This window comes from Mesorhizobium sp. AA23 (genome assembly GCF_001672435.1).
GTDB lineage: Bacteria > Pseudomonadota > Alphaproteobacteria > Rhizobiales > Rhizobiaceae > Mesorhizobium.
In genome coordinates this window covers 115,343-172,826 of sequence record NZ_LYTP01000001.1, presented here as the reverse complement: position 1 = coordinate 172,826, position 57,484 = coordinate 115,343, and the positions used below count along the sequence as shown (strand labels likewise).

Annotated in this window: 53 protein-coding genes and 1 pseudogene (2 of these 54 cut by a window edge); 13 read left to right on the top strand and 41 right to left on the bottom strand. The window is 64.1% G+C overall.

Translation table 11 applies throughout. The features are described from left to right. The 6 genes and pseudogenes from A9K66_RS00785 to A9K66_RS00755 form a co-directional block, all read right to left on the bottom strand. Positions 1-104, bottom strand: partial view of a LysE family translocator gene (locus tag A9K66_RS00785; RefSeq protein WP_067318869.1) — the 5' portion only. Its footprint begins 511 nt before the window's first position; only the first 104 of its 615 coding nucleotides appear in the window; the start codon lies at positions 102-104; the stop codon falls past the left edge of the window. Between the two features lie 91 nt (positions 105-195). Beyond that, complete coding sequence (locus A9K66_RS00780; RefSeq protein WP_067318867.1) at positions 196-1,656, bottom strand: amidase; 1,461 nt, start codon at positions 1,654-1,656, stop codon at positions 196-198. Then, positions 1,653-2,555: a ribokinase gene (locus A9K66_RS00775; protein ID WP_067004028.1), complete on the bottom strand. Its 903-nt coding sequence runs from the start codon at positions 2,553-2,555 to the stop codon at positions 1,653-1,655. The genes A9K66_RS00780 and A9K66_RS00775 overlap by 4 nt, the downstream gene beginning before the upstream one ends. Before the next feature lie 149 nt (positions 2,556-2,704). After that, positions 2,705-3,355 carry a hypothetical protein gene (locus A9K66_RS30005; RefSeq protein ID WP_156750991.1) on the bottom strand — a complete coding sequence of 217 codons (651 nt, stop codon included), beginning with the start codon at positions 3,353-3,355 and terminating at the stop codon, positions 2,705-2,707. A gap of 264 nt (positions 3,356-3,619) precedes the next feature. Further along, on the bottom strand, positions 3,620-4,525 hold the full coding sequence (locus A9K66_RS00760) for a methylated-DNA--[protein]-cysteine S-methyltransferase (protein ID WP_067318865.1): 906 nt from the start codon (positions 4,523-4,525) through the stop codon (positions 3,620-3,622). Between the two features lie 213 nt (positions 4,526-4,738). After that, positions 4,739-5,232: pseudogene (locus A9K66_RS00755) on the bottom strand (DUF2244 domain-containing protein). A 22-nt stretch (positions 5,233-5,254) separates the two neighbouring features. Here A9K66_RS00755 and nth point away from each other — a divergent pair. Continuing rightward, positions 5,255-6,070 (top strand): endonuclease III, encoded by an 816-nt coding sequence (gene nth / locus A9K66_RS00750; RefSeq protein ID WP_067318863.1) that lies wholly within the window; start codon positions 5,255-5,257, stop codon positions 6,068-6,070. 81 nt (positions 6,071-6,151) lie between these two features. On the opposite strand, the gene A9K66_RS00745 is transcribed toward nth, so the two are convergent. From A9K66_RS00745 to A9K66_RS00730, 4 genes are all read right to left on the bottom strand, one after another. Further along, complete coding sequence (locus A9K66_RS00745) at positions 6,152-7,660, bottom strand: tripartite tricarboxylate transporter permease (RefSeq protein ID WP_067318861.1); 1,509 nt, start codon at positions 7,658-7,660, stop codon at positions 6,152-6,154. Positions 7,661-7,670: 10 nt separating this feature from the next. Then, a complete protein-coding gene (locus tag A9K66_RS00740) occupies positions 7,671-8,132 on the bottom strand; it encodes a tripartite tricarboxylate transporter TctB family protein (protein ID WP_067318859.1) in 462 nt (153 codons plus the stop codon). Positions 8,133-8,227: 95 nt separating this feature from the next. Next, positions 8,228-9,205, bottom strand: coding sequence for a tripartite tricarboxylate transporter substrate-binding protein (locus A9K66_RS00735; protein WP_067318856.1), 978 nt, complete (start codon positions 9,203-9,205; stop codon positions 8,228-8,230). 260 nt (positions 9,206-9,465) lie between these two features. Continuing rightward, positions 9,466-9,921 carry a DUF2214 family protein gene (locus A9K66_RS00730; protein ID WP_067318854.1) on the bottom strand — a complete coding sequence of 152 codons (456 nt, stop codon included), beginning with the start codon at positions 9,919-9,921 and terminating at the stop codon, positions 9,466-9,468. A gap of 214 nt (positions 9,922-10,135) precedes the next feature. Between A9K66_RS00730 and A9K66_RS00725 the strand changes: the two genes are divergently transcribed. Continuing rightward, positions 10,136-10,690: a GNAT family N-acetyltransferase gene (locus A9K66_RS00725; protein ID WP_067318852.1), complete on the top strand. Its 555-nt coding sequence runs from the start codon at positions 10,136-10,138 to the stop codon at positions 10,688-10,690. 48 nt (positions 10,691-10,738) lie between these two features. Here the strand turns inward: A9K66_RS00725 and A9K66_RS00720 are convergent, their stop codons facing one another. The 7 genes from A9K66_RS00720 to A9K66_RS00690 form a co-directional block, all read right to left on the bottom strand. Continuing rightward, positions 10,739-11,137, bottom strand: a complete 399-nt coding sequence (locus tag A9K66_RS00720; RefSeq protein ID WP_067318850.1) for a DUF1801 domain-containing protein — start codon at positions 11,135-11,137, stop codon at positions 10,739-10,741. 78 nt (positions 11,138-11,215) lie between these two features. Beyond that, on the bottom strand, positions 11,216-11,665 hold the full coding sequence (locus tag A9K66_RS00715) for a DUF1801 domain-containing protein (RefSeq protein ID WP_067319615.1): 450 nt from the start codon (positions 11,663-11,665) through the stop codon (positions 11,216-11,218). After that, the gene (locus A9K66_RS00710; RefSeq protein WP_067318849.1) at positions 11,665-11,898 is read right to left on the bottom strand and encodes a hypothetical protein; all 234 of its coding nucleotides are present in this window, start codon (positions 11,896-11,898) and stop codon (positions 11,665-11,667) included. Before A9K66_RS00710 ends, A9K66_RS00715 begins: the two co-directional genes overlap by 1 nt. Before the next feature lie 80 nt (positions 11,899-11,978). Continuing rightward, positions 11,979-12,389, bottom strand: a complete 411-nt coding sequence (locus A9K66_RS00705) for an SRPBCC domain-containing protein (protein WP_067318848.1) — start codon at positions 12,387-12,389, stop codon at positions 11,979-11,981. Continuing rightward, positions 12,386-12,709 (bottom strand): metalloregulator ArsR/SmtB family transcription factor, encoded by a 324-nt coding sequence (locus tag A9K66_RS00700; protein WP_067318846.1) that lies wholly within the window; start codon positions 12,707-12,709, stop codon positions 12,386-12,388. Before A9K66_RS00700 ends, A9K66_RS00705 begins: the two co-directional genes overlap by 4 nt. Positions 12,710-12,850: 141 nt before the next feature. After that, positions 12,851-13,321, bottom strand: coding sequence for a nucleoside deaminase (locus A9K66_RS00695; protein WP_067318844.1), 471 nt, complete (start codon positions 13,319-13,321; stop codon positions 12,851-12,853). 82 nt (positions 13,322-13,403) lie between these two features. Next, positions 13,404-14,489, bottom strand: a complete 1,086-nt coding sequence (locus tag A9K66_RS00690; protein WP_245307345.1) for an IclR family transcriptional regulator — start codon at positions 14,487-14,489, stop codon at positions 13,404-13,406. Here A9K66_RS00690 and A9K66_RS00685 point away from each other — a divergent pair. The 5 genes from A9K66_RS00685 (at position 14,458) to A9K66_RS00665 (ending at position 19,645) form a co-directional block, all read left to right on the top strand. Next, entirely contained in the window at positions 14,458-15,423 is a 966-nt protein-coding gene (locus A9K66_RS00685) for a tripartite tricarboxylate transporter substrate-binding protein (protein WP_067318842.1), read from the top strand. The genes A9K66_RS00690 and A9K66_RS00685 overlap by 32 nt on opposite strands. A gap of 120 nt (positions 15,424-15,543) precedes the next feature. Then, entirely contained in the window at positions 15,544-16,080 is a 537-nt protein-coding gene (locus tag A9K66_RS00680; protein WP_067318841.1) for a tripartite tricarboxylate transporter TctB family protein, read from the top strand. 5 nt (positions 16,081-16,085) lie between these two features. Continuing rightward, the gene (locus tag A9K66_RS00675; protein WP_067318840.1) at positions 16,086-17,609 is read left to right on the top strand and encodes a tripartite tricarboxylate transporter permease; all 1,524 of its coding nucleotides are present in this window, start codon (positions 16,086-16,088) and stop codon (positions 17,607-17,609) included. 15 nt (positions 17,610-17,624) lie between these two features. Next, complete coding sequence (locus A9K66_RS00670; protein ID WP_067318839.1) at positions 17,625-18,809, top strand: CoA transferase; 1,185 nt, start codon at positions 17,625-17,627, stop codon at positions 18,807-18,809. Then, positions 18,806-19,645, top strand: coding sequence for a citryl-CoA lyase (locus tag A9K66_RS00665; protein ID WP_067318838.1), 840 nt, complete (start codon positions 18,806-18,808; stop codon positions 19,643-19,645). Before A9K66_RS00670 ends, A9K66_RS00665 begins: the two co-directional genes overlap by 4 nt. 112 nt (positions 19,646-19,757) lie before the next feature. Here the strand turns inward: A9K66_RS00665 and A9K66_RS00660 are convergent, their stop codons facing one another. The 13 genes from A9K66_RS00660 to A9K66_RS00600 form a co-directional block, all read right to left on the bottom strand. After that, entirely contained in the window at positions 19,758-20,225 is a 468-nt protein-coding gene (locus tag A9K66_RS00660; protein ID WP_067318836.1) for an NUDIX hydrolase, read from the bottom strand. 144 nt (positions 20,226-20,369) lie between these two features. Beyond that, entirely contained in the window at positions 20,370-20,741 is a 372-nt protein-coding gene (locus tag A9K66_RS00655; RefSeq protein ID WP_245307343.1) for a hypothetical protein, read from the bottom strand. 59 nt (positions 20,742-20,800) lie between these two features. After that, a complete protein-coding gene (locus A9K66_RS00650) occupies positions 20,801-21,493 on the bottom strand; it encodes a response regulator transcription factor (protein WP_067318833.1) in 693 nt (230 codons plus the stop codon). Further along, on the bottom strand, positions 21,490-24,213 hold the full coding sequence (locus A9K66_RS00645; protein WP_067318832.1) for a sensor histidine kinase KdpD: 2,724 nt from the start codon (positions 24,211-24,213) through the stop codon (positions 21,490-21,492). Before A9K66_RS00645 ends, A9K66_RS00650 begins: the two co-directional genes overlap by 4 nt. Positions 24,214-24,269: 56 nt before the next feature. Beyond that, entirely contained in the window at positions 24,270-24,833 is a 564-nt protein-coding gene (gene kdpC / locus A9K66_RS00640) for a potassium-transporting ATPase subunit KdpC (protein ID WP_067318830.1), read from the bottom strand. Positions 24,834-24,845: 12 nt separating this feature from the next. Next, positions 24,846-26,942, bottom strand: coding sequence for a potassium-transporting ATPase subunit KdpB (kdpB, locus tag A9K66_RS00635; RefSeq protein ID WP_067318828.1), 2,097 nt, complete (start codon positions 26,940-26,942; stop codon positions 24,846-24,848). After that, positions 26,939-27,175, bottom strand: coding sequence for a hypothetical protein (locus tag A9K66_RS00630; RefSeq protein WP_245307341.1), 237 nt, complete (start codon positions 27,173-27,175; stop codon positions 26,939-26,941). Before A9K66_RS00630 ends, kdpB begins: the two co-directional genes overlap by 4 nt. Before the next feature lies 1 nt (position 27,176). Beyond that, positions 27,177-28,880 (bottom strand): potassium-transporting ATPase subunit KdpA, encoded by a 1,704-nt coding sequence (kdpA, locus tag A9K66_RS00625; RefSeq protein WP_067318827.1) that lies wholly within the window; start codon positions 28,878-28,880, stop codon positions 27,177-27,179. Between the two features lie 22 nt (positions 28,881-28,902). Continuing rightward, complete coding sequence (gene kdpF / locus A9K66_RS00620; RefSeq protein WP_067318826.1) at positions 28,903-28,992, bottom strand: K(+)-transporting ATPase subunit F; 90 nt, start codon at positions 28,990-28,992, stop codon at positions 28,903-28,905. A gap of 498 nt (positions 28,993-29,490) precedes the next feature. Further along, on the bottom strand, positions 29,491-30,582 hold the full coding sequence (locus tag A9K66_RS00615; protein WP_067318824.1) for a Gfo/Idh/MocA family oxidoreductase: 1,092 nt from the start codon (positions 30,580-30,582) through the stop codon (positions 29,491-29,493). Positions 30,583-30,656: 74 nt separating this feature from the next. Beyond that, on the bottom strand, positions 30,657-31,829 hold the full coding sequence (locus tag A9K66_RS00610) for an ABC transporter substrate-binding protein (RefSeq protein ID WP_067318823.1): 1,173 nt from the start codon (positions 31,827-31,829) through the stop codon (positions 30,657-30,659). Positions 31,830-31,912: 83 nt separating this feature from the next. Continuing rightward, the gene (locus A9K66_RS00605) at positions 31,913-32,761 is read right to left on the bottom strand and encodes an ABC transporter permease (protein WP_067318822.1); all 849 of its coding nucleotides are present in this window, start codon (positions 32,759-32,761) and stop codon (positions 31,913-31,915) included. Next, positions 32,758-33,591 (bottom strand): ABC transporter ATP-binding protein, encoded by an 834-nt coding sequence (locus A9K66_RS00600; protein ID WP_067318820.1) that lies wholly within the window; start codon positions 33,589-33,591, stop codon positions 32,758-32,760. Before A9K66_RS00600 ends, A9K66_RS00605 begins: the two co-directional genes overlap by 4 nt. A 271-nt stretch (positions 33,592-33,862) precedes the next feature. On the opposite strand from A9K66_RS00600, the gene A9K66_RS00595 reads away from it, so the two are divergent. Continuing rightward, positions 33,863-34,810, top strand: a complete 948-nt coding sequence (locus A9K66_RS00595) for a MurR/RpiR family transcriptional regulator (protein ID WP_067318818.1) — start codon at positions 33,863-33,865, stop codon at positions 34,808-34,810. Between the two features lie 50 nt (positions 34,811-34,860). Beyond that, on the top strand, positions 34,861-36,651 hold the full coding sequence (locus tag A9K66_RS00590; RefSeq protein WP_067318816.1) for an NAD(P)/FAD-dependent oxidoreductase: 1,791 nt from the start codon (positions 34,861-34,863) through the stop codon (positions 36,649-36,651). Between the two features lie 5 nt (positions 36,652-36,656). Here A9K66_RS00590 and A9K66_RS00585 read toward each other — a convergent pair whose 3' ends face one another. Together A9K66_RS00585 and A9K66_RS00580 are read right to left on the bottom strand one after the other, a co-directional pair. Then, positions 36,657-37,880, bottom strand: a complete 1,224-nt coding sequence (locus A9K66_RS00585) for an amidohydrolase/deacetylase family metallohydrolase (protein WP_067318814.1) — start codon at positions 37,878-37,880, stop codon at positions 36,657-36,659. Positions 37,881-37,909: 29 nt separating this feature from the next. Continuing rightward, complete coding sequence (locus tag A9K66_RS00580; protein ID WP_067318812.1) at positions 37,910-38,275, bottom strand: RidA family protein; 366 nt, start codon at positions 38,273-38,275, stop codon at positions 37,910-37,912. A 198-nt stretch (positions 38,276-38,473) separates the two neighbouring features. Here A9K66_RS00580 and A9K66_RS00575 point away from each other — a divergent pair, with 198 nt between their 5' ends. Further along, positions 38,474-38,959, top strand: coding sequence for a hypothetical protein (locus tag A9K66_RS00575; protein ID WP_067318810.1), 486 nt, complete (start codon positions 38,474-38,476; stop codon positions 38,957-38,959). A 96-nt stretch (positions 38,960-39,055) separates the two neighbouring features. On the opposite strand, the gene A9K66_RS00570 is transcribed toward A9K66_RS00575, so the two are convergent. Further along, entirely contained in the window at positions 39,056-39,310 is a 255-nt protein-coding gene (locus A9K66_RS00570; protein WP_067318808.1) for a hypothetical protein, read from the bottom strand. Between the two features lie 207 nt (positions 39,311-39,517). Between A9K66_RS00570 and A9K66_RS00565 the strand changes: the two genes are divergently transcribed. From A9K66_RS00565 to A9K66_RS00555, 3 genes are all read left to right on the top strand, one after another. Beyond that, positions 39,518-41,017 (top strand): ATP-binding protein, encoded by a 1,500-nt coding sequence (locus tag A9K66_RS00565; RefSeq protein ID WP_067318806.1) that lies wholly within the window; start codon positions 39,518-39,520, stop codon positions 41,015-41,017. Between the two features lie 140 nt (positions 41,018-41,157). Beyond that, positions 41,158-46,881 (top strand): HAMP domain-containing protein, encoded by a 5,724-nt coding sequence (locus tag A9K66_RS00560; RefSeq protein WP_067318804.1) that lies wholly within the window; start codon positions 41,158-41,160, stop codon positions 46,879-46,881. Between the two features lie 23 nt (positions 46,882-46,904). Then, entirely contained in the window at positions 46,905-48,974 is a 2,070-nt protein-coding gene (locus A9K66_RS00555; protein WP_067318802.1) for a response regulator, read from the top strand. Positions 48,975-48,983: 9 nt separating this feature from the next. On the opposite strand, the gene A9K66_RS00550 is transcribed toward A9K66_RS00555, so the two are convergent. The 8 genes from A9K66_RS00550 to A9K66_RS00515 form a co-directional block, all read right to left on the bottom strand. Next, complete coding sequence (locus A9K66_RS00550) at positions 48,984-49,970, bottom strand: ABC transporter permease (protein ID WP_067003946.1); 987 nt, start codon at positions 49,968-49,970, stop codon at positions 48,984-48,986. Further along, positions 49,967-50,953 (bottom strand): ABC transporter permease, encoded by a 987-nt coding sequence (locus tag A9K66_RS00545; protein ID WP_067318800.1) that lies wholly within the window; start codon positions 50,951-50,953, stop codon positions 49,967-49,969. The genes A9K66_RS00550 and A9K66_RS00545 overlap by 4 nt, the downstream gene beginning before the upstream one ends. Beyond that, entirely contained in the window at positions 50,950-52,497 is a 1,548-nt protein-coding gene (locus tag A9K66_RS00540) for a sugar ABC transporter ATP-binding protein (protein ID WP_067319611.1), read from the bottom strand. The genes A9K66_RS00545 and A9K66_RS00540 overlap by 4 nt, the downstream gene beginning before the upstream one ends. A 154-nt stretch (positions 52,498-52,651) precedes the next feature. After that, positions 52,652-53,686, bottom strand: coding sequence for an ABC transporter substrate-binding protein (locus A9K66_RS00535; RefSeq protein ID WP_067003942.1), 1,035 nt, complete (start codon positions 53,684-53,686; stop codon positions 52,652-52,654). A gap of 69 nt (positions 53,687-53,755) precedes the next feature. After that, the gene (locus A9K66_RS00530; RefSeq protein ID WP_067318798.1) at positions 53,756-54,670 is read right to left on the bottom strand and encodes a sugar phosphate isomerase/epimerase; all 915 of its coding nucleotides are present in this window, start codon (positions 54,668-54,670) and stop codon (positions 53,756-53,758) included. 18 nt (positions 54,671-54,688) lie between these two features. Continuing rightward, positions 54,689-56,224: a mannitol dehydrogenase family protein gene (locus A9K66_RS00525; RefSeq protein WP_245307339.1), complete on the bottom strand. Its 1,536-nt coding sequence runs from the start codon at positions 56,222-56,224 to the stop codon at positions 54,689-54,691. Further along, positions 56,221-57,003: an SDR family oxidoreductase gene (locus tag A9K66_RS00520; RefSeq protein ID WP_067318794.1), complete on the bottom strand. Its 783-nt coding sequence runs from the start codon at positions 57,001-57,003 to the stop codon at positions 56,221-56,223. The genes A9K66_RS00525 and A9K66_RS00520 overlap by 4 nt, the downstream gene beginning before the upstream one ends. A 71-nt stretch (positions 57,004-57,074) precedes the next feature. After that, positions 57,075-57,484, bottom strand: partial view of a MurR/RpiR family transcriptional regulator gene (locus A9K66_RS00515; RefSeq protein WP_067318792.1) — the final stretch only. The gene runs 478 nt beyond the window's last position; 410 of the gene's 888 nt are visible here — the last part of the coding sequence; its start codon lies off the right edge, out of view; the stop codon is at positions 57,075-57,077.

Here is a 57,484-nt window from a genome sequence, read left to right as displayed (position 1 = left end):
CCATGGCGGATGCTGTTGGCGATGATCAGCGTGACCGTCGGCCCGGGTACCAGGACGATGACGATGCAGGCGACGACATAGGCGGCGTAGAGTTCCAGCGACATGTTTTCCCTCGAACAGGATCGCGCCGACAGGCGCGGAGCGCGATCAATGCACGGAGTTGACGCGGGCGCAAGCGCCAGCCGGTTGAGCCCGTCAGGCAGCCCCCGCCGGCCAGGGCAGCGTCGCCTCATAGGCGGCGCAGGCCTGGAGGACCGCCAGGTCGCCGCGCGGCTGGCCGATCAACTGCATTCCCATCGGCCGGCCCTTGCCGTCGAAGCCGACCGGCACGTTGAGCGCCGGACAACCGCCGAGCGTGGCAAAGGCGGAGACCTGCATCCAGCGGTGATAGCTGTCCATCGGCCGTCCGACGATCTCGCGCGGCCAATGCGTCGAGACCTCGAAGGGGAAGACCTGGGCGGTCGGTAGCACGATGAGGTCGAAGCGCTCGAACAGCGACAGCAGCGTGCGGTGCCATGAGGTGCGCCGGACCGAGGCGGCATGGACCTGGGGCGCGGTAAGGCGCATCGCCTGCTCAACTTCCCAAATGGCCTCCGGCTTCAGCAGCCTGCGCTTTTCCGGATCGTCATAATGCGCCTTCAGTCCGCAGCCGCTGCTCGCCTGGCGCAAGGTGACAAAAGCCTGCCAGAGCGCCTCGAAATCGACATCCGGCACCAGCGTTTCGCTGTGGAACGCGGCGTCCGCGAAGCGGGCAAGGGCGGCCTCGCACAGGTCGAGAATGCCTGGCTCCATCGGCAGATGGTCGCCGAAATCGCCGAGCCAGGCGATGCGGCCGCCGGTGGCTTTCTCCCGCAGGCCTTCGAGAAACGAGCCCTGCTTGTCATGCGACAATGGCGCCCGCGGATGATAGCCGGCCTGCTCATCGAGCAGCAGCGCGATGTCGCGCACATTCCGGCCCATCGGCCCTTCGACGCCCATCTGGGCGTGGAAGACATCGATGTCGGGGCCGGCCGGCACCAGCCCTTGCGAGGGGCGGAAGCCATAGACGTTGTTGTAGGCCGCCGGATTGCGCAGCGAGCCGCCGAAATCGCTGCCGTCGGCGACCGGCAACATGTCGAGCGCCAGCGCCACCGCAGCGCCGCCGCTCGAGCCGCCGGCGGTGAGCGTCGGATCGAAGGCATTGAGCGTCGGACCGAAGACCGGATTGTAGGTGTTGGAGCCCAGCCCGAATTCCGGAACATTGGTCTTGCCGATGATGATGGCGCCGGCCTTGCGCAGGCGCTCGACGAAGAAATCGTCCTCTTGCGGGACGAAATCGGCGAAGATCGGCGAGCCGAAGGTTGTTCTTAAGCCCTTGGTCAGGGCGAGGTCCTTGATGGCGATCGGCAGGCCGAACAGCGATCCGGCCGCGCCGCCCCGTGCCAAATGGGCGTCCGCCCTGTCGGCTTCCGCCAGGATATCGGCGCGCTCGCGCAGCGACACGATGGCGTTGACCAGCGGGTTCACAGCATCGATGCGGTCGAGAAAGGCGCTGACGACCTCGCGCGCCGACAGACGGCGCTGCCTGATCGTGTCGGTAAGTTCTACGGCGGACAAGCGACAGATGTCGCTTGCCGGCGGCACGGCGTGTTTCGTCGACGGGCGAATCGCCGTCACCGCGCGGCCAAGGCCGCGTCGACATCCTTCGGCAGCGGAATCGCCGGCTGCGCACCCGGCTTCAAGCAAGCGAGCGAGCCTGCCGCCGCGGCGCGCGTGAGCGCCTGTTCGAGCGAAAGGGCGGACGACAGGCCGGCGCCGAAATAGCCGCAAAAGGTGTCGCCGGCGCCGACCGTGTCGACCGGAGTTATCTTCAGTGCCGGGACGGTGAGGAAATGGTCGGGAGTGGCGGCCAGCACGCCGTCGCCGCCGAGTGTCACGACGATGGCGCGGCCTGTCTTTTGAGCATAGTCGCGCATCCGCGCCTCCCGGTCGTGGCCGGTGAGCGCCAGCGCCTCGCCATAGAGGTCGAACTCGGTCTCGTTGGCGACGGCGTAGTCGGCCTTGCCGAGAAAGCCCGCCGCCTCGGGGCGGAAAGGCGCGGTGTTGAGCACGCTGACGGCACCCGCCGCGCGGGTTGCATCGAGCGCCGCTTCGACCGTGGGCAGCGGGATCTCGTGCTGCAAAAGCACGACATCGCCCTTCTTCAGATACGCCTTCGCGATGTCGCCGGGCAGTACAGAATCGTTAGCGCCCGGCACGACGGCAATCACATTCTCGCCGTCGGCACCGACCAGGATGAGCGCTGTGCCGGTGGAGGCGAAGCTCTCGCCGACGCCGGAAAGATCGACACCGCCGGCCTTCAGCAGCGCCAGCGCTTCGGCGGCAAAGCTGTCCTTGCCGACGGCGCCGACCATGCGCACCTCAGCGCCCGCGCGGGCCGCGGCCAGCGCCTGGTTGGCGCCTTTGCCGCCGGGAGCGGTGGCAAAGCCGGAGCCGCGGACCGTCTCGCCGGGTTCAGGCAAACGGTCGACATTGGCGATCAGGTCGAGGTTGATCGAGCCGACGATGATGATCAAGAAAGGCCTCCTGCACGAGCGGGCGAGCCTTCGATCGAAGGCCGATGCCGCAAGTCCTTGCATTTACGCAGTTGCTTGCGCGGGAGGCTAGCCGCAAAGACCGTATATTGCCAGATCAAGCCGGTTGTGCGCCGCGCCGGCCCACAGCATCATTCGCAGCGCACCGTCACCGTGCCCTGGTAGTTGCCGGCCGGGAAGATGCCCGGCGATTTCGTGGCCGTGAGATCGACCTGGATGGTGTGAGTGCCGTTGGTCACCCGCTGCGGCGAACTGCCCGGGATGTCCGAGCCTGAGCCATCGAGGCGGAAGACGGTGGCGAAGGTGACGTCGGTGTCGCCGCCGCTCGGCGCGGACGTGAAGGCAATCGGCGCCGGTGCCGAGACGGAATAGCAGTCGAGCAGGTTGAGGATCGTGCTGATGCTCCAGCCTTCGTTAGCCCATCCAGTCGATGCGGCAGCGGAGGTGGTCGCGGGATTGGGAGCAGCCACGCTTCCCGTCTGGCCGTCGGCGCCGAGACCCATCTTGAGCAGCTTCAATTCAAGCTGCAGGCGCTCGACCTCGAGTTCGTAGAGGCGGCCGCAATCGACGCGCTTCGGCGTCCGCCCGATCGGGACCACCACGCGGCCGTAAGTGGCGAGGTCGCTGTTCGACTGGCTGTTGCTGTTGCCGCGGATGACGCCGACGTCCAGATAGGCGCCGCTACCGGAAACGGCCGAGCGGCAGGTCGTGCCGTCGGAAGCATGAACCTCGTCCTGGCCCTGGGGCAGGGTGACACCGGGCAAGGTGAAGCCCGTCTGCAAGCGTCAGAACCTGCGATGCCCGAAGAACTTTCCGCATATCTGTGCCCTTAGCAAATGCGGCTCAATACAGAGGTATCATCCGTTTATCGCGGTTAATTTAGCGTTAAACAAGATAACGACTGCAAACAATTCAAAAATACAACCGGCGAAACCTGAGGTTGCCTCGGTTGCATTTCCCGATATTTCGGATGTATTGTTTCGATTATACTTACCTATATTCAGATCCACGGTTTTTCGCAATGGCGCGCGGAAAAAAACGAGGTTTCAGGACGCCATTTGTCCCGACTCCCAGCCGAGGATGGCGCGCTTGCGCGTCAGTCCCCAGTGGTAGCCGGTGAGGGCGCCGGACTTGCCGAGCGCACGATGGCAAGGAACCACGAAGGACATCGGATTGGCGCCCACCGCCGCACCGACCGCCCGGCTGGCGCTCGGCGCGCCGATGCTTGCCGCGATCGAGGAATAGGTGCAGGCCCTGCCCATCGGAATGCGCAGCAGCGCCTCCCAGACGCGCAGCTGGAAATCGGTCCCGATCATCACCACACGCAGCGGCTGGTCGGCGCGCCATCTTGTCGGATCGAAGACGCGCGCGGCATAGGGCTGGGTGGCCGACATGTCCTCGACGTAAGCTGCGTTCGGCCAGCGGCCGGACATATCGGCGAAGGCAGCCCGCTCGCCGCCGGCGTCGCAGAAGGCCAGGCCGGCCAGCCCGCGATCGGTGACCATGATCAACGCAATGCCGAAGGGCGAGATATGATAGCCGTAGCGGATGGTCAGGCCGGCGCCACGGGTCTTGTAGTCGCCGGGTGACATCGCTTCGTGCGTGACGAAGAGGTCGTGCAGCCGGCCGGGGCCCGACATGCCGAGCTCGAACGAGGTTTCGAGCAGCGGCATGCCGGAATCAAGCAGCCTGCGCGCATGGTCGAGCGTCACCGCCTGCAGAAAGGCCTTAGGCGACAGGCCGGCCCAGCGCGTGAACAGTTTCTGCAGGCCCGTCGGCGTCTCGCCGACCGCCTCGGCCAGAACCTCCAGCGAGGGCTGGTCGCGATAGTCGAGGCTGATCTTCTCGATGGCGCGGCGCACGATTTCGTAGTCACTGCCCACGGGCGTGATGTCGTTCTGCAGGATCGCTGACGGTTCCATCCGGGTATTCATGGTCATCTGGGCGTTCATGGCAATATCTCCCATGGCTATCTGCTCGGCCGCGAATATCGGTCTTCCCGCGCAATGCCACCACCCGAAACTTGCCTTCCTCCGGCCCCTACCCAGATCGAGCAGGCTTCGAGCCGAAGGGCGATGACAGCCGGCGAAAAGATAGATTTGACCGGGGTAAGGCAGACCTTGCTGATGACGCTCTACGGCGAGGCGCCGGAGCGCCGTGCCAGTTCAACGCGCCCTGGCGGTCGCCAGTGCGCGCGAAAAGGCAGCAGCAAAGCTTTCGCGGGAACCGGGATCCAGGAAAGACCCGATCGAAACGCTTTCGCCTTGCGCCTCGACGGCCATGTTGGTGATGCCGATCTCGGCATGGCGGGCGATCGAAAAGCGGGCCCAGAACGGGTTGAAACGATGATCCTCGAAGCGGCCCGACGGCGCCGTTTTGCGGATGTCAAGCCTGGTGCGCGAGACCGATATTTCCTCACGGGCGCGGGCCGCCCGGTAATTGACGCGAAAGGCGATGTAGACGGCGACCACGTCCAGCCCCAAGAAGCCGAAGACCGGCCATGCGCCATGTGCCAGGAAGATCGCGCCGGTGATCGCCAGCCGAACATCAGCGCGCCCATCAATATCAGAAAGCCGGTCCGACCGAGGGAGCGATGCGGCGTCAGCAGGGCCTGGAAGAATGGCTTGTCGGCTTCGAACGAGGCGTTTGTGTCGCTCATAGGGAAATATTATAGGAAGGGAATGGCGCCGCCCAAGTCCAAAAACTCCTTCCTCGTCAAAAAGCCGTCAGCCTCCGCCTCAGGCGGCAGTGCGAAAGCAAAGACGCCGTCCCGGAAGGGCGGGCTGCGCTCGCTCTACACGCCCGCCGAGGTGCATGAGATCTTCCGGCGTTTTTCCGTGCAGCGGCCCGAGCCGAAGGGCGAGCTCGACTATGTCAATCCCTTCACGCTGCTGATCGCGGTGGTGCTGTCGGCGCAGGCGACCGATGCCGGCGTCAACAAGGCAACGAAGCCGCTGTTTTCGGTCGCCGATACACCGCAGAAGATGCTGGCGCTCGGTGAGGCCAAGGTCGGCGACTACATCCGCACCATAGGCCTGTGGCGCAACAAGGCCAAGAACGTGGTCGCGCTCTCGAAGGCACTGATCGACGACTATGCCAGCAACGTGCCCGAAGATCGGGACGAGCTGGTCAAGCTGCCGGGCGTGGGACGCAAGACCGCCAATGTCGTGCTCAACGTAGCCTTCGGCCAGCACACGATGGCGGTGGACACGCATATCTTTCGCATCGGCAATCGTATTGGATTGGCGCCCGGCAAAACGCCGGAACAGGTTGAGCAGGGGCTGATAAAAGTCATCCCCGCCGAATACATGCGGCACGCCCATCACTGGCTGATCCTGCATGGCCGCTATGTCTGCAAGGCGCGCAAGCCCGACTGCCCGGTCTGTGTCATCGCCGATATCTGCAAGTCCAAGGAAAAGACCACCGACCTGCCGGCGCCGCTGATCGAGCTCGCGCCGCTCGACGAAACTGAGGACCGAGCGATTGGTGTCAGCTAGGCAGAGTGTAGCGGATGATGCCAGCCGACGGCGCCTGCGGCCAAAACGCCGAATTCGAAAATCGCAACGAAATTCAATGACTTAATTTTCCTCCACAAACACCTCTTCACGCTTCTTCTTGACCGCGGGCAGGAAGACGATGACGAGCACGGCGAGCGCGATGAAGAGCAGGCTGGCGCTGATCGGTCTCGTCACGAAGGTGCTCGGGTCGCCGCGCGACAGAATCATGGCGCGACGCAAGTTTTCCTCAAGCAACGGGCCGAGCACGAAGCCGAGCAGCAGTGGCGCGGGTTCGCAGCGCAGCTTGGTCAGGAGGTAGCCGAGCAAGCCAAAGAAGGCGACGGCGTAGAGGTCGTAAACATTGGTGTTGACGCTGTAGACGCCGATCGAGCAGAACGCCATGATGATCGGAAACAGCACGTAATAGGGGATCGTAAGGAGCTTCACCCAAAGCCCTATCAGCGGCAGGTTGAGGATGATCAGCATCAGGTTGCCGATCCACATTGAGGCGATGATGCCCCAAAACAGCTCCGGCTGTTCGGTCGCGACATTGGGGCCGGGCACGATGCCCTGGATGATCATCGCGCCGATCATCAGCGCCATTACCGGATTGGCCGGAATGCCAAGCGTCAGCATGGGGATGAAGGAGGTCTGCGCGCCGGCATTGTTGGCCGATTCCGGCCCGGCGACGCCTTCGATGGCGCCCTTGCCGAATTCCCCCGGTTTTTTCGATACGCGCTTTTCGACCGTGTAGGAGGCAAAGGCTGCAAGGATCGCGCCGCCTCCCGGCAGGATGCCGAGCGCCGAACCAATGATCGTTCCGCGCATGATGGGCGCGGCCATGCGCCGAAAATCTTCGCCGGTGGGCATGAGGCCGGAGACTCTTCGGATCAGCACGGAGCGCTCATGCTCGTTCTCGAGGTTGCGCAGGATCTCGGCGACGCCGAAGACGCCGACCGCTACCGCGACGAAATTCAGCCCGTCGGCATATTGCGTGATGCCGAGCGTGAAGCGCGGCGTGCCGGTATAGATGTCGGTTCCGACGATGCCGAGCAGCAGGCCGAGCACAACCATGGCTAGCGCCTTGACTATCGAGCCGTGGGCGAGCGCGACGGACGAGACGAGGCCGACGACCATCAGCGAAAAGTACTCGGCCGCGCCGAATTCCAGCGCCATCGCCGTCAGCGGCGGAGCAAAGATGGCGACCAGGAAGGTCGACACCGTGCCGGCAAAGAACGAGCCTATCGCCGCGATCGCGAGTGCCGCCCCGGCGCGGCCGTTCTTTGCCATCTGGTAGCCGTCGATTGCGGTGACGGCTGACGAGGATTCGCCGGGCATATTGATGAGAATGGCGGTGGTGGAGCCGCCATATTGCGCGCCGTAATAGATGCCGGCGAGCATGATGAGAGAGGAAACCGGGTCGCCTATCTGGAACGTAATCGGCAAGAGCATGGCGATGGTTGCGGTGGCGCCGATGCCGGGCAGGACGCCGATCAGCGTGCCGAGAAGGACGCCGATCAGACAGAAACCGAGATTTGTCAGCGATGTCGCCGTCGAAAAGCCGAGCACCAAGTTGGCGAGGAGCTCCATGGTCGTCTCCTCACAATGGCAGCCACGGGCCAAAGCGTCGGAACGGCAGGCCGAGTGCGTAGCTGAAGACGAGCGACGCAAACAGCGTCAGGCCGGCCGATAACACGAGCGCGGTCAGCGGTTTCATGCGGGCGCTGGCAAAGGATGCGATCAGCGCCGTCAGGAAGATCGACGGGATGAAGCCGAGACCGCGCACCGTCAGGCCGAAGAAGATCGGAGCGGGGAGGATGAGCAGCATGCCGCGCCACGCAATGTGGCCGATCGCCTCGCTCTCGAAGCGCACAGCCTGGACGAGGATGATAACGCCGAGCAGAAGCAGCACTATCGCCAGGACCAGCGGGAAATAGCCCGGTCCCATGCGGAAGGCGCTGCCGATTTCGAGGCCGAGCGACTGCAGCGCGAAAAATGCGCCGAAGGCGATGAACAGCGCGGCGCATATGCCGTTGGTCGTGTCGATTGCGAAGGGCTTCATCACGTTCCTCTCAGGTGCGCACCCCGGGCGCGCCGTTGCAACGCAAAACGGGGCCGAAGCAAAAACGGGGCGCCGATCTTGCCCCGTCCAAAACCTCAGTCGGCGTACTGGCCGGCGGCTTCGATGATCGGCTTCCAGCGCCCGATCTCGCTTTCAAGCTTGGCCTTCAGCGCCGCCGGTGTCGCGTCGGCTTCGGGCGACGGCTTGGTGCCGAGTTCGGCGAAGCGGGCGGCGACGTTCTGATCCTTCAGCGCGACCTGCAGCGATTTCGACAGGCGTTCGGTGATCTCGGCCGGCGTACCCTTTGGTGCGTAGAGGCCGTGCCAGATGCTCACCTGCACCTCGGGAAGGCCGCCTTCCGTCGTCGTTGGGACGTCCGGCAGCACATCGAGGCGTTCCGGCGAGGTGACGGCATAGGCCTTGATCGTGCCGCCCTGGATCTGCTTGGTGGTGTTGGTCGTCTGGTCGCACATCATGTCGACCTGGCCGCCAAGAAGATCGGTCATGGCCGGGCCGGTGCCCTTGTAGGGCACGGTGACCAGCGGCGTACCGATAGCGCTCATGAACAGCATGCCGCACAAATGCGAGGCCGCACCGATCCCGGCATTGGCGACGGTGACAGTATCCTTGTTGGCCTTGGCGTACTCGACCAGTCCCTTCAGATCGGTCGGCTCAAGGTCCTTGCGGCCGACGACGGTCATTGGCACCTCGGTGACGAGGCCGACATATTCGAAGGCGTTGAGCGTGTCGTATGCGAGCTTTCTGTACAGCGTCGCGCTGGTCGCCATGCCGATGTGGTGGAGGAGCAGCGTATAACCGTCCGGGTCAGCCTTCGCGACGCGCCCCGCGCCCAGCGTGCCGCCGGCACCGCCGACATTTTCGACGATGACCTGCTGGCCGAGATCCTTCGACATGGCTTCGGCGATGAGGCGTGTGACCGTGTCGGTCGGGCCGCCGGCCGCAAACGGCACCACAACGGTGATGGTGCGTTCCGGATAGGTCTGCCCGCCCGCGGCGAACGGATAAAGCGTGACGGCCGCTGCGGCAGCCAGAGCGGCAACAAATTTTCTCATTGTGACTTCCTCCCAGAGTATGAACCTCCAGCCACCGCGCGAAATTCCTCTCGGCGACGGCTGTGGATGCAATAGCAACTAGTGCAGGCTAGCAGATTGCAATCGGACTCAAACGGCAAACCGCGATTATCTACAAATCACCCGCAAGATGGATGGAAAAGATCTGGGTCGGATGATGGATCGCGGGATGTCGACATCTGACGACGGTACGTTGGCGGATGCCGGTTGCTGCCCGATCCCTGCTCTTCCTCGGTTCTATTCTAATAACCGTAGCCGCGCGCCATCGCCGCCGCAAAGACCGGGATGAGCAGGAAGATGAAGCCCTCGGCGCGGACATAGTTCTTCACCGAGGCGAGCTCCGCCGCCGGAACCGAGAAGGATGGATTGCCGCTCGCCTGCCTGCTCCAGGAGATGAAGCGCACGGTCGGGATGATCGACAGCAGGCCGACGATGATGAAGGCCATCATCTTTGCCCAGAACACCCAGTTGAAGACGTAGAACTCCCAGCCTTTCAGGCCGAAGAACACCCGGCAGATGCCGATGATGACGATCAGCGCGGCGATGATGCCGTAGTGGCGGTCGATGCCGACAACGCGCTTGAGCGTCGTCGCCCCCAACTCGCCGCGCACCAGCACGAACTCGGCGCCAATGATGCCGGCCAGCGAGAACACCAGAAGATGATGGGCGATCGCCAGCAGAAGGTCGGTGGTGTCCATTATCTTTCCTCGTTTTCAGACGGCGCCGCGATATCGCTGAATCAGCTTCGTCCCAAGACTAGCATCGCCTGTCGAGAATCCCACACGCCGAAATGTCAGCCGGTCAATGACCGCGCTCATCTACTTGCGTCGCTGGAGGATGCCCCGGGCGATCCTGGCCCTTGTTCGAACGTGCAGGTTTGCTAAGCGCTGCCGCTCAAAGGAGAGGACTGCGATGAGCGTTGCAAGCGAAGCCGGGGTGCCGATCCTCGAGACGGCGCGGACCGTCCTGCGGCCGCACCGGCTCGACGATTTCGAGACCTATGTCGCGATGTGGGCGGACCCGGGGGTCACCCGCTTCATCGGCGGCAAGCCGCGCACCCGCGAGGAAAGCTGGATGCGTTTCCTGCGCCATGCCGGGCTGTGGTCGCTGCTTGGCTATGGGTTCTGGGCGATCGAGGACAAGGCGACTGGCCGCTTCCTCGGCGAGGCCGGCTTCCATGATCTGAAGCGCGAGATCGAGCCCTCGATCGAAGGCGTGCCGGAAGCCGGCTGGGCTTTAGCTTCGGGTGCGCATGGCCAGGGGCTTGCAAGCGAAGTCGTCGGGCGCATCGTCGCCTGGGGTGACGAGGCGTTCGGGCGAGCCAGAACCGTCTGCATCATCGATCCCGAAAATGGCGCCTCGCTCAAGGTCGCAGATAAGAACGGCTATCGCGAAATCCTGCGGACCACCTATCACGACAAGCCGACGATCCTGCTGGAGCGGTGGGCCGGAGAGGCAACAGCCTAGAGGGCAATGCCGGGTTCGTCCGCCTCCGGTGCTGACGCGCTTCTGGGATCAGCGTTTGGCCTTGGACCTGTTCAGGGCCACCGCTGCTCGCACGAGAGCCTTGAACGCTTCCTGGTCGATCTCCTCGCCTTCGCGAAAATCGATGGCGCGCCTTGTGTTGCCTTCGAGGCTGGAGTTGAAGAGACGTGAGGGATCCGGCAGCGCCGCGCCCTTGGCGAAGGTCAGCTTGACGACGGCCTTGTAGGTCTCGCCGGTGCAGATCATTCCGGCGTCCTCCCAGACCGGCACGCCGCGCCACTTCCATTCCTCGGTGACGTCCGGATCGGCATCCTTAATCAGGGCGCGCAGCCGGCCGAGCATCTCGCCCCGCCAATCGCCCAATTCCGCGATACGGCCATCGATCAGCTCGGAAGGAGACTTGCTTTCCTGCACGCCGATTTTCTCCATATGTGTCCTCCTTCAACACCCGCTAGACGGATCGCCATGATGCCTCGTCGGGCGGACCGTGAGTGACCGATAATGCGCTTACATTCGTTCGCCAGGCAATTGACTTGCCTGTTTCACCCAGGAGACGAATTGCGCTTCGTCGAGCTGGTCGTCCTCATGGATGTGAAAATAGCGCGTGTCCTTGCTCTTGGATTCGCCGGGCGGCACCGGCGTCAGCGACATGCCGCGAAAGAAGGCCACTTTGACGTATCTGGTGAAACAATGAATGCCGAGAAACCAGCCTTCGCCGTCCATGCCGTAAAACGGCGAGTTCCATTTGACGGCCTTCTGCGCGTCGGGGACGGCCTGCATGATGAGTTGGTCGAGCCGGCGGCCTAGCTCGCTCTTCCAACCCGGCATCGCCGCGATATAGGCCTGCACGGGAGCGTCACCATACCCCTTGGCGATCTGCGGGTTGCCGCCCGAAAGCAGGACGGGTTTTTCCCCCGACGGCCTGGCTGCAACCTTTGCCGATTTCGCTTTTGCCATCAGGCCGGTCCGGCGCGCTCGCGCGCCGGCCCACCGCGCCACCTTGCGGCATGGGGCAGCACGAACATGTAGAGGCCGCTGAACAACAGCAGGAAAAGCGGCAGGAACGGCGAATAGACCACCCAGGCGGGCGGCTCGCCCAAGGCCATGGCGACGAAGTTGGCGATGACGGTCACGGTAAAGATGATCGACAGCCAGCGATGCAACTGCCTGATCCACTTGCTCCAGTCCAATGCTTCCTCCTCTGAAAGATCCAATGAACGCTGGGCCTACCAGCGCGCCAGGCTGCGTCATCTGGATGAGATTGCCGCCCTCACTCGATCCGCGAAAGCACCTGCTCCAAGGCCGAAAAGAACCTCGGCCAGCCAACGGTGGCGCCCCGGAAATACGGCTCCTGGTCAGTCCGGAAGCCCGTCTGCTCCATGCGCAGGCGAGTGCCGGCGCCGGTCCGGGTGAGCGTCCATGTGACGACGCTCTCTAGATCCTTGGTGTCCCATGTGTAGGAAAGCGTTTTGTTTGGCTCGACTGTCTGGACCTGGCACTCGACACCGCCCCAGTCCGCGCTCAGTTCGAAACGGTGGTCTACGACCGGCTTGAAGTTGTTCTTCATCAGCCACTCCTCGATGAGATGCGGCTGGGTCAGTGCCCGCCAGATTTTTTCCGGCGGATAGGGAATCTCGCGCTCGACGACAACGGAGCGCGTTCCGGCCGGCATATCGTTCATTGATCCATCCTCTGCAGCAGATCCTCGAGATCGTCGAACCGGCTCTCCCAGAACCCGGCCATATCGCGAGTCCAATCCATTAGCGGCGCCAGCGCGCCAAGCTGTGGGCTGTAATGGGTCTGGCGACCCTCGCGGCGGTCGCGCACCAGTCCGGCTTGCTTGAGCAGGCCGAGATGTTTCGACACCGCCGGCTGCGAGACACCGGCCTCAGCCGTCAGCGCGCCGACCGTCTGCTCGCCTTGCCGGCACAGACGCTCGAAGATGGCGCGCCTTGTCGGATCGGCAAGCGTCCGGAACAGCATATCGTGTGCGTTCGTCATCTGGATCGATAACTCAATGGCTATTGATTGACGTATAACCAGTGAGATATGTGTGAGTCAAGCAGAGCCTAGAGGGCGGAAGCTTAGGGCGGACTGGGTCACCCTATCCTTGCGGACCCGTCCCCAACATCCGCTTCCGCGTCAGCGCTTCCAGAACTCGCGGTGTGGTGCGAGCAGCTCGTCCGCGACTTCGGGGAAGGGGCCAAACACCTCGATCTTTTTCTGCCCGGAGTCGAGCACGGCGCGCGAAGAAAGGCTCATCGTCGGATTCTCCGCGTGATCGCCGGTGAGCGCCAGAAGCTGGGTCTCCTCGAAGCCGTAAACCAGCCGGCCGATATTGGCCCAGTAGAGCGTTCCGGTGCACATCGCGCAGGGCTCGCCGGTTGAGACGAGCGTGCAGGTCCAGAGAAACTCCGGCGAATAGGCAGTCGCCGCGCGTCGCGCAAGTTCGGTTTCGGCGTGATGGACGGTGTCGATATTGCCTTGGCGCATGAGGATGGCGTCGTCGGGGCCGACCAGCACCGCACCGAATGGATGATGACCGTGCGCCGCCGCCTCGCGCGCCGCGGCGTCGGCGGATCGGAGATGGGCGAGCATCTGATCGCGGGTCATGGCAAAACCTATCGCGCCGCCATCCACCCGATGAGCGGCCCTTCGAGCCGAGATTGGTGCCAAGGGACGCGATTGGCAAGAGCTAACCGTCGCTTGAGCGTCCACCTGCCCGAAGCTCGGCGACATTGGCCTGCTGCGTGCCGGAAACTCGAATTTGATGCTCGCCAAAACCCGGATCCGTTGTGGACTCCGGCGGCGTGTCGGGGCTTGCCGCATCCAGCATGGATGCATCTTCGCCAAAAGCGCGGGTGGCGCGGGCGGCAGCTTCGAGCAGCGGCCGCTTCATGCGGGTGAGGAAGGCCGCGTCGACCCGCGTGTTCGGACCGGCGAGCGTGAGCACGCCGAGCAGTGTCCGTCCCGGCCCGAAGACAGGGGCGGAGATGCCGGCAGTCTGCGGATCGCGGTCACCGATTGAAATGTAACTATAGGTTTTCCGGATCGTCTCGTAAGGCTCGCCCTGTTCTCCCGAGAAAGCGGCCAGCACCCGGCCGCCGGAACCAACCAGCAAGGGCAGCACGTCACCTTCCCGTATCGTGTAACGGATCGGGTGCTTGGACTCGACTCGGTAGAGACAGGTGCGCACGTCGCCCGAGCGGACATAGAAGGCGACGCTTTCCCAGCTCCGCTCGGAGAGATCGCGCATGATCGGCAACAGGATATCCATCGCCACGAGCGAGCGCTGGTAAAGCGCGCCAAGCCTGAAGGTCGCCGGTCCGATGCGATAGCGTCCGTCCTCCAGGCGCTCCAGCAATTGCCCGCGCATCAGCGAGTTGGCCAATCTGAGGATCGTGCTCTTGTAGAGACCGGTGCGGGCCGCGATTTCGGCGAGGCCGAGCGACCGGTCGGCAATGGTGAACGCGTCGAGGATGGCGATTGCCCGGTCGAGCGCGGCAACGCCGTCGGCCGGAGCCTGGCTTGGAGGGAGGTCTGTCATTGCGGTGACGATTTCATCGTGGTCGCCCATCCGGGAATGACCCTGGACATGCGGATTTAGTCCGATCCTATGCGTTCTGTCCAGCAGAATGGCATTCCCGTTGACAGAACGCGGTAACAAATGCTTGAACTCGAATGCGGGTCTTAATTCAGGCCACGTCTTGGCAGGCACCGGAGGAGGTGTCGTGATTTGGAGGAATCCCATGCTGAACAGACGCAGATTCTTGTCGACCACCGCCGCCGGCTTCGCGGCTTTGCATTTCGGACCCGCCTTTGCGCAGGACGCCCCGCAAATCCAAATTTTCGTGCCGGCGGCCCCCGGCGGCGGCTGGGACCAGACCGCGCGCACGATCGATCAGGTGCTGCGCTCCGAAAAGCTGATCTCCGGCTCGCAGATCACCAATGTCGGCGGCGCCGGCGGCACGGTCGGCCTGCCGCAATTCGTCAACCAGTGGAAGGGCAAGGGCAACGCGCTGATGGTTGCCGGCATGGTCATGGTTGGCGCCATCATCGCCAACAAGGCCGCCAACAATCTCACCGAAGTGACGCCGATCGCGCGCCTCACCGGCGAGTTCGAGGCGCTGGTGGTGCCGGCAGCCTCGCCGTTCAAGACGGCCAATGATTTCGTCGCGGCGCTGAAGGCGGATCCGACGAAGGTTCCGGTGGCCGGCGGTTCGGCCGGCGGTTCCGACCACATCCTTTTCGGCCTGATCGCCAAGACGGCCGGCGTGCCTGCCGCCAACCTGTCCTATGTGCCGTTCGCCGGCGGCGGCGAGGCGCTGTCGGCGCTGCTCGGCAACCAGGTCGCGGCCGGCATTTCCGGCTACGGCGAATTCTCCGAGCAGGTCAAGGCGGGCGCGCTCCGGCTGCTGGCGATCTCGTCGGACAAGCGCCAGGAAGGAATCGACGCGCCGACATTGAAAGAGGCCGGCATCGACGTCGAATTGTTCAACTGGCGCGGCGTCTTTGCACCCCCCGGCGTTTCCGACGAAGACAAGGCGGCGATGATCAAGATGGTCGAGACCATGGCGAAGAGCGAGGCCTGGGCGACCGAGTGCAAGAACCGCAACTGGACGCCGATTCTGCTGACCGGCGACGATTATGCCAAGTTCGTCGCCGAGGACACGACACGCATCGGCGCGATCCTCAAGGATCTCGGCCTCGCCTGATCGCCTCCTGCCTGATCTCGAAGGAGGCTGCATCGCCTTCTTCGAGACAGCGGACATGCGACGGTTCAATGAAACTGCGGCGAAGCCGGCAGTGTAAGGCCGGCTTCCGGGAAGGAGATCATGAGCACCAGCGACCAGCAGGCGTCACCGCCGCGCCTTGCCATACCCGAATTGCTGATCGGCGTCGGGCTTCTTGCCTGCGCCGGGGCCGTTGCCTGGCAGACCCTGGCGATCCCGGTTTCGCCGCTCTATTCCAAGGTCGGCCCGAAGGTCTTCCCCTACATGACCATGGCCGGCATGGTGATCCTGTCGCTGCTGCTCATCGTTGCCGCCCTGCGTGGCGGCTGGCAGCCGGACGAGGAAAAGGAGACGCCGACCGATTGGAAGGCGATGGGTTTCGTGGTCGCGGGGCTCGTTGCCAATCTCGTGCTGATCCAGCCGCTCGGCTTCACAGCCGCCTCGGTGATCATGTTCGTGCTGGTCTGCTTCGGCTTCGGCAGCCGGCATCCGCTGCGCGATGCGCTGCTCGGCCTGATCTTGGCGCTGGCTGCCTATTTCGGATTCGCCAGAGCGCTCGGCGTCAACATCGGGGCCGGCCTGATCGAGAACCAGCTCAACGCGTTGATCAGCGCCCTCGTCGGCATGGGAAGGGGCTGAGGACGATGGACACGCTCGGTTATCTCGCGCACGGATTTGCGGTCGCCTTCACGCCGACCAATCTCTTGTGGTGCCTGCTCGGCACGACGCTCGGAACCGCGATCGGCGTGCTGCCCGGCCTCGGGCCGGCGCTGACCATCGCGCTGCTTTTGCCGATCACCTACCAGGTGGCGCCGGAAGCTTCCTTCATCCTGTTTGCCGGCATCTATTACGGCGCCATGTATGGCGGCTCGACGACGTCGATCCTGCTCAATACACCGGGCGAAAGCGCCACCATCGTCACCGCGCTCGAGGGCAACCGGATGGCGCGTTCGGGCCGCGGCGGCGCGGCGCTCGCGACTTCCGCGATCGGCTCGTTCGTCGCCGGGACCCTCGGCACGCTGGGCGTCGCCTTCCTGGCGCCGATCGTGGTCAAGCTGGCGCTGGCTTTCGGGCCGGCGGAATATTTCTCGCTGATGGTGCTCGCCTTCATCACCGTTTCGGCGGTGCTCGGCTCGTCCTCTGTGCGTGGGCTTACCAGCCTGTTCGTCGGCTTCGTCATCGGCATGATCGGCGTCGACCTGCAGACCGGGCAGCCGCGCTTCACCTTCGGCATGGGCGAGTTGCTCGACGGCGTCGACGTCATCATCGTCGCGGTCGGCCTCTTTGCGGTCGGCGAGACTCTCTACGTGGCCTCGCGCCGCTATGCCGGGAAGGACGAGATCGTGCCGCTGAGGGGCTCGCTCTACATGACTGCTTCCGAATGGGCGCGCTCGTGGAAGCCGTGGCTCAGGGGCGCGGCAATCGGCTTCCCGATCGGCGCCCTGCCCGCCGGCGGGGCCGAGATCCCGACCTTCCTGTCCTATGCCATCGAAAAGAAGCTTTCCAAGCACAAGGAGGAGTTCGGCACGGTCGGCGCCATCGAAGGCGTCGCCGGGCCGGAGGCTGCCAACAACGCGTCGGCTGCCGGCGTGCTGGTGCCGATGCTGACGCTTGGCCTCCCGACCTCGGCAACGGCGGCGATCATGCTGTCGGCCTTCCAGAGCTACGGCATCAATCCCGGACCGCTGCTGTTGACGACGCAGGCCAATCTCGTCTGGGGCCTCATCGCCAGTCTCTTCATCGCCAACGTCATCCTCGTCATCCTCAACCTGCCGCTGATCGGCCTGTGGGTACGATTGCTCAAGATCCCGGCGCCGCAACTCTATGCCGGCATTCTGGTGTTCGCCACCGTCGGCACCTACGGCATCTCGCAGTCGCCGATCGATCTCATCATCCTCTATCTGCTGGGCGCGGCGGGCTTCCTGATGCGCCGCTTCGATTTTCCGACGGCGCCGGTCATCATCGGCATGATCCTCGGGCCGCTCGCCGAGACGCAGTTCCGCCGGGCGATGACGATCGCCAATGGCGACTGGACGGTGTTCTACCGGCACCCGCTCTCGCTGACGCTTTTAACGCTCGCCTTCATCGGTCTGGTCGGCCCGCATATCTGGGCCTGGATCGAACGCCGGCGCACGCGCGGACCAGAGCATGTGCCGGGCGATGCCTGACCGATCTGGAGCATCATGACAGACCTGCTTTCAGGCATACGCGTCCTCGACCTCACCAATGTGCTGGCAGGTCCTTACTGCGCCTACCAGCTGGCGCTGCTCGGCGCCGACGTCATCAAGGTCGAGGCGCCGCCGGGCGGCGATCTCGCGCGCCAGCTTGGCGCCTCGCCGGAGCTCAACAAAGCCGGCATGGGTGCATCCTTCCTGGCGCAGAACGCCGGCAAACGATCGGTGGTGCTCGACCTGAAGCAGGAGGCCGACCGCGAGCGCTTCCTCGACCTGGTCGCAACGGCGGACGCATTGGTCGAGAATTTCCGGCCGGGCGTGATGGATCGGCTCGGCCTCGGCCACGAGAAGCTGAAGGAGGTTAGGCCAAGCCTCGTCTATTGCGCGATATCGGGTTTCGGCCAGACCGGCCCGATGCGTGGCAACCCAGCCTATGATCAGATCATCCAGGGGCTGTCCGGGATCATGAGCATCACCGGCACGCCGGAAACGGCGCCCCTGCGCGTCGGCTATCCGGTCGCCGACACGCTGGGCGGACTGGTCGGGGCCTTCGCCATCGCTGCGGCGCTGGTGCGGCAGAAGACCAGCGGCGAAGGCGCCTTCCTCGACGTGTCGATGCTCGAATGCACGCTGTCGGCCTTGGGATGGCCGGTGTCGAACTATCTGACGGCGGGCGTCCAGCCTCAAGCCATGGGCAACGAGAACATGACGGCCGCGCCCTCCGGCGCGTTCCGCACCGGCGAGGGCCTGCTCAACATCGCCGCCAACAAGCAGGAGCAGTTCGTGATCCTTTGCGGCTTGATCGGCCGCCCAGACTTGGCTTCGGATCCGCGCTTCGCCGAACGCGAGACGCGCAAAGGGAACCGGGCAGCGCTGAAGCCGCTCATCGAGGACGCGCTTGCCGGCGCTCCTGCGGCGGTCTGGGAAGAAAAGCTCAACCGCGCCGGCGTGCCGGCCGGGCGGGTGCTGACGATCCCGCAAGTGCTGCAGGAACGCCAGGTCATCGAGCGCCGCATGACGACGCGCTTCCAGGAGATACCGGGAATGGACAACCCGCTCACGGTGGTGCGCGGCGGCTTTATGGTCGACGGTGCGGCTCCCGTGCCAGCCGGCCCTCCGCCACGTCTTGGCGCGCATATGGACGACGTGTTCGCCAGCTTGCCGGCGCGCGGCAAGGGGAGGGCGCGGGCATGAGCGCGGACAAAAAGACCGGCCGCGACCGCGGCGAGGAGTGGTGGCGGACCGGCATCATCGAGATGCAGCCCGGCGTGATCCGGCTGCGCGGCTACCAGATCCAGGATCTGATCGGCCGGGTCAGCTTTCCGGCGATGATCTGGCTTATGCTGCGCGGCGAATTGCCGGGCGACGATCAGGCGGCGCTGCTCGGCATCGCGCTCGGGGCCGCCGTCGACCACGGCCCGCAGGCGCCGTCGATCGCGATCGCGCGCATGGCGGCGACCTGCGGCGTCGGCATCAACAACGCCATGGCCTCCGCCATCAATGTGCTGGGGGACGTGCATGGCGGGGCCGGCGAGCAGGCGCTTTCCTTCTATGGCAACATCGCCGCCGCAATGGATGGTGGCGCGAGCCTCGCCGAAGCGGTGAGTGCGCGGCTCGACCGGTTCTTCGCCGAGGAAAAGGGCTACGTGCCCGGCCTCGGGCATCGCTTCCACCCGATCGATCCGCGGGCGCCACGCCTCATCGAACTGACGCGCGACTTCGCCGGTCGCGGCGTCGTCAGCGGGCGCTTTGCCGACATTGCCGAGGCGATCGAGGCGGAGGTGGCGACACGCAAGGGCAAGACGATCCCGCTCAACATCGATGGCGCCACGGCCGTCATCTATGGCGAGCTTGGCTTCCCGCCGCCACTGACGCGCGGCCTCTTCGTGCTGTCGCGCTCGGTAGGCATACTGGCGCATGCCTGGGAGCAATCACAGGAGAGCGACCGCAACAAGGGACCTCTGCCCAAAGAATGGCTGTGGGCTTATAGCGGCACCCCGGCACGGCCGTTTCCTGGCGACTCTGATTAGAGCGTTTCACCGTTCCACGGAAAACGGCGAACCATTCCATCCATTTTGTTGTGACGGAATTCCTGACGGACAGCCGTGTCACGCTTTCGTGGAATTGCGCCAGGCCATCGTCTTACGCCGGATCGGTCGCCAAGGCCGTCAAATCCCTCAGCAGCGTGGAAAGCTCGGGCTCGTCGATCAGCAGGGCCGCATCGGCCGCCGGCAGCCAAGCCCGCTGACGGTTCACGGCCTCCCGCCAGTCGGCCATCTCCTCGCTGACCTCGAGCAGGTAGACGACCACGTCGACACGGACGAAACGGCTGGCCATGCGCTTCCAATAGGAGTAGCCGCCGGCAGGCTGCTTCAGCGCCTTGCCCAGCACGCCCGCCTCTTCCTGGGCCTCGATCGCGGCCGCCTTGCGCCCGCTCTTGCCCTTCATCGGCCAGCCCTTGGGCACAATGAAACGTTTGGTCGTGCGCGAGGTGACCAGCAAGACTTCAAGCTGGCCGTCGCCGCGTAGGCGAAAGGGGATGGCCGCCACCTGGCGGATCCGCTCTCCCTTCTTTGCCCTGCGTACTGCTTTCTTCTTGGCTGCTGCCATCCCCAAATCCGATCAAAGCGGCATTCCTGCCGTACGCTATCCGCACGGCAAAAATCTCGCTCCTGCAAATCCCAAAACCGCCGCCCATGCAAGGCGGACGCCGCCGACAGTAAGTCGGCTAAGTAAACCCAAAAAAGAAAAATGTCAGCGGCAGACGCGCGAAATCGTGGTGCCGATCACCTGAGACTGGCAATTCTGCTTGACGATCGGCACTTCAGGGCGAGCCTTCGGAACGATCTGCCGGTCCTGCTCGCGGTAAAGCTGCTGCTGTTGCTGGAACTGTCGTCGCTGCAGCTGGTTCCGGAGCGCCTGAAGCTCGTTATGTTGGATCAGGGCGTTGCGGTCTGTGGGGATGACGACCTGCGCGGAGGCATATGAAGCCGCGCCCAAAAGGGCGGCAGTCGACAAAGCCGCGGCAATCAAAGCCGCCGATAGCCGAGGATGCGACATCGCTTCCTTCCCGCACGAAAAACAGAAACCTTGCCGTAATATAGGATGTTTGTGCGGATCTACCATGGTTCAAGCGACCGATCTCGGCACAGCCTCGATCGGTTGGATGATGCCCGCCGGTTCCTTCAATCGACCTCGCGCAAACGGTAGCCGACGCCGGTCTCGGTGATGATGTAGCGCGGCTGGTCCGGTGTCTTCTCGATCTTCTGCCTCAATTGGCGGACATAGACCCTGAGATATTGCACGTCCGTCGACTCGTTCCAGATCTGCTTCAGCAGGAACTGATGGGTCAGAACCTTGCCGGCATACTGCACGAGCATGCGCAGGATATCGTATTCCTTCGGCGACAGTTTTACTTCCTTACCCTCTACCTTGACGATGCGCTTCACCAGGTCGACCGAAAGGTCTCCGGCCTGGAACACCGGCTTCTCGCCCTGCTGCTGGAACTTGTGGCGCAGCGCCACGCGGACGCGGGCGACGAGCTCGTTCATGCCGAAGGGTTTCGTCACATAGTCGTCGGCGCCCATCTCGAGCGCCTGGACGATGCCGGCCTCGTCGGTGCGGCTCGATAGGATGACGACCGGAATGTCGAGGCCGTCGTCACGCCATTTGCCGAGCAGTTCGAGGCCCGTCATCCCCGGGAGGCCGAGATCGAGCAGGATCAGGTCGGGCCGCTGCGCCTGCATGAGCTCGATCGCTGCCTTGGCGTTCGGTGCCTCCGATACGGCATAGCCCTGGCTGCCGAGGCCGACCCGAAGCAGCCTGCGGATCGGCGGTTCGTCGTCGACGACCAGGATGCTGACGTTCTGACCGGTCATGCGGCGTCATCCGTTTTGGCCACGGCAAGGTCCGGAATTTCCTGCGGCACCGGCATGCGGATGGTGAAGATCGCGCCGGGCCGGTCGGTACGGTTCGTCGCCGAGATCCTGCCGCCCATGGCCTCGACGAAACCGCGACTGATCGACAGGCCGAGACCCGTGCCGGCGCGGACCTGGTCGCGCTTGCTCACCCGGTAGAAGGTGTCGAAGATCCGTTCGAGGTCGTTCGGCGGGATGCCTGGTCCCTCGTCCATGACCTGCAGGATGACGGAGCCGTTGTCGACCCAGCCTTGGAGGCGGATGGTCGAGCCGGGCGCGGAATATTTGGCGGCATTGTCGAGGAGGTTGAACAGCGCCTGCTCGAACAGCACCGGGTCGAGGCGCAGCATCGGCAAGTCCGGCGGAATGTCGGTGTCGATGCGGTGCTCGCCGGTGATCTTGCGAGCGCGATCGAGCGCCGAGCCGACGATATCGCCGACATAATGGAGGGCGTAGTTCGGCTCCATGGCGCCGGACTCGATCTTGGTCATGTCGAGCAGATTGGCGATGAAGCGGTTGAGCCGCTCCGATTCGTCGACCACCGTCGACAGGAGTTCCGCGCGGTCCTCTTCGGGAAGGGCGGCCGCGTATTCCCGCAGCGTGCCGGCGGCACCCATGATGGCGGCCAGCGGCGTCTTCAGGTCATGCGAGATCGAGGTAAGCAGCGCGGTGCGCAGCCGGTCCGCTTCCGCTGCCAGCCTGGCGCGGTCGACATCGGCGACAAGTTGGATGCGTTCGATGGCGACTGCCGCCTGATCGGCAAGCGCGTCGAGAAGGCGCTGCTGCTCGGGCGTCAGCAACGGGCCCTGCTTGTCGTTGTCGAGGCCGACGACGCCGACCGCTGTCCGGCCTGTTCGCAAGGGCAGATAGAGGCGCTTGGCGCCGGGCAGCGTATCGGCGCCGCGGCCGGCGGGGCGATCATGTTCCCAGGCCCAGCGGGCCGCCGCGATGTCGGCCTCGGCGAGTGTATCGTCCGGCGGATAGCCGGCCTTGACGGTGATCGTTCCATTCTCGGGCAGAAGCAGCACCACGCGCACTTTCAGCATCGAGGCGATCTGGAAGGCGGTGGCCCACAGCACGTCGTCAAGCGTGCCGGCGCCAGCGAGCTTCTTCGAGAACGAGTAGATGTCCTGCGTGGCTCGCGCGCGTGAGCGGGCAGCGACCGCCTGGCGCTGGACGCGCGCCGTCAGATTGCTGGCGATGACTGCGACAACGAGAAAGACCACGAAGGCAACGATGCTCTCCGGATCCCTGATCGTGAACGTATAGCGCGGCTCGAGAAAGAAATAGTTGAAGGCAAGCGCGCTCAGGAAACAAGCGTAGAGCGCCGGCCAGAGTCCGAACGTCACCGCAGAAGTCAGCACCGCCAGCAGCAGGACGCTGGCCAGATTGCGGACATCGAGGAACTGATCGAGAATCGAGCTGACGGCCACCGCGCCGGCGACATAGGCCGTCGAGAACAGATAGGGCCAGATCTGGAAGGGCTTCTGCTCGGACGCGGCCTTCACCCGTGCCGACGGCATGTCGGCATCGCGCTCCTTGCCCGAAATGACATGGACGCTGATGTCGCCGGCATTGCGGATCAGGTCATAGGTGAGCGAGCCCTCGATCAGTTCCCGCCAGCGCGAGCGGGTCGGCCTGCCGATGACGATATGGGTGAAGTTGTTCGCCGTCGCATGGCGCACGATATCCTGGGCGACGTTCTGGCCCGGGATGGTCACGACCTCGGCGCCGAGCTGTTCGGCAAGGCGCAGATTTGTTGCCAGCCGGTCCTTGTCCTCTTCGGACATGCCGGCCAGGCGAGGCGTGTCGACATGCAGCGCCGTCCATGGCGCCCGCAGGCGATCGGCGAGCCGGCGCGCGTAGCGGATACGAGCGCTCCCGTCCGGACGCGAGTCGACGCAGACAAGGACCCGCTCGCCGGCCGCCCACGGTCCCGGAATGGCGTGGGACTGCATATGGCTGAGGAGCTGTTCATCGACGCGCTGCGCGGTGCGTCGCAGCGCCAACTCGCGAAGCGCCGTCAGATTGCCAGGCGAAAAATAGTTCTCGATCGCGCGCTGAGCGGTTTGCGGGAAATAGACCTTGCCTTCATGCAGCCGCTTGATCAGGTCGTCGGGGGTGAGGTCGATGACCTCGATGTCGTCGGCCTCGTCGATGATGGAATCCGGAACGGTTTCACGCACCCTGACGCGGGTGATCTGCGCCACGACGTCATTCAGGCTTTCGACATGCTGGATGTTGAGCGTGGTGTAGACGTCGATGCCCTGCGACAGGATTTCCTGAACATCGAGATAGCGCTTGGGATGACGGCTGCCGGGCCCGTTGGTGTGCGCGAGCTCGTCGATCAGAACCAGCTCCGGCCGCCGTTTCAGGATGGCGTCGATGTCCATCTCGTCAAGGACCCGGCCCCTGTATTCCACCTCGCGGCGCGGGATCACCTCATAGCCTTCGACCAGCGCCTGGGTTTCCTTGCGGCCATGCGTTTCAACGACGCCGATCGCGACGTCGATGCCGTCGGCGCGCCGGGCGCGGCCTGCCAACAGCATCTCGTAGGTCTTGCCGACGCCGGGCGCCGCGCCAAGGAAGATGCGCAGACGGCCGCGGCCCTCCCGCTCCGCGTGCTCGAGCAGCGCGTCGGGAGAAGGTCTGTTCTCGAAGTTGGTCCTGTCGTCCGGCATCAAGTCCAATCATGGATTGCACCGGGGATCGTGTCGATCCCCGCTGCGAGTGCTGATTATTTGAGATCGTCGAGCCCCATGTTGAGGGCCAGCACATTGACCACCGGCTCACCCATGAAGCCCAGCTCGCGATCCTCGACATGGCCGTCGACAAGCGATTTCACCTTGGCTTCATCGATGCCCCTGGCCTTGGCAATCCGCGGCACCTGGAAATAGGCCGCCTCCGGGCTGATGTCGGGATCGAGGCCGCTGCCAGACGTGGTGACGAGATCCATCGGAACCGGTGCGTTCGGGTTCTCAGCCTTCAGCCTGTCGGCGTCGGCCTTGATACGTTCGATCAGCTTCGCATTGGTCGGCCCGAGATTCGAGCCGCCGGAGGAGGCGGCGTTGTAGCCGTCGCCGGCTGCCGAGGGCCGCCCGTGGAAATAGCGGTCGCTGGCGAAGGCCTGGCCGATCAGTTCGGAGCCGATAACCTTACCATCCTTTTCGATCAGGCTGCCATTGGCCTGCCTGGGAAACAGCGTCTGCGCGATGCCGGTCATGCCGATCGGATAGATAAGGCCGGTCAGCACCGTGAAGAACACGATCATGACGATCGCGGGTCTGAGTTGCTTGAACATCGGAATGGGTCCCTATGCCAGGCCAAGAGCCGTGACGATCAGGTCGATCGCCTTGATGCCGGCGAACGGCACGATGATGCCGCCAAGGCCGTAGAGGAGAAGATTGCGGGTGAGCAGCGCGCCGGCGCCGATGGCGCGGTATTTCACCCCCTTCAGCGACAGCGGGATCAGCGCGACGATGATCAGCGCGTTGAAGATGATCGCCGACAGAATGGCGCTCTGCGGCGTCGCCAGATGCATAATGTTGAGCGCCTGCAGCGGGCCTGCCGACTGGCCGGGCGCGACGTAGAACACGGCGAACATGGCCGGGATGATGGCGAAATACTTGGCGACGTCGTTGGCGATCGAGAAGGTGGTCAGCGAACCGCGCGTCATCAGCAGCGCCTTGCCGATCTCGACGATCTCGATCAGCTTGGTCGGATCGCTGTCGAGGTCGACCATGTTGCCGGCCTCGCGCGCGGCGACCGTGCCGGTGTTCATGGCGACGCCGACATCGGCCTGGGCGAGCGCCGGCGCATCGTTGGTGCCGTCGCCGCACATCGCGACAAGCTTGCCCTTGGCCTGTTCCTCGCGGATCAGCGACAGCTTGTTTTCAGGCGTCGCCTGGGCGAGGAAGTCGTCGACGCCGGCTTCGGCTGCGATGGCCGCTGCGGTCAGCGGATTGTCGCCGGTGATCATCACCGTGCGGATGCCCATTTTGCGAAGCTCGGCGAAACGCTCGCGAATGCCGCCCTTGACGATGTCCTTGAGGTGGACGACGCCGAGCAGGCGCCCGTCGCGCTCGACCGCCAGCGGCGTGCCGCCGGCCTTGGCGATCTCGTCGGCCCTGGCCTGCAGGTCGCGCATGGTGTCGCTTGTCGGACGCGTGCCATGGCTTGCCACCGTTGCTTGATTGACATGGGCTAGCACGGCATCGACCGCGCCTTTGCGCACCGACGAGCCGTCGATGTCGACGCCGCTCATCCGGGTCTGCGCGGTGAAGGGCACGAAAGTGGCATGCAAGGTCGCCATATCGCGGGCGCGGATGCCGTATTTTTCCTTCGCCAGCACCACGATCGAGCGGCCTTCCGGCGTCTCGTCAGCCAGCGAGGCCAATTGAGCAGCATCGGCCAGCTCCTGTTCGGTCACCCCCTTCACCGGATGGAACTCGGTCGCCTGGCGATTGCCGAGCGTAATGGTGCCGGTCTTGTCGAGGAGCAAGGTGTCCACGTCGCCGGCAGCCTCGACGGCGCGGCCGGACATGGCAAGCACGTTGAAACGCACCAGGCGATCCATGCCGGCAATGCCGATGGCCGAAAGCAGCGCGCCGATCGTGGTCGGGATCAGTGTCACGAACAAAGCGACGAGGATCGTTACCGGGATATAGCCGCCGGAATAAGAGGCGAAGCTCGGGATGGTCGCGGTGGCCAGGACAAAGATCAGCGTCATGCCTACAAGCAAGATGTTAAGCGCGATCTCGTTCGGGGTCTTCTGGCGCTCCGCACCTTCGACCAGCGAGATCATGCGGTCGAGGAAGGTCTGGCCGGAGGCGGCGGAAATGCGCACGCGGATCCAATCGGACAGCACCTGCGTGCCGCCGGTGACGGCCGAGCGGTCGCCGCCGGATTCGCGGATGACAGGCGCGGATTCGCCGGTGATTGCCGCCTCGTTGACGGAAGCCACGCCTTCGATCACCTCGCCGTCGGAAGGGATGATGTCGCCGGCTTCGACCAGCACGATGTCGCCGACCTTCAGGCTGGTGCCAGGCACCAACTTGAACTTGCCGCGATCCTCGCCGTTGACGAGCAGCTTGGCCTGGGTCTCGGTGCGCGCCTTGCGCAGCGAGTCGGCCTGCGCCTTGCCGCGACCCTCGGCCACGGCCTCGGCAAAGTTGGCGAACAGCACGGTGAACCACAGCCAGATGATAATCTGCAAGGTGAAGCCGAGATCGCCGCCGCCGGTGATGACATCCTTGACGAACAGCACGGTGGTGAGTGCTGAGACCATGGCAACGACGAACATCACCGGGTTCTTGATCAGCGTGCGCGGATCGAGCTTGCGGAAAGCGCCGCCAATGGCGGGCATCAGGATGCTGGCATCCAGAATGCTCGCGGATTTGGACTGGCTCATTTTAAGGCTCCAGTATCGGTGATGTTGGATGGCGCCGGGTGTTCGGTCTTCGGCAACAGATGCGGAAGGCCCGAGGCCAGCAGCCACAGCACGAACAGCACGGCCGCCATGCCGAGGAAGGTGGAGAGCGTCGGGAAAGGACGAGGTTTCTCGTCCCCTCCGTCATCGGGCGTTCCGTCACCGGATTGGTGACGATCGTGCCGAGGTATGTTGTTGAACCAAGGCATGGTCATCTCAGAAAGTCTGTCCGCGGATCATCGCCAGATGCTCGACGATCGGACCGACGGCGAGCGACGGGAAGAAGGTGAGGCCGCCGACGAGGACGATCACGCCGACCAGGAGGCCGACGAACAGCATGCCGTCGGTCGGGAAGGTGCCGGCGGAAGCAGGCACGGTCTTCTTTGCGGCCAGCGAGCCGGCGATGGCCAAAGCCGGGATGATGACCAGGAAGCGGCCCATCAGCATGCCGATCGCGATGGTGATGTTGTACCAGGGCGTGTTGCCGGTCAGTCCGCCAAAGGCTGAGCCGTTGTTCGCGGCCGCCGACGTATAGGCATAGAGCACCTCGGTGAAGCCGTGCGGGCCGCCATTGGCCATCGAGGCCACCGCGCTCGGCAGGACCACGGCGATAGCCGTGAAGATCAGCATCGCCAGCGGCAGGCAGAGGATGGCAAGCATCGCCATCTTGACCTCCTTGGCCTCGATCTTCTTGCTGAGATATTCCGGTGTGCGGCCGACCATCAGGCCGGCGACGAAGACGGCGATGACGACAAACATCAGGATGCCGTAGAAGCCGGCGCCGACGCCGCCGACGATGACCTCGCCAAGCTGCATGTTGATCAGCGGGATCATGCCGCCAAGCGCGGTGAAAGAATCATGCATGGCATTCACGGCGCCGCACGAGGCGGCCGTGGTGATGACCGCGAACAGCGCCGACAACGCTATCCCGAAGCGCGTCTCCTTGCCTTCCATATTGCCGCCGTCGATGCCGAGCGCATGCACCAGCGGATTGCCGGCAGCCTCGGCCCAGTAGCAGATGACGACGCCGACGAGGAACAGCACGGCCATCGAGGCAAGGATCGCCCAGCCCTGGCGCTCACTGCCGACCATCCGCCCGAAGACGTTGGTGAGACCGGCGCCGAGCGCGAAGATCGACAGCATCTGGATCAGGTTCGAGATGGCGTCCGGATTCTCAAAAGGATGCGCGGCATTGGCGTTGAAGAAGCCGCCGCCATTGGTGCCAAGCATCTTGATGGCGACCTGAGAGGCGACTGGGCCGAGCGCGATCGTCTGCTTGGCGCCTTCCAGCGTGGTGGCGTCGACATAGGGTCCAAGCGTCTGCGGGATGCCGAGCCACACATAGACGAGCGTCAGCACGATGCAGGCCGGCAGGAGCACGTAAAGCGTGCAGCGGGTCAGGTCGACCCAGAAACTGCCGATCGATTTGCCTGAGGCACGGGCAAAGCCGCGGATCAGCGCGATCGCAATGGCAATGCCGGTGACGGCCGAAACAAAGTTCTGGACGGTGAGGCCAGCCATCTGCACGAGGTAGGACATCGTGCTTTCGCCGCCGTAGTTCTGCCAGTCAGTATTGGTGACGAAACTCGCCGCGGTGTTGAAGGCGAGCCCCGGCTCGACCGCCGCCATCCCGACGGGATTGTAGGGCAGCGCGCCCTGCAGCCGCTGCAGGGCATAAAGCACGAGGAAACCGACGAGGTTGAAAAACAGCATGCCGGTGGCGTAGGCGGCCCAGTGCTGTTCTTCCTTGTCGCTTGTCCCGGCGAGGCGATAGAGGCCGCGCTCGATCGGGACAAGCACGGGCGACAGCAACGTACGATCGCCTTTGAAGACGCGGTGCATGTAGCCGCCGAGCGGCTTCACGAGCAAAAGCAGGATCCCGCAATAGACGAGGATCTGTATCCAGCCGTTGAGTGTCATGAACTGACTTTCCGTATGCCGATCAGAAGCGCTCTGGGCGGATGAGGGCGTAGATGAGGTAGGCAAGCAGGAACAAGGTCACCGCGCCGCCGAGGACGTAGTCGAAAAGCATTGTAAGACCCTTCGATCAGATTCTGTCGCAGGCTTTGACGTACGCTAATGACAGGACGAAGAACAAAATCCCCATCCCGAGAACAACGAGGTCCATTGCAGGCATTCCTTGTTTCGGCTTGTTTTTGCACCCCGACACGGTCGAGTTCAAAATTGCACAGGACCGCCCGTCACCTTGGCGGCGATGGCGATGAAAGTGTTTTTCGAGGGGAATATGGACCCGACCGCCATAAAGGTTCGAGACGAGGCGGGGAGCAAAGAAATAGGAATCTTATAGGAAATTGACGCCACGGGATGAAGGCGGCGGCAACGTGCTGTTCCAAAGATCCGGAAGCTGGTTGGCCGGCCGCCGGTCCCTGCACGGCATCTCCTCTTCCAACTGCGTGGAGAGCGCTACATAGCGGCCCGACTGGCTGCATGCCGATCGGCACGCCGCCGGCGGACTGCCCAGCCGCGAAGCGGCTAGATGTGGGGTTGCGAGGCAGGCTGACCGGAAGCTTCAGGTCAGCTCGACGGTCCGCTTCTCCGCGATGCTCTGCTCGGCGGCTAAAACGATGCGCAGGCTGTTGACGGCGGCAGCCATTTGCTCGGTCAGATCGAGGTCCTCACGGATGGCGCGCAGGAAGAAGGCCTGCTCGCGGTCGCAAAGCTCCTGATGGCCGGGCTCGTCCTCCATGCTGACGATCTCGTCGGGCTTCGAGAAGTTCTTGTCGCCATCGACCTGCGCGTAGTGGATCTTCAGCGCGTCGGTCTTGGTGTGGCGGTCGATGTCGGCGGAATCCGATACCTCCTCGGCTTCCTTGGCGCTGCTTGCGGACTGGCCGGCGACGATCGAAACGGCGCCTTTCGGGCCGACCACATCCTTCACGAAATAGGCGGTCTCGCTCATCATCGGGCCCCAGCCGGCTTCATACCAGCCGACCGAGCCATCATCGAAAGTGACGTGCAGATGGCCATAGTTCTGCTTGTCGGCCTCGGCCCAGAGTTTGGCGCCGATGCCGTGCACGCGCACCGGCTTGGCGCCGGTCAGCTGGCACATGACGTCGACATAGTGCACGCCACAGTCGACGATCGGGATCAGCGAGTCGATCAGGTTCTTGTGCCAGTGCCAGGCGCTGCCGCTGCTCTGCTGGTTGAGGTTGAGGCGCATCACCAGGGGCTTGCCGAGCGTCTTGCCGACCTCGATGAATTTGATCCAGGACGGGTGGACGCGCAGGATGTAGCCCAGAACCAGCTTCCGGTTCTTGGCCCGCGCGGCGGCCACCACCTTCTCGGCGTCGGCGATGTTGGTGGCGAGGGGCTTTTCCATGAACACATGGCAGTTGGCGGCGATCGCCTTCAGCGCGTATTCGGCATGCGTGTTCGGCCAACTGTTGATCGAGACCGCGTCCGGCTTGGTCTCCTTCAGCGCCAAGTCGAAATCCTCATAGAGCGGATAGCCGGCGAGCTCCTTCGGGATCTTCTTGTTGCTCTTGATGGTGCGGCTCATGATGCCGACGATCTCGAAGCCGTCGGAGCGGTGATAGGCGCGCGCATGCGAAGCGCCCATATTGCCCAGACCAACCACCAGGATTTTTACTTTGTCGGCCATGTCAGCCTCCCCAATGCTCTTTGAACAGTAGCTCGGGCGGCATCAGGCGCCGCCCGATGGTCAATGCGCCCGCCTTACTTGACGGCGGAATCGAACAGGTGCGCCTTGATCTTCTCGACGTCGAGCGCGGCAAAGCCTTCCGACAGTTTCACGCCGTCGGCATCGGCCTTGACCTTCGCCTTGTCGAAGTCGTTGGCGGTCGGAATCAGGTCGTTGGTGCAGACGTCTTCGGCCTTCACCGGCGCGGTGATCTGGCCGATCTTCAGGATCTCGTCGAAAAAGCCCTGCCAGCTCGCCATGTCGTGCGAGCCCCAGCCACTGCGCTTGTCCATGTCACCGCGGAAGACGTTGATCTGCTGCAGGATCGAGGTGGTGCCGAGCTCAGGGCCAAGGTTCTTGGCCAAGGTCGGGAATTGCTCGAACACGGCTTCGACGGCCGCGCGCGGGTTCTGGTAGCCGAATTCGAGGCCCATCGCCCAGCCGCGCAGATATTTTTCGAGGAAGGCCTTCTTGTCGGGATCCTCGAGATCGGCGGCGCGCACGACGAAGGTGTTGGCCGGAAGCTTGGAATTCTGGACGCCGAGCCAATATTCGAAGTCGAGGTCCTTGGCGATCCATTCGGCGCGCAGACCTTCCCAGGAGAGTGCGGCATCGCCTTGGCCGCCGGCGAGCGCGGTGCCCCAGGTCGGCCACCCGGCCTCGACATATTTCACCTTCTTGATGTCGACACCCTGCGCGGCAAGCAGCGGATCGACGATCGCCTGCCAAGCGGCGGAGCCGAGCAGGATCGTCTTGCCTTCGAGGTCCTTCAGGTTCTTGGTGCCCTGGCCCTTGCGGAAGGCGATGCTGAAGGTGTCGCGCGCGCCCATGTGGAACACCGACTTCAGCTTCATGCCGTTCTGGATGGCGAAGGAGAAGACGCCGGGCGAGGGGAAGCCCATGTCGGCCTGGCCGACATCGACGAACTTGACCGTCGCGGTGCCGTCAGACGGACCCGGCTGCATGTCGGTGGCGAGGTCGCCGAAATAGCCGGCCTTCTTGGCCGACCAGTAGGGATAGTCGTCCAGCACTTCGAGCGTGCCGCGCGGCGAAATCCAGGTGAATTTTTCATAAGCCGCCGCGCTGGCTTTCAGACCCGATGCGCCGAGCGCGGTGGCGGTCACGACGCCGGCGGCCGTCACTTGCAGGAAGTAGCGGCGGCTGATGCCCGCTCTTGTCGCCGTACTGAATAAGCTTTCGTTGGTCATGGCATTCCCCTTTTGTTGATTGCCCTTATCGATCGCTTGCCCTTGCCTTCGCCCGTCTCCCGGGCGATCTCATCCGTCCGCGCTCATGCCTCCCAGCTCGCCCATTTCTTGCCGATCAGGAAGAAGAGCACGTAGATCAGGATGCCGAGCGTCGACAGGATCAGCACCACCGCGAAGAATTGCGGCATCTGGATCATCGACGAATACGAGGTAAGCCGGTTGCCGAGGCCGAAGCCGCCGCCGACCATCTCGGCACCTACCGCAGTGAGGAGCCCGAAGATCGCGCCGATCATCAGCCCGACCAGGATCATCGGCAGCGCCATCGGCGCGCGGATCTTCCAAAAGATCTGCAAGGTGCTCGCGCCATAGGAGCGAGCGAGCGCGATCTTGGCGCTGTCCACGCGCCGGAACCCGGTCGCGGCATTGATCATCACCATCGGTCCGGCGGCTAAAGCTACCGCGATAATGCGCGGCGTGTAGCCGAAGCCGAAGCGCAGGATGAGAAGCGGCACCAGCGCCAGCATCGGCGTGGTGACGAGGATCAAGATGTAAGGCGCGACGATCTTCTCGGCGAAGGGAAACTGCGTGATCACCGCCGCCATCACCAGCCCGACGACGGCGCCGATGGCAAAGCCGGAGAAGAGCTCGACCAGCGTGTAGCCGAGATGCGGCGCGATCAGCGGGAACTCGTCGAATAAAGCGTAAACGATCGCACTCGGCGGCGGCATGATGTATTGCGGCACGTGGAAGATGCGCAGCGCCAGCTCGATGCCGCCGATGATCACCACCGCGACGACGAGAATCGCGGCCACCTCGGCGCCGGACTTGATGCCTGGGCCGCCGGCGAAGGCGGAGAGGTTGGTGAGGCTGACATCCTGGCCGTCACCGGACTTGGCTTTGGAGAATTCCGGAATGGCGTCGCCCCCGCTCACGGTCTGATCCTCACGATTTCAGCGCTCTTGTGTTGCAGCTGCTCCTGCGCCTTCGGCCGGCGCTCGCCGACGATGTCCATCTTGATGCGGTTGGTGAGGTCGAAGACCTCCTTGGTGGCCATGATCTCCAGCGAGCGCGGGCGCGGGAACGGCACGTCGTAGACCTTGGCGACGCGTCCCGGCCGCGCGGTCAGCACCACGACCCGGTCGGAGAGGAAGATCGCTTCCTCGATGCTGTGGGTGATGAAAACGATGGTCGTCTTGGTATCGAGCCAGATCTCCTCGACGAGGCGGTTCATCTCCTCGCGGGTGAAGCTGTCCAACGCACCGAAGGGCTCATCCATCAAGAGCACGGAAGGCTTCAGCGCCAGCGCGCGGACGATCGCCGCGCGCTGCTGCATGCCGCCGGAAAGCTCGCGCGGGAACTTGCCGCCGAAGCCGTCGAGCCCGACGCGATGAAGCAGATGCGCGATCCAGGCGCGATCGGGCTTCTCGCCTTTGATCTCGAACGGGAAGTTTATGTTGGCGTCGAGATTGCGCCAGGGCAGAAGGTTCGCTTCCTGGAAGACGATACCGATCTCGGGACGCGGGCCGGTGACCTCCTTGCCGTCAAGCAGTATCGCGCCGCTGGTCAGACGATGCAGACCCGACATCGACCACAACAGCGTGGTCTTGCCGCAGCCGGAGGGGCCGACGATGGAGACGATCTCGTTGGCGTGCACGTCGAGGCTGCAGCGGTCTAGGGCGAGAAGATCGCCGGAGGCCGTGGTATAAACCTTGCTCGCTGCCTGCACGCCGAGCTTCGGCGTTCTTGCGCTGCCGGTATTCATGCTCCCCTCGGAGACTGCGTGATTGGGTTGCCGGAGCCCCCTCTGTCCGCGAAATCAGTCTGTAACTATCCTACTTTACTGTCAAGCGGTGGCAAAGATCTGGCGCCATCAGATTCAACTAAAGCTTATCTAAGCGTCTGATTTCGCCTGTGTTTAGACGCGCTTGCAGTGTGTGTTACTTTCCTACATACTCACTTCGGCTGATTGCCCATGGCCAGCCGGCGGATAATCGCAAATATGGTGGTCCAGAAACGGCAGAGAAGGACGGCCAATGACCGAAGCTGACAGCCAGGCGCTGCGGATTTCCGACGGGGATGACGGCCGGCATGATCATGTCAGGCGCTTCCCCGACATCATTTCGCAGGTGAAGGACAGCTACACGGACTTGCGGCCGGCGGAGCGTCGCGTCGCCGACGTCGTGCTCGACGACGTCAAATATGCCGTCGATGCATCGAATGCCGCGCTGGCGCAGCGCGCCCAGGTCAGCGAGCCGACGGTCACCCGTTTCTGCCGCGCCATCGGATGCGACGGCGTGCGCGACTTCAAGCTGAAGCTGGCGCAGAGCCTCGTCGTCGGCGCGCTCTATCTTAGCACCAAGCCGCAACCCACGAACGGCGACAGCGGCATGCCGTTCTGGAACGCCGTCTTCGGCGAAGCGCGCCGCGCGCTGCAGGAGGCCGAACGGCAGATCGATCCAGGGCAGTTGCAGAAAGCGGCGGAGCTGATCGCCAAGGCCAGGCAAGTGACGGTATTCGGACTTGGCGGCAGCTCATCGGCGCTGGCGCAAGAGACGCAGTATCGCCTGTTTCGCTATGGCATCACCATCAGCGCGCAATGCGATCCGTATCTGATGCGCATGACGGCTTCGACGCTGAAGCCGGGCGATGTGGTGATCGCGATATCGGCGACCGGCCGTACCCGAGAGGTGATCGAGGCGGTGGAGCTTGCCAAGCACTATCGCGCCGACGCGATCTGCGTGACCGCGCCGGACACGGAGCTGACACGCGTCTGCGATGTCCAGCTGACGATGGCGGTTCCCGAATATCCCGACACGCTGAAGCCGACAGCTTCGCGCTACGCCTTCCTTGCGGCCATCGACCTGCTCGCGGTCGCGTCCGCCTACAAGCTCGACGGCCCGGCGCGCGAGACGGTGCGCCGCATCAAATATAACGCCCAGATCCATCGGACGGGGAAGGAGATGGAGCCGCTCGGCGACTGAGAACAGCCGCAACGCGGCTATGATCTGCGTATTCAGGGGAACGAACATCAATGCTCGACATCGCACCATCGCAACAGGCGGCAACCTGGCTCGGCACATTCGGCCGCGCGCTCGAGGCGGGTGACATCGAGGCGGCGACGCACCTTTTCGTGGACGATTGCTACTGGCGCGATCTGCTGACCTTCACATGGAACATCAAGACCGTGGACGGCCAACCGGCGGTCCGCGAGATGCTCAAGGCGACGCTTTCCTCGACGCAACCATCGCACTGGCGCCTGTCCGGGGAGTCAAGCGTCGCCGACGGCGTCATCGGGGCCTGGTTCAGCTTCGAGACGGCCGTGGCGCGAGGCGAGGGCATCCTGCGGCTCAAGGATGGCCGCTGCCGGACGCTGTTCACGGCGATGAGCGAGCTCAAGGGTTTCGAGGAGCAGAAGGGGCCTGCCCGGCCGCTCGGCATCCGCCACAAGGCCGATCCCGAACGCGAGACCTGGGCGGAAGCAAGAGCGCGCGAGGCGCGTGAGCTCGGCGTGCACGAGCAGCCCTATTGCCTGGTGATCGGCGGCGGCCAGGGCGGCATCATGCTCGGCGCCCGTCTGCGGCAGCTCGGTGTTCCCACCCTCATCGTCGAGAAGAACGCGCGCGCCGGCGATTCCTGGCGCAACCGCTACCGCTCGCTCGTGCTGCACGACCCGGTCTGGTACGACCATCTGCCCTACATTCCGTTCCCGGAAAACTGGCCGGTGTTCACGCCCAAGGACAAGATGGGCGATTGGCTCGAAATGTATGCCCGCGTCATGGAACTGAACTACTGGGTCGCCACCAAATGCATCAGTGCGGCCTATGACGAGCCCGAAAAGCTCTGGACGGTGGTGGTCGATCGCGCCGGCGAGCGCATCACGCTGAAGCCGAAGCACATCGTGTTCGCCACCGGCGCCTACGGGCCGCCGCGGCAGATCGATCTGCCTGGCGCGGACAGCTTCAAAGGCGAGCTTTTGCATTCCAGCCAGTACTCGACCGGCGAGAAATTCCGCGGCAAGCACGTCGCGGTGATCGGCGCGGCGAGCTCCGGCCACGATGTCAGCGTCGACCTCTGGGAAGCCGGCGCCAAGGTCACCATGGTGCAGCGCTCGCCGACGACGGTGGTGAAGTCGGACACGCTGATGGAGGTCGGCTTCGAGATCTTTTCGGAAAAGGCGCTGGCGCGGGGCATCACCACCGACAAGGCCGACATGATCGTGGCTTCGACACCCTTCGCGCTGGTCCCAAAAGGCCAGCGGGCGCTCTATGACGTCATCCGCGAGCGCGACGCGGATTTCTACAAGCGCCTCAGCGACAGCGGCTTTGCCATCGACTTCGGCGAGGACGAGACCGGACTGCTTATGAAAGCCTATCGCACCGGCTCCGGCTACTACATCGATGTCGGCGCCTGCGAGCTGATCCTGAACGGCGAGATCGCGGTGAAGAGCGGCGTCGGCATCAAATCGCTGACGCCGACCGGCATCCTGTTTGAGGACGGCAGCGAGCTGGCGGTCGACGCGATCGTCTCCTGCACCGGCTACCAGTCGATGAACGAGACCGTGGCAGGGATCGTTTCCCGGGAGGTCGCCGACAAGGTCGGGCCGTGCTGGGGCCTCGGCTCCGGCGTCAAGGGCGATCCCGGCCCGTGGCAGGGCGAGTTGCGCAACATGTGGAAGCCGACCGCCCAGGAGGCGCTATGGTTCCACGGCGGCAATCTCGCGCTGTCGCGCTTCTATTCGAAGTTCGTGGCGCTGCAGCTCAAGGCGCGGATGGAGGGGATTGCGACGCCGGTCTATGGCGAGCCGAGCAATTCGCGACGGTGAGCCAATCAGCGCCCGAAGTGCCTGGCCGCAACCTCGACATGCGTGTGGTGCGCATGGGCCTCGAAGCGCTCGGTCTCATTGTGGTCGGGCGCCTCGTTCCGCCACCATTTGCCGCCTATCACGATGCCATTCGAGACCAGCCGCTGGTCCGCGATGAGTGACGCACCGACCGCGTCGACAAAGGTAAAGCGGCCGGGCTGCAGCCTCAGCACCGCGACATCGCCGATGCCGCCGACTTTAAGCGCCCCGAGCTCGGGCCTGGCGATCGCATCGGCCGGGCGCTGCGTTGCCGCGCGCACGACCTCGACCAGCGGCATGCCGAGCGCCATGAGCTTCGACATGCAGACGAGAATATCGAAGGCAGGGCCGTCGACGCAGTAGAGATGCACATCGCTCGAGATGACGTCCGGCGCCAGCCCCTCCGCCAGCATCGCCTTCGCCACCTCGAAGTCGAAGGAGCCCATGCCGTGGCCGATGTCGAAGATGACGCCGCGCTCGCGCGCCTGCCGCATATCCGGCCGCACCGCGCCCGAAGCGAAGACCGGCGCGTTGGGGAACGGCCGGAAGCAGTGAGTGAGGATGTCGCCGCGGCGGAGCCTGGGCAGCACTTCCGAGCGGCCGGGCGGCGGCTCGTCGATGTGCGCCATCAGCGGCAGGCCGGCTCGGTCTGCGGCTTCGAGCGCGAGGTCGACCGGCGCGATGCCGCTGGTGCCGCCGGCGTGCTTCCCGGAACGGACTTTTACGCCGACGACGACGGCGGCGTGCTCGCGCACCGCGGCCACCGTCTCGCGCGGCTCGCAGAGCCTGAGATCGCTGCATTCGCCGACGGATACGGTCTCGGCGAAGCCGAATATGCCGGCAAACGAGATGTTGACGTAGGCAAGGATGCGGATCTTCGAACGCTCGATGACATGGCGGCGAAACCCCAGGAAATTGCCGGCGCCGGCGCTGCCGGCATCGATGAAGGTGGTGGTGCCGCTCTTGGCGGCGAGACGGTCAGCGTCGACGCCGAGCGAGGTGCCGCCCCAGTAGACGTGGCTGTGCAGATCGACAAGGCCGGGGGTGACGATGCAGCCCCCGGCGTCGACCACCTCATCGGCGGTCTCGCTATCGATGGTCGCTTCGATGGCGGCGATTCGGCCATCGGCGACAGCGATGTCGCGCGGCGCATCCAACCCGGAAGCCGGGTCGATCACACGGCCGCCCTTGATCAACAGATCGAACTGCATTCCGCGCCTCCGTTGCTGTCTGGCCGCGATCAGACCGGCCGGTAGGCGACGGCCTCGATCTCGATCTTGATGTCGATCATCAGGCGCGACTCGACGGTGGTGCGCGCCGGTGGGTCGTTCGGGAAGTGCCTGGCATAAACCGTATTGAAGGCGCCGAAATCGCGGGCGTCCTCGAGCCAGACAGTGGTCTTCACCACGTCGTCCATGGTGCATCCGGCCAGCGCCAGCGCAGCCTTGACGTTTTGCAGCACCTGCTCGGCTTGGTCAGTTATGCCGCCCTTGACTACCAGGCCGTCGCTGCCCACCGGCACCTGGCCGGAGACATAGACGAAATCGCCGGCGCGGACGGCAGGCGAGAGCGGGACATGCGACTTTCCGAAGCACTGCTTGGGCAAATGAATCTCCTGTTGTCGAGCGCAAGGACCGTTCTTGCAGCCGTCTACGCTTGTAGAGGTGATCCTCCAAGAGGCAATGTCGGAAAGCAACATTTTTCCGAGATTCATGTTGCTTTACTACAAATCGTGAGCATCCTGCACCCCGAACCGGCGATGCGACCGGTGGGTTGCTGATCGAACGCAAGGGGAAGAACCAACATGACCTTTGACAAGAATCCGTTTCCGGAAGGCGATGCCGATCGCCATGCGCTGTGGGAAATGCTGGTGCGGCGCGACATCGACGCCTTCCTCGGCCAGGATTGGTCGTTGGTCGAGGACGACTTCATCGCCGAGAGCTTCTTCGGCATGCATGCGCATTTCCTGCCCAATGCCGACGCCTGGCGGCTGCAGTTTCCCAAGCTGGAAATCTATCGCGACGAATGGCTGCGGCAGGCCAAGGAAACAGCCGCGACGGAATTCGCCGAGCCGCTACGCGAGGCGATTTTCCGCGTCACCAATCTGCGCGACATCGACGTCGACAGCGATCGTGCTGTGCTGCACAAGAAGTTCGACGGCTCGATCGCCAAGGCCGACGGCAGCGTCGACCGCCTGAAATGGCAGACGCTCTACTTCTGCCGCAAGGTCGGCGGGCGCTGGAAGATCACCGGCTTCGTCGGTTATATGCCGCATCCGCTGGGAAGCTAATGCATGTCGCCCGGACGTGCGCGCGTTCTGGGACACCGACATGCCCCAAAAAAGGATTTACAGCGCCTCGCCTAATCCTTTTCAGCGCAACGAGGTTTAGGACAGGCGCGGCAACCGCTCGTCGGGCGAGCGGTGATCGAAGACGACGCCCATGGTCTTACCAACAGCGGCCATGACGATCAGTTCGACCAGATGGTCGTCGCTGTCTCCGCAGGCGGGGTCCGATTGGCGGATGGCATCGAGCATTGCCCGGGTCGAAACAGTGTCGCCGGCGCGAAATTTCGAAAGAGCAGACGAAACAATGTCTTGCACCGTCAGGTCTATGACGGGCACTTCCGCAGCGACGTTCATAAGCCTCCTCCTGCCATGAACCCCTCCCTCAAGGGATGATACGCTGATCGGGGGATTGCGCCAGCGAAATGGTGGTCGGACCAGTTCAGCTGTCGATGGCCTGCCGTTAGGTGTGGAACACCGCGCCGAGGCCCTGGGCCATGCTCGACGCACCGCACGCCGGTTGCTAAGTCCCTCCCGCGCAGGGAGACTATCCGAGTCGAGAATATGACGGTTGCGATCGACATGGGGCAGACGTCGGCAGGCGCGCCGGCGGCCCTCGACCTTGAGGAGCTGCTGGCGACCCGCCTGCTGGTGCAGGGCAATTCGGGCTCGGGCAAGTCGCATCTGCTGCGCCGGCTGCTGGAGCAGAGCGCGCCCTGGGTGCAGCAGACCATCATCGATCCCGAAGGCGACTTCGTCTCGCTCGGTGAGCGCTACGGCCATCTGGTGATCGACGCCGAGGATCATACCGAGCGCGGCCTGCAGGCGGCCGGCGAGCGAGCGCGCATCCACCGCGTCTCGACGGTGCTAAACCTCGAAGGGCTCGATGCCGAGAACCAAATGCGGCGCGCCGCAGCCTTCCTTGGCGGGCTGTTCGAGGTCGCGCGCGACCATTGGTATCCGATGCTGGTGGTGGTGGACGAGGCGCAGCTCTTCGCGCCGGCTGCTGCAGGCGAGGTCTCGGATGAGGCGCGCAAGCTTTCGCTCGGCGCCATGACCAATCTGATGTGCCGCGGCCGCAAACGCGGGCTCGCCGGCATCATCGCCACGCAACGGCTGGCGAAGCTCGCCAAGAACGTCGCGGCGGAGGCCTCCAACTTCCTGATGGGCCGCACGTTTCTGGACATCGACATGGCGCGCGCCGCCGACCTGCTCGGCATGGAGCGGCGGCAGGCGGAAGCCTTCCGCGACCTCGAGCGCGGGCATTTCATGGCGCTCGGTCCGGCGCTGTCGCGCCGCCCGCTCAGCGTGCGGATCGGATCGACCGAAACGAGCCCGCGCAACGGCACGCCGCGGCTGATGCCACTGCCCGAAGCGACGCTCGAAGATGCGCGCGCCATCATCCTCGCGGCACCGCCGCCGGAGGCGATCCGGCCGCAGCGCCGGCCGTCGCCCGACCTGCTCGATCAGTTGATGGCGGCCAAGGCCGCGCCGCTCGACATCCGCCCCGAGCCGGCCGAGACGCAGCCGAGCGCCGAGGACCTCGCCGAGCGGCGCGGACGGATGGACCGTATCCTGCGCGCCATCCTGGCTGAGCCCGATGCCGGATTCCGCGTCATCGGCGTGCTCTATCAGGAGTTCGTGGTCCGCTGCCGGATCGAAGGACTCGCTTCGGTGGTGCCCGACCTTTCGGAATTCCGACGCATGCTGACGCGCGCCCGCGCCGGCGTCGGCTCGGACATCGCCGAGGACGACGCGTGGCGCGACGTCTCCGTGCGCGCATCGCTTCTGCCGGAGGACATGCAGGGCGTGTTCATGATGATCGCGAGGGCGGCGAAGGAAGGCTGGCCCTGTCCGAGCGACGCGGCGATCGCCCGCGCTTATGGCTCGCATTCGCTGCGTCGCGCCCGGCGCCTGCTCGATTACATCGAGGAGCAGGGGCTGATCGTCTGCCAGATCGACGGTGCTGGCCGCCGCACGGTGACGCTGGTCGAGCTCGCCTGGGCAACGGCCCCGGGCGATCCGAATGCCGGAGAAGAAGAGCCGGGCAGTTCGGCTGCATAAGAATCCGGCCTGAGCGTCTCTGCGGCAAGCTTCGCCACATCTGATTAACCACCTGTTCAAACAGGCACGGAACCAAACAGGCCGCGATGCGTTCTGGCCCTCGGCTTAATATAGCTGTCGGGGCAGGCGCGGAGGGGAGTGTGGGCGTTTCTCGTTCGTCAAAGGAACAATTCGATTCCCGTCAGATACTCAACGCCCTCAAAGCCTTTCGAAACGGTGACTTCTCCGTCCGCATCGAGAATTCTTATGAAGGGTTGAACGGCGAGATCGCCGACACATTCAATCAGATCGTCGAGTTGAACGACCAGATGGCGCGAGAATTTGCGCGGCTGAGCAGGGTCGTCGGCAAGGACGGCCGCATCGGCGAACGCGGCCATGTGAGGAACGCCAAAGGCAGCTGGGAATCGAGCGTCCGTTCGGTCAACGACCTGATCGAGGACATGGTGCAGCCCACCGCGGAAGTTGCCCGCGTCATCGGCGCGGTCGCCAAGGGCGATCTGTCCCAATCCATGATGGTGGAAATTGACGGCAGGCCGCTTCGTGGCGAATTCCTGCGCATCGGTAAAATCGTCAACACCATGGTTGAGCAGCTCGCGTCCTTCACGTCGGAGGTGACGCGTGTGGCGCGCGAGGTCGGCACCGAAGGCAAGCTGGGCGGTCAGGCACGCGTCAGGGGGGCGGCCGGCACTTGGAAGGACCTGACCGACAATGTCAACGCGATGGCGACCAACCTGACCAGCCAGGTGCGCAACATTGCGGAGGTGACCACGGCTGTCGCATCTGGCGACTTGTCGAAGAAGATCACCGTCGACGTGAAGGGCGAGATCCTCGAACTGAAGAACACCATCAACACGATGGTGGACCAGCTCAACTCCTTCGCCTCGGAGGTGACCCGCGTCGCGCGTGAGGTCGGCACCGAGGGCAAACTCGGAGGCCAGGCCCGTGTCGAGGGCGTTGGCGGTACTTGGAAGGACCTAACCGACAGCGTCAACCTGATGGCCGCCAACTTGACCGGCCAGGTGCGCAACATCGCCGATGTGACGACGGCGGTGGCTTTGGGCGACCTTTCCAAGAAGATTACGGTCGACGTGAAAGGCGAAATCCTGGAACTGAAATCGACCATCAACACCATGGTCGATCAGCTCAACTCATTTGCCGGCGAGGTGACGCGCGTGGCGCGCGAGGTCGGCACGGAAGGCAAGCTCGGCGGCCAAGCACAGGTGCGCGGTGTCGCCGGCACCTGGAAGGACCTGACCGACAACGTCAATTCCATGGCGGCGAATCTTACCGGTCAAGTGCGCAACATCGCCGAAGTGACTACCGCGGTGGCACTGGGTGACCTCTCGAAGAAGATCACGGTCGATGTGAAAGGCGAGATCCTGGAGCTGAAGAACACCATCAACACGATGGTGGACCAGCTGAACTCCTTCGCCTCGGAAGTCACCCGCGTGGCACGCGAAGTCGGCACCGAGGGCAAGCTGGGCGGCCAAGCTGAAGTCCGTGGAGTCGGCGGCACGTGGAAGGACCTGACGGACAACGTCAACCTGATGGCCGCCAATCTGACCGGGCAGGTGCGCAATATCGCCGATGTGACCACGGCCGTTGCCAGGGGCGACCTTTCGAAAAAGATCACCGTCGATGTGAAGGGCGAAATCCTCGAACTGAAGAACACCGTCAACACCATGGTGGACCAGCTCAATTCCTTCGCGTCGGAGGTCACCCGCGTGGCGCGCGAAGTGGGCTCGGAAGGCAAATTGGGAGGTCAGGCGCACGTCGAGGGCGTCGGCGGCACCTGGAAGGATCTGACCGACAATGTCAACGCGATGGCCGGCAATTTGACCGTGCAATTGCGCGACGTCTCCAAGGTCGCGACCGCAATCGCCACCGGCGACCTGACCCAGAAGATCACCGTCGACGCCTTGGGCGAAATCCTGCAGATCAAGGACGTCATCAATACGATGGTGGACCAGTTGAACTCCTTCGCCTCGGAGGTGACGCGCGTCGCCCGCGAAGTGGGTTCCGACGGCAAGCTCGGCGGACAGGCGCAGGTACGCGGCGTTGCCGGCACCTGGAAGGACCTCACCGACAACGTCAACGCCATGGCCGCCAATCTCACGGGCCAAGTGCGCAACATTGCGGAGGTGACGACGGCCGTCGCACTCGGCGATCTTTCGAAAAAGATCACGGTCGATGTGCGCGGTGAAATCCTGGAGCTCAAGGACACCATCAACACGATGGTGGACCAATTGAACTCCTTTGCCTCGGAAGTGACGCGCGTGGCGCGCGAGGTCGGCACCGAAGGCAAGCTCGGCGGTCAGGCACAGGTGCGCGGCGTCGCCGGCACCTGGAAGGACCTGACCGACAACGTCAACTCGATGGCCGAGAACCTCACCGGTCAGGTTCGCAACATCGCCGAAGTTACCACAGCGGTGGCGCGAGGCGACTTGTCGAAGAAGATCACTGTCGACGTGAAGGGCGAGATCCTGGAGCTGAAGTCGACCATCAACACCATGGTCGACCAGCTCAACTCGTTCGCCGGCGAGGTGACGCGCGTGGCGCGCGAAGTCGGCACCGAAGGCAAGCTCGGCGGTCAGGCTCGGGTGGAGGGTGTGGCCGGTACCTGGAAGGACTTGACCGACAACGTCAATCTGATGGCGACCAATCTGACCAACCAGGTGCGCGGCATTGCAGACGTCGTCACCGCGGTTGCCCAGGGCAATCTGAAGCGCAAGCTTGCGGTCGATGCCAAGGGCGAGATTGCTTCGTTGGCGGACACGATCAACGGAATGATCGAGACGCTGGCGATCTTCGCTGATCAGGTGACCAACGTGGCTCGCGAGGTCGGCATCGAGGGCAAGCTCGGCGGCCAGGCCAGGGTGCCGGGCGCCGCCGGCCTGTGGCGCGACCTGACCGACAACGTCAATCAGTTGGCGGCGAACCTGACGACCCAGGTCCGGGCCATCGCCGAAGTGTCGACCGCGGTCACCAAGGGCGACCTCACCCGCTCGATCAGCGTGCAGGCCTCCGGCGAGGTCGCGGCGCTGAAGGACAACATCAACGAGATGATCCGCAACCTCAAGGACCAGACCTTGAAGAATGCCGAGCAGGATTGGCTGAAGACAAATCTCGCCCGTTTCTCGCGCATGCTGCAGGGCGAGCGGGACCTTGCCACGGTTTCGCGGATGATCATTTCCGAGCTCGCGCCGCTGGTGAACGCGCAATACGGCCTGTTCTACGTCACCAATCGCGACGAGGAGGAATCCTATCTGGAATTGGCCGCGTCCTACGCCGCCGAAGGCAAGGCCACCGTCCGCCAACGGGTCGACTTCCGCGAAGGCCTGATCGGGCAGTGCGCCGCCGACAAACGGGCAATCATGCTCGATGACGTCCCATCGAGCTTCCTGCGCATCACCTCCGGCCTGGGCGAGGCCCCGCCGGCGAGCGCCATCGTCCTGCCGGCATTGTTCGAGGACGAGGTCAAGGCGGTTATCGAACTGGCTTCGTTCAGCCGGTTCAGCGATACGCACCGCCTTTTCCTGGAGCAACTCATGGAATCGGTCGGTATCGTGCTCAACACGATCGCCGCGACCATGCGCACGGAAGGGCTTCTCAAGCAATCGCAGCTTTTGACGTCCGAACTGCAGTCGCGTCAGACCGAGCTCACCAAGAAGCAGGAAGAGCTTCACGCCACCAATGAGGAGCTGCAGGAAAAGGCGCAACTGCTCGAGAATGAAAAGAAGCAGGTGGAAAACAAGAACCTCGAGATCGAGATGGCCAGGCGGGCTCTGGAGGAGAAGGCCGAGCAACTGGCGCTGACCTCCAAATACAAATCCGAATTCCTGGCGAACATGAGTCACGAGCTGAGGACGCCGCTGAATTCGCTGTTGATCCTGTCCAATCTGCTTGCGACAAACCAGCAGGGGAATCTGAACGACAAGCAGATCGATTTCGCGCGTACGATCAACTCGGCAGGTACCGACCTGCTCAGCCTGATCAACGACATACTGGATCTTTCCAAGATCGAGTCCGGCACGGTGTCGATCGAAATCAACGACATGCCGCTCGCACACCTGCGCCAGCATATGGAGCGGACTTTCAGACAGCTTGCGGCTGACAAGGGGCTCGGCTTCACCATCAAGATCGAGCAAGCCCTGCCTGAGACGATCCGCACGGACGAAAAGCGGCTGCAGCAGATCGTGCTCAATCTGCTGTCCAATGCCTTCAAATTCACGTCCAATGGCGAGGTGATGCTGAACATCCATGCCGAGAGAACCGGCCGCAAAAATGGTGCGGCGCCGCCCCGGGCGCTGGCGATCGCCGTTACCGATACCGGGATCGGCATTCCGGAAGACAAGCAAAAGCTCATCTTCGAGGCCTTTCAGCAGGCCGACGGCACGACCAGCCGCAAATACGGCGGCACTGGCCTCGGCCTTTCCATCAGCCGGGAAATCGCCCGGTTGCTCGGCGGTGAGCTGCGCGTCGAAAGCGAGCCAGGCAAGGGATCGACCTTCACCTTGGTCATCCCCTTCGATGGCCCGCGCAGCAGCAGCCTGGCGGCGCCGATCGAGCTTTCGCCTGCCGACGTCATCGCGGCGGGCGTCCAGCCAGCAGACAGCTCGGGTACCCCAGAACTTGCGGACGATCGTGACTCGATCAACCCCTCGGACAGGGTGGTGCTTATTGTCGAGGACGACCCGACTTTCGGAGGGCTGCTGCTCGGTCTTGCTCGATCCGCCGGACTGAAGGGGGTGCTTTCAACGGCCGGCTCCGGCACGCTGGCACTGACCCGCAAGCTGATGCCCGATGCGATCACGCTCGATCTCGGCCTTTCAGACATCGACGGCTGGGTGCTTTTCGACCTTCTGCGGCATGACCAGAAGACCAGGAACATTCCGATCCATGTCATCTCCGGCGCCGAAGATCTCGAAGTGCTGACGCGCAGGGGCGCTGCAAGCGTCTCGAGCAAGCCGGTTTCGGCCGGCGAGCTCGCCCGCGTTTTCGAGGAAATCCATTCGCGAAACCTGAGGGTGCAGCGCAACGTGCTGATCGCCGATCCCGATCCCGAGCGCCGCCTGGCCCTGGTGGAAGCCATTCGAGATGGCATCACCTCGGTCACCGCGGTCGGTCGTGTCGCCGCCAACGCGGACGAGCCGGGCGCCGCCGCTTATGATGCGTTTGTTTTCGGGTTTGGGCGTTCGGCCAAGGACAACGCCCAGATGCTCGACGAAATCGTGTCTCAGTTCAGCGACGCTCTACCGCGCCTGCTGTTCTTCACGCCGCACCCGGACGCGTTTCTGCAGCAGGTCGCGCTGCATCCGGCACTAGGCGATGTCCCACGTGCCGACAACTTCGGCCAACTCGGGCTCCTGATCTCGGCGGCACTGCCAAGCGACACGCAGAGCGAACAGATCTTGGCCACCGAGCAGGTCGACAATGCCGATCTCGCCGGCGCCAAGGTTCTGATCGTCGACGACGACATTCGCAACATCTACTCGTTGACCAGCGTGCTGGAGACTTACGACATTGATGTGCAGCATGCCGAACGGGGCCGGGACGGCATCGCGTTGCTCGAAGAAACACCCGACGTCGATGTCGCCTTGATCGACATCATGATGCCGGAAATGGACGGCTATGAGACCATGCGTCGGATTCGGGCCATGCCGGCGATAGCGCACATCCCATTGATCGCGGTTACCGCCAAGGCGATGAAAGGCGACCGTCAGAAATGCCTGGACGCCGGCGCATCCGACTACATCGCCAAACCGGTCGACCTCGATCTGCTGCTTGCGTTGCTGCGGGTTTGGATCGGTCGCGCGCGAGCGCGGGCTGAGCCCTTCGCGCCGGCATTGATGACCGCCATCTGAAAGCGCTCCGGCAGGTAAAAGGAATGGCCGCGATCGAGGCAGAAAGAAGCGAACCGGTCGAAGGATTGCGGGCACGCGTTCTCGCGGTCGATGACGACGAACGCAATCTGCTTGCCATCGCGGAGGTGCTTGGCGAAGTCGGCGAGGTCGTCTGCGCCCAGTCGGGTGAGGAAGCGCTGCGCTTCCTGCTCAAGGAAGATTTCGCCGTCATCCTGCTCGACGTGCTCATGCCGAACCTCGACGGCTACGAGACGGCCACGCTGATCCGCCGGCGTGAACGATCGAAAAACACGCCGATCATCTTCCTTACCGCGATCAGCAAGGAAGAGGCGCATATGCTGCGCGGCTATGACGTCGGCGCTGTCGACTACCTGTTCAAGCCGTTCGACCCGGTGATGCTTCGCTCCAAGGTTATGGTCTTCGTCGATCTTCATGAGAAGACGCGCGAGATCGAGCGAAACGCGGCGCGGGAGCAGCGGCTGCTCGAACAGGCGCTGAAGGCCAAGTCGGACAAACTCGATGCCGAGCGGGCGCTGCGCCATTCGGAAGCAAGGCAGGAGGCTATTCTTGCCTCGCTTCCAATTTGTTTTCATGCCCGCTCGGCTGAGGCGCCTTTCGCCGCAAGCTACGTCTCGAAAGGCGTCGAGCGGCTGACAGGGTTCCCGCCGAGCCGTTTCCTGTCCCATCCGGATTTCGGGCTCAGCCGGGTTCACCCCGACGATCGCGAGGAGGTAACCAGGTCGCTTTCGGCGGCATGCGAGACGGGGTCCTATGGCTGCGAATTTCGCTGGCGGTGCGCCAATGATGAATATCGCATCTTCTTCGATCGGGGCGTGATTTCCAAAGATGACGCTGGGCTCGAGTTGCTTGGCACCATGCAAGACATAACAGAGCAACGCCGCCTGGAGAGCCAGCTGCTGCAGTCGCAGCGGCTCGATGCGATCGGCAAACTGACCGGCGGACTCGCCCATGACTTCAACAACCTCCTCGCGGCGATCCTTTCCGGCCTAAGCCTGCTCGAGCGACAGCTGACGCTGGACGGCAACGCTACCAAGATCCTCGACATGACACGCCGCTCCGCCGGGCAAGGCAGGGATCTCGTCCAGCGCATGCTCGCTTTTTCGCGACGCCAGGACCTGAAGCCCGTGGCAGTACCCTTGTCGAGCCTTGGGGATACGATGAACGGGTTGGTTGCCCCGGTCCTTGGAGGCCTCGTGCGCTTCAAGTGGCTGGTGAGTGACGACACATGGCCCGTATATGTGGATGCGGCGCAGCTCGAGCTCGCCTTGATGAACCTCATCTTCAATGCGCGAGACGCAATGCCTTCGGGAGGCACGGTTCTCGTCCGAACGAGCAACCGCAGCGTCGGCCACGCGGGCGACGAACTGCCGGCCGGCGACTATGTGGTGGTCGCTGTCGAGGACACCGGGACCGGAATTGCCGGCGACATGATAAGCAAGGTGGTCGAGCCGTTCTTTACAACCAAGCCGATCGGGAAGGGCACGGGGCTGGGTCTCAGCACCGTCTATGGTTTCGCCAAGCAGTCGGGCGGCACGCTCAGGATAGAGAGCGAGGTGGACCGCGGCACCATCATAGAACTGTGGCTGCCCCGATCCAATCAGCCGCAGGATGTCACCGAGGCTATCGCTGTTGCCGGGGCAGAGGCTGTCGAGGCTGCCGACGCGGAGCGCGCCACGGCGGTTGGCGAACGATCACTGACCGTTCTGCTCATCGATGACAGCCACTCCTTGAGAGAAATGACGGCCATGTCGCTCAGGCAGTCCGGCTTCGAGGTCGTAGGGGCCTCCGGCGGAGCCGAAGCGCTTGCCGCCATTGAGAGAGAGCCGGATCGATTCGACGTGATCGTCACCGATTTTGCCATGCCCCTTATCTCGGGCATAGACGTGATCCGGTTTGCCCGCAATCTGCGTGCCGGCTGGCCCGCGGTTATGATCACCGGCTATGCGGATGCGGAGAAAATCGTGGAGCGCCCCCTCGATGTCGCGCTCGTCGGCAAGCCGTTCGACGAAAAAGACCTTGTTGTAGCCATACATGCCGCAGCGCGCGGCAAGCTAATCAACGCCTCGGCATAGCTTCCCCTGTTACCTGTCCTCGATGATCCTCAAATAGGCCGCGGTCACGAACAGGACGATGAAGCCGAAGAGGATGCGGCGGCCGCCTTCGGGCATATGCAGGATGGTGAGCAGCGTCGTCAGCACGGTCAGGATCAGCGCGCCGACAATGGTTCCCATATAGCCGCCGCGGCCGCCGAAGATCGAGGTGCCGCCGATGACGGCGGCAGCCACCGAAGGTAGCACCAGCGGCTCGGCGAGCGACAGCGAGGGCGCCTTGATCAGGCCGATATAGAGCAGGCCGGTGATGCCGGCGAGCAGGCTGGAGATGACATAGAGCGCCGTGATCACCTGCCAGTAGCGGACGCCCGAAAGCCGTGCAGCGCGCTCATTGTCGCCGACGGCGTAGAGCAGGCGGCCGAAGCCTGTACGGTTCAAGGTGAAGACGATCAGCACCGCCACCGGCACGAACAGGAAGAGCGCGTTGGGGAAGCCGTAGGTGAGACCGGTGCCGAGCCAGTTGAGGAAATCCGGAATCTTGGCGCCGGAGGCGATCACGGTGCGCTGGTAGACCTGCAGGAAGCCGGTGCCGATCAGGCTGGTGCCGAGCGTCATGATCAGCGGATGGACGCGGAAGACGCCGACGCCGACGCCGTTGACGAGGCCGATCAGCACCGCCGGCAGCATGGCGAGGATGAAAGCCACCGTCGGATCCTGGTTGACGATTTGCGTCGCCATGATGAAGGCGCTCATCGTCGCCACCGTGCCGACCGAGAGGTCGATGCCGCCGGTGAGCATCGTCATGGTCTGACAACCGGCGAGGATTGCCAGCGGAATGGCGAACTTGGCGGTGTTGGCGATCCAGCGCTCGTTGACGATCCCGGGGCGAAGAACCTGCAGGATCAGCACCAGTATGACGAGCAGGATGATCAGGGGAATGAGCGGCCGGTCCGCCATGAAGCGCTTCAGGCGGCGGCCGAGCGAGACCGGCTGGGGCATGGTCGCGCTGTTCGTCATGGTGTTGCTCCTGCCGGGCGGCCCCGGATGGTGATGAAGGCGCCGAACATCACCACGGCGACCATGATCGCGCCCTCGATGATGGCCGTGACGTTGGGATCGATGGCCAGAAGCGTCAGGTCGGTGCGCACCAGCCTGAGCACGAAGACGGCGATGATCGGCCCGAGCAGCCCACCCTTGCCGCCACCGAGCGCGACGCCGCCCAGCACCACCGCCGCGACGCTGGCCAGCAGATAGGGACCGGGGATCGGCGCGCCGATGCCGGTGCTGATGGTGAGCGACAGCCCGCCAAGTGCTGCGAACAGGCCGGAGAGCGCGTAAGCGACGATCCTGGTGAGGGCCACCGGCACACCGCTGCGGAAGGCGGCGAGCTCGTTGCTGCCGATGGCGTAGATGGAGAGGCCAAGCCGCGAGCGCCTGAGCGGGATCCAGATGACGAAGAGGCAGACAAGCAGCAGCACCAGCGCCTTCGGGACCCAGGCATCGGCCCAATCCGGCATGCCGGGGATCGGCATGGTGCCGACGACGGTGGCCTTCAGCCACTCGGCGGCTGCGCCGCCGGGCGCGTCAAGCACCAGAAGCGCCGCGCCTTGCAGAACGAAGAGCGTGGCTAAAGTAACCACGATATCCGGCACTCGGGTCACCACGATCAGGAGGCCGTTCAGCGCGCCGAGCACAAGGCCCATGGCCAGCACGAAGGGCACGACGAAGTACGCATATTCCTCGCTGGCGCCGTTCATCATCGAGGCGGCGGTGACGCTGGTCAGCGCCATCATGGCGGCAACCGAGAGGTCGATGCCGCCGGCGATGACCACCACAGTCTGCGCCGCGACGGCGAAGGCGTAGGGCAGAACCGCCCGCGCCAGCGAGCCGAAGTCGCCGCTGCCGTAGCCCGGCTGGATCAGCTTGGTGACGACGAACAGGAATACGAGCAGGGCGAGCAGGCCGGCGACCCAGCCCTGGCGGCGCAGGAAGCGCATCATGGCGCGGCCTCCGCGTCGGACGTTGGCCTGACATCGGCAAGGATGCCGACATCCGCCCTGGCGCCGCGCGGCAGGCCGTAGGCGGCCCGCATCAGAGCCGGCTCGTCGGCGAGCTCGACCGGGAAGGTGTCGACGACACGGCCGCCGAAGATGACGATGACGCGGTCGCAGACACGCTGCACTTCCTCCAGCTCGGATGTGTAGAAGAGGACCGATTTGCCGAGGCCGGCGAGCTCGCGCAGCAATTTGTAGATTTCCTGCTTGGTGCCGACATCGATGCCGCGCGTCGGGTCGAAGCAGAGGATGGTGCGGGCATCTGCCGCGATCCAGCGGGCAATCGTCACCTTCTGCTGGTTGCCGCCGGAAAGGCGCTGCACCTCGCCCTGCGCGCGGGTGTCGATCTGCAGCCGGGCGATGGCGCTTGAAACCACCATATGCTCCCGGCGCACCTTGATCGGTCCCCATTTGCGCAGCGCAGCGCTGAAAGGCAGCGCGATGTTCTCGCGCACCGAACGCTGCATGGCTAAAGCCTCTGTGCGGTCACCCGGCACGTAGGCGAGGCCGGCCTGGATGGCATCGCTTGGATGGAAGAACTTCACCGGCGCGCCATCGACGGCGATCGTGCCGCCGGCCGGGCGGATCGAGCCGGCAAGGGCGGCGAAGAGCTCGTCCTGGCCCTGGCCCTCGAGCGCGACGACGCCGGCCACCTCGCCATTGGCGAGATCGAAAGAGACGTCATGCAGCTTCGTGCCGAGCTGCAGGTTGCGGACCGAAAGCCGAGGGTGGCTGTCCTTCACGACCGGCGCTTCGCTTGCCGTGCGCGCCGCGGCGACGCTGGTCTTCTCGATACGGGCGCCAAGCATCATCTCGACGATCTTTTCCTCGACGCCGGGCTCGATGTCGACCACGCCGACGGTTGCGCCGTCGCGCAGCACTGTGGCTCGGTCGCACAGCGCCGAGATCTCGACGAAACGGTGCGAGATGAAGATGACCGAGCGGCCGCTGTCGCCCTGGCGGCGCACGACTTCCAGCACTTTTTCGGCAAGGTTGGCGGGCAGCGCGGCCGTCATCTCGTCGAGCAGCAGAACGTCGGGCTCGGCGGCGAGCGCGCGCGCTAGGTCGAGCACACGCAGGACGGCCAGCGGAATGTCGCGCGCGGTCTCGCGTATGTCGAGGTTCGGAATGCCGAGCTCGCGCACCCAGGCGCGGAACGGCTCGACCGGTGTGCCGGTGAGCCTGAGATTGGAAAGCACATCGAGGTCGGGGATCAGCGCCGGTTCCTGGTAGACCGGCAGCAGGCCGGCGCGACGCGCGGCGGCCGGAGAGCGGACATCGCGCGCCTCGCCGCGGATCAGGATGCGGCCGGCATCCGCCGGGATCGCACCGGTCAGGATCTTAACAAGGGTCGACTTGCCGGCGCCGTTGGCGCCCATCAGCGCATGCACTTCGCCCGGCAGCACCGATAACGATGCGTCACGCAGCGCCGACACCGCGCCGTAATTCTTCGCCACGCCGGTGGCGTCCAGCAATGTATTGTTCGGCAATTCGTTCGTCGTCAAAACCAGCGTTCTCGCATCAAGCGCCAAGGACGGCAGGTTCGCACCTGCCGTCCCGGCGACCTTATCTGCCGCAGTTCCTTATCGCAAAAACCGTAGGATGCTTTTTGCGAAATCTGCGGAGTTGAAGTCGCTCAGGCGACTATTCGCCCGGACCCTTGCAGGCGACGATCTGCTCCTTGGTGTAGGTGGTCCAGTCCGGAATCGAGATCGAGACCGGCCATTCGGGGCTGAGCGACGGATCGGCGGCCGCCTTCAGCTTGGCCTTGCCTTCCTCCGTGACATTTTCCCAGAGCTGCGGCTCGACCAGAACGGTTTGCTGCGCCGGCTTCTTGCCGTCGAGGATCTGCAGTGCGAGCGTGACGCCGGCGCCGCCGATCGAGCCGGGATTGGTGACGGCAGCGCCGACCAGACCCTTGACCGTGTTCAACTGGCCGACGAAGCCGGCATTGTCGGCGCCGACAACCGGCACCATCGGCGCCTGCTGCTCGACCAGAGCGTCGACGATGACGTTGTCGATGCCGGAGGTCCAAATGCCGTTGATCGGCGTTCCGGTGGCGAGGAAGGACAGGATCTGCTGCTTGGCCTGGTCCTGCTGCCAGCCGGTGAAGACTTCCTGCGCGACCTTCACGTCGGGGAATTCGGCCAGCGCCTTCTTGAAGCCCTTGTCGCGGTCGCTGTCGGCGGAAGCACCGGCGGCGCCGCGCATGTACAGCACCTCGCCCTTGCCGCCCATCTGCTGGAACAGCCACTTGGCGCCGAGATAGGCATACTGTTCCTGGTTGTTGGAGATGATGTATGCGGACGGCTCGGTCACCGCCTGGTCGACAGCGACGACGACGATACCCGCCTTGGTGGCTTCCTCCAGACCGGCCTTGATGCCGGCCGGATCGGCCGGGTTGACGACGATGGCGTTTACCTTGGCGCTGATCAGATTGCGGATGTCCTCGAGCTGGCCGGCGGCGTCGGTGTTGCGGTGGGCGATGTTGAGCTTCGCCACTTCGCCGGAGGCGAGCGCCTGGGCCTTCATGGCGCAGATCATTTCCTCACGCCAGCCATTGCCCTGCACGGTGTTGGAGATGCCGATCGTGTATTTGCCTTCGGCGGACGACACGCCCACCGAAGCAAGCAAGGCAGCGCCGGCAAGCAGCGGGGCCATGGTCAGGTATTTCTTCATTTCAGTACTCCTCCACATTGATTTCAGTTCCTGGGCTCCGAAGCGATCGAAGCCCTAGCCGTTTGCCCCTCATTTGACGAAGGGGCGCAGCACGTCGCGAGCCAGCAGAAAACCGCGCTTGACCTTCTCGTCGCTTCCCTCGAACCGGCGGTCCTCATGCTCGATGACCACCGGCCCGTCATATCCGGCCCGGTAAAGGCCCGAAAAGATGCTGCTCCAGTTGATGTCGCCAAGCCCCGGCATGCGTGGCACCTGCCAGCCTATGCCTGCGGAAAGGATCCCGCGCTCATACAAACCATCATGATCGATCATCAGGTCCTTGGCATGCACATGCAGCATGTGCGGGCCGAACTCGCGGATGAAGCGTTCCTTGTCGATCATCTGCCAGACGAGATGCGAGGGGTCGAAATTCATGCCGACGTCGCCGCCCCAGGCCTCGAGAATCCGGCGCCAGACATAGGGCGAATAGGCGATGTTGTGTCCGCCCGGCCATTCGTCATAGCTGAAGATCATCGGGCAGTTCTCGAAGGCGAGCTTGACGCCGTGCTCGCGCGCGTAGGCGATGATCGCGGGCCAGATTTTCTGCGCGGCCTGCCAGTTGTCGTCGACAGTCTTCGAGGCGTCGCCGCCGCAGAAGGTGTTGACGAGCGAGACACCCATTCGGCTTGCCAGCACGATCACCTTCTTCAGGTGATCGATCACCGCATCGCGATGCGCCTGATCGGGATGCAACGGATTGGGATAGAAACCGAGACCGGAGATCGTCAGGCCCTTGCCGGCGAGCTCGGCGGCAATGTCCTTGGCTTGCGCGGGGGAGGTGCCGGCGGCGTCGATATGGCTGGTGCCGGCATAGCGGCGGCTGGCGCCCGAAGTCTTCGGCCAGCAGGCGATCTCGAGCGCTTCGAAGCCGGCCGAGTTCGCCCAGTCGGCGACATCGCCGAGGGCAGTATCCGGAAATGGTGCCGTGAGCAGTCCAAGCTTCATGATGCCTCCCGCTTCGTACTATGCAGATCGTGCTGGTTGCTTCAACCGTGCATCTGTTGGATCAGCGCACACATGTCTGACAAAGGCCATCGGATCATCTGACAGCAAACCATCGAGGCTGGTGACGACATTTGCATGGAACATGTCGCTGGCGGCAAGTGACGGATGGAAGATGGCTTCGACGGCAAGGATTGCATTGGCAAGGGCCCTGCTGTCCGAACCAACGCGATCGGCGATGGCCGCAATCTTTTCGGCAAAAGGATCGGACACCTGCCAGGCGCGGCCGAAGCGCGACGATGCCTTGATCAGATAGGCCATCCAGCCCGCGACCGGAACCGACAGCAGCGCGATGCTTTGGCCCTTAGCCAGGCGATCACTGACCGGGTTGAGCAGGCGCTGGACGATCTTCTGCGAGCCGTCGGTAGCAATCTGGTGATTGCGGTGGCGGATCGCCGTGTTGGCGAGGCGCGAAAGGCTTTGCTCGACATAGGCCGACGGCGAGATGCCGGGCACGGGCATCAGCGTCGGCAGCGTCTCTTCCGTCAGCATGCGGCGGACGAAGGTGGCAAGCAACGGGTCGGCCATGGCGTCCGATGTGTGCTCGAAGCCGCCCAAAACGCCAAGATAGCTGAGCGTCGTCTGGGCGCCGTTCAGCACCCGCATCTTGAGATGCTCGAACGGCGTGACGTCGTCTACGAAAGCGGCGCCGATGCGGTCCCAGCGCGGCACGCGGCCGGCGAAGCGGTTCTCGATCACCCATTGCCGAAAGCGCTCGCCGACGACGACGGCGCTGTCGCGATAGCCGAAGCGCTGCTCGACCGTCTCGATATCGGCCTCGGTCGTTGCCGGCGCGATGCGGTCGACCATGGCCGAGGGGAAGGCGATATTGGCGGCGATCCAGTCCGCCAAGCCGTTGCCGCGCCGCTCGGCGAATGTCTGCACGACATTGCCGAGGATAGTGCCGTTGGCCGGGATGTTGTCGCAGGAAAGCAGCGTCACCGGGCGGCCATGCGAGCCCATGCGCAGCTCAAGCGCTCGTGCCAGGATGCCGGGCACGCTGCGCGGGGCCTCGGGGTTGGCGAGGTCGTGGACAATGTCGGGATGGTCTAGGTCGAGCGCGCCGCTCGACGGGATGTGGCAATAGCCCTTTTCGGTCACCGTCATCGTGACCATCTCGATATCGGGCGAGGCGAGCACCTCGAGTGCGGGCGCGGCGCTGTGCTGGCTGTCGACCACACGGACGATGCTGCCGATGACGCGGGCCTCGATCTCGTTGTTCTGACGGATGAGCCGCGTATAGAGGCCGTCCTGCCGGCCGAGCGTCGCGGCGAGCACGGGAGGCCGGATGTTGATGCCGACCAGTCCCCAGCGGTCGAAATCGTCCGCCAGGAGGTCATCGGTGTATTCAGCCTGGTGGCAGCGGTGAAAGGCGCCGACGCCGATATGGGCAATGCCCGGCTGCAGCGCCGAGCGAGCGTAAGCCGGTCTGCGGACTTCAGGCGGCACAACGCCGAGCAGGGCGGGGCCGAGATTGGCGGAGGGTGAGATGCTCACCGGTTCGCTCCGATCACCCATTGCTCCTGGTCGATCAGCGCGCCGGTCATCGGCCCGGCCGCGTCGGAAAGCAGGAAGACGGCGAGGTTCGCTACGTCGGCAACGGAGAGTAGCCGGCCGAAGGGCTGCGCGGCATTGGCCGCGTCTAGCCAGCCCGGGCCGTGGCCGAGCGTTTCGGCCTGCATGACGCGTTCGGCGGGCGTGTCGGTCCAGCCGACATTGATGCCGTTGACGCGGATGCGATCGAAGCGGTGCGCGTTGGCGGCATTCTTGGTCAGCGTCGCCAGAGCGCCCTTGGTGGCGGAATAGACGGCGAGGTCCGGCGCGCCGCAATGCGCATTGATCGACAGGATGTTTACGATGGCGCCGCCTTGTCCGCGCTTTTTCATGTCGGCGATCGCCGCCTGCATCAGGAAGAAAGGCGCACGCGCATTGACGGCGAACAATGATGTCCAGTCGTCGAGGCCGGCATCGACGAAGGAGGCCCGGTCGGTCAGAGCCCCTGCATTGACCAGCCCGTCGATGCGGCCGAAGCGCTCGGTGCATGCGGCGGCGAGCAGGGCCGGAGTCTCCGGGTCGCCGAGGTCGGCTGCCAGGAAAGCGGACGGCGCCCCGATCGCCGACAGTTCCGCCGCGACCGCGTCGCCGCGCTGCCGGTTGCGGCCGGTGATCAGCAAACCTTCGGCGCCGGAACGGGCGGCCGTCCAGGCAATCGCGCGGCCGATGCCTTGGGTCGAACCGGTGATCAACAAGACCTTGCCGTCGAGCCGAACCTCCATTCCTCCTCCCGGAACAAAGTTTCTATTTTCTCGAATATGGAACGACAGTTCCTTGCAGTCAACTGCGCCGATCAACCTGTCCGCCGCGCGACGACGCCGTGGACCAAAGCCATGCCGACGGCGAGCGAAGCGGCGAGCGAGCGGAAGCCTGCGAAGTCCTGTTCCACCACTTCCAGCCAGGTGTGGGAGAGTTTCGCCAGCGGTGAGAAGGTGCTGTCGGTGATGGCGACGATGCGTGCTCCGCGATCATGGGCGAGGGCGACCAGGTCTGGCGTGATCGAGTTGTAAGGGCTGAAGGAAACGGCGAGCACCGCGTCGCACTGGCGTATGCAGCCGACCTGATCGAGCGCGGTCGAGCCGACATTGTCGACCAAGACGTTGCGCACGCCCTGCTGCGACAGCGTCAGCGACAGATAGGTGGTGACCGGGAAAGCGCGCTTGCTGCCGATCACGTAGATCAGCTCGGCTCCCGCCAGCAGGT

Coding starts and splice junctions, on each gene's coding strand:
- A9K66_RS00760 (WP_067318865.1), bottom strand. CDS start 4,525: ATGAACGCCCAGATGACCATGAATACCCGGATGGAACCGTCAGCGATC.
- nth (WP_067318863.1), top strand. CDS start 5,255: ATGGCGCCGCCCAAGTCCAAAAACTCCTTCCTCGTCAAAAAGCCGTCA.
- A9K66_RS00745 (WP_067318861.1), bottom strand. CDS start 7,660: ATGGAGCTCCTCGCCAACTTGGTGCTCGGCTTTTCGACGGCGACATCG.
- A9K66_RS00740 (WP_067318859.1), bottom strand. CDS start 8,132: ATGAAGCCCTTCGCAATCGACACGACCAACGGCATATGCGCCGCGCTG.
- A9K66_RS00735 (WP_067318856.1), bottom strand. CDS start 9,205: ATGAGAAAATTTGTTGCCGCTCTGGCTGCCGCAGCGGCCGTCACGCTT.
- A9K66_RS00730 (WP_067318854.1), bottom strand. CDS start 9,921: ATGGACACCACCGACCTTCTGCTGGCGATCGCCCATCATCTTCTGGTG.
- A9K66_RS00725 (WP_067318852.1), top strand. CDS start 10,136: ATGAGCGTTGCAAGCGAAGCCGGGGTGCCGATCCTCGAGACGGCGCGG.
- A9K66_RS00720 (WP_067318850.1), bottom strand. CDS start 11,137: ATGGAGAAAATCGGCGTGCAGGAAAGCAAGTCTCCTTCCGAGCTGATC.
- A9K66_RS00715 (WP_067319615.1), bottom strand. CDS start 11,665: ATGGCAAAAGCGAAATCGGCAAAGGTTGCAGCCAGGCCGTCGGGGGAA.
- A9K66_RS00705 (WP_067318848.1), bottom strand. CDS start 12,389: ATGAACGATATGCCGGCCGGAACGCGCTCCGTTGTCGTCGAGCGCGAG.
- A9K66_RS00700 (WP_067318846.1), bottom strand. CDS start 12,709: ATGACGAACGCACACGATATGCTGTTCCGGACGCTTGCCGATCCGACA.
- A9K66_RS00695 (WP_067318844.1), bottom strand. CDS start 13,321: ATGACCCGCGATCAGATGCTCGCCCATCTCCGATCCGCCGACGCCGCG.
- A9K66_RS00685 (WP_067318842.1), top strand. CDS start 14,458: ATGCTGAACAGACGCAGATTCTTGTCGACCACCGCCGCCGGCTTCGCG.
- A9K66_RS00680 (WP_067318841.1), top strand. CDS start 15,544: ATGAGCACCAGCGACCAGCAGGCGTCACCGCCGCGCCTTGCCATACCC.
- A9K66_RS00675 (WP_067318840.1), top strand. CDS start 16,086: ATGGACACGCTCGGTTATCTCGCGCACGGATTTGCGGTCGCCTTCACG.
- A9K66_RS00670 (WP_067318839.1), top strand. CDS start 17,625: ATGACAGACCTGCTTTCAGGCATACGCGTCCTCGACCTCACCAATGTG.
- A9K66_RS00665 (WP_067318838.1), top strand. CDS start 18,806: ATGAGCGCGGACAAAAAGACCGGCCGCGACCGCGGCGAGGAGTGGTGG.
- A9K66_RS00660 (WP_067318836.1), bottom strand. CDS start 20,225: ATGGCAGCAGCCAAGAAGAAAGCAGTACGCAGGGCAAAGAAGGGAGAG.
- A9K66_RS00655 (WP_245307343.1), bottom strand. CDS start 20,741: ATGGTAGATCCGCACAAACATCCTATATTACGGCAAGGTTTCTGTTTT.
- A9K66_RS00650 (WP_067318833.1), bottom strand. CDS start 21,493: ATGACCGGTCAGAACGTCAGCATCCTGGTCGTCGACGACGAACCGCCG.
- A9K66_RS00645 (WP_067318832.1), bottom strand. CDS start 24,213: ATGCCGGACGACAGGACCAACTTCGAGAACAGACCTTCTCCCGACGCG.
- kdpC (WP_067318830.1), bottom strand. CDS start 24,833: ATGTTCAAGCAACTCAGACCCGCGATCGTCATGATCGTGTTCTTCACG.
- kdpB (WP_067318828.1), bottom strand. CDS start 26,942: ATGAGCCAGTCCAAATCCGCGAGCATTCTGGATGCCAGCATCCTGATG.
- A9K66_RS00630 (WP_245307341.1), bottom strand. CDS start 27,175: ATGACCATGCCTTGGTTCAACAACATACCTCGGCACGATCGTCACCAA.
- kdpA (WP_067318827.1), bottom strand. CDS start 28,880: ATGACACTCAACGGCTGGATACAGATCCTCGTCTATTGCGGGATCCTG.
- kdpF (WP_067318826.1), bottom strand. CDS start 28,992: ATGCTTTTCGACTACGTCCTCGGCGGCGCGGTGACCTTGTTCCTGCTT.
- A9K66_RS00615 (WP_067318824.1), bottom strand. CDS start 30,582: ATGGCCGACAAAGTAAAAATCCTGGTGGTTGGTCTGGGCAATATGGGC.
- A9K66_RS00610 (WP_067318823.1), bottom strand. CDS start 31,829: ATGACCAACGAAAGCTTATTCAGTACGGCGACAAGAGCGGGCATCAGC.
- A9K66_RS00600 (WP_067318820.1), bottom strand. CDS start 33,591: ATGAATACCGGCAGCGCAAGAACGCCGAAGCTCGGCGTGCAGGCAGCG.
- A9K66_RS00595 (WP_067318818.1), top strand. CDS start 33,863: ATGACCGAAGCTGACAGCCAGGCGCTGCGGATTTCCGACGGGGATGAC.
- A9K66_RS00590 (WP_067318816.1), top strand. CDS start 34,861: ATGCTCGACATCGCACCATCGCAACAGGCGGCAACCTGGCTCGGCACA.
- A9K66_RS00585 (WP_067318814.1), bottom strand. CDS start 37,880: ATGCAGTTCGATCTGTTGATCAAGGGCGGCCGTGTGATCGACCCGGCT.
- A9K66_RS00575 (WP_067318810.1), top strand. CDS start 38,474: ATGACCTTTGACAAGAATCCGTTTCCGGAAGGCGATGCCGATCGCCAT.
- A9K66_RS00570 (WP_067318808.1), bottom strand. CDS start 39,310: ATGAACGTCGCTGCGGAAGTGCCCGTCATAGACCTGACGGTGCAAGAC.
- A9K66_RS00565 (WP_067318806.1), top strand. CDS start 39,518: ATGACGGTTGCGATCGACATGGGGCAGACGTCGGCAGGCGCGCCGGCG.
- A9K66_RS00555 (WP_067318802.1), top strand. CDS start 46,905: ATGGCCGCGATCGAGGCAGAAAGAAGCGAACCGGTCGAAGGATTGCGG.
- A9K66_RS00550 (WP_067003946.1), bottom strand. CDS start 49,970: ATGACGAACAGCGCGACCATGCCCCAGCCGGTCTCGCTCGGCCGCCGC.
- A9K66_RS00545 (WP_067318800.1), bottom strand. CDS start 50,953: ATGATGCGCTTCCTGCGCCGCCAGGGCTGGGTCGCCGGCCTGCTCGCC.
- A9K66_RS00535 (WP_067003942.1), bottom strand. CDS start 53,686: ATGAAGAAATACCTGACCATGGCCCCGCTGCTTGCCGGCGCTGCCTTG.
- A9K66_RS00530 (WP_067318798.1), bottom strand. CDS start 54,670: ATGAAGCTTGGACTGCTCACGGCACCATTTCCGGATACTGCCCTCGGC.
- A9K66_RS00520 (WP_067318794.1), bottom strand. CDS start 57,003: ATGGAGGTTCGGCTCGACGGCAAGGTCTTGTTGATCACCGGTTCGACC.